Here is a 57,671-nt window from a genome sequence, read left to right as displayed (position 1 = left end):
GGACGACTGAGGGGGCACCCGTGCACACCATCGGACTCGACATCGGCGGCACCAAGATCGCTGCCGGGCTGGTGACGGAGGCCGGGAGGGTCGTCCGCACGGTCCGCCGGGAGACCCCGGCGAACGACGTCACCGCGATCGAGGACGCTGCCGCCGACGCCGTCGCCGAGCTCGTCGCCGAGCACGACGTCGAGGCCGTGGGCGTGGCCGCCGCCGGCTTCGTCGGCGTGGACCGGTCGACGATCGTCTTCGCGCCGAACCTGGCCTGGCGGGACGAGCCGATGGGCCGCGACCTGGAGTCACGCACCGGCCTGCCGGTCGTCGTGGAGAACGACGCCAACGCCGCGGCGTGGGGGGAGTTCCGGCACGGCGCCGGCCGGGACATCGAGGACATGGTCCTCGTCACTGTCGGCACCGGACTCGGCGGCGGCGTCGTCACCGACGGCCGGCTGCTGCGGGGGCACGCCGGTTTCGCCGCCGAGCTCGGGCACGTCCGCGTCGTCCCCGACGGCCACCGCTGCGGCTGCGGCAACCGCGGCTGCTGGGAGCAGTACGCCTCGGGGCGGGCGCTGGTCCGGGAGGCCCGCGAGCTCGCTTCCACCGACAGCCCGATGGCGGCCCGGCTGCTCGAGCTGGCCGACGGCAGGCCCGAGCGGATCGAGGGACCGCACGTCACCCAGGCCGCGGAGGAGGGCGACCCAGCGGCCATCGAGCTGCTCGCCGACCTCGGGCGCTGGCTGGGGGAGGGGCTGGCGAGCATCGTCGCCGTCCTCGACCCGGCCGTCATCGTCGTCGGCGGCGGGGTGTCCGCGGCCGGGGACCTGCTGCTGCAGCCGACCCGCGCGGCGTTCCGCCGTCAGCTCACCGCGCGCGGGTACCGGCCGGAGCCCCGGATCGTGCCGGCCCTGCTCGGCAACGACGCCGGCGTGATCGGCGCCGCGGACCTGGCCCGCCTGCGCTGACCGTGGCCCTCGCGATCGGCGTCGACATCGGCGGCACGAAGATCGCCGCCGGGCTCGTCGACGAGGACGGCGCGGTGCGCGGGTGGCACCGGCGCGCCACGCCGGGCAGCGACGTCCAGCTCGTCGAGGACCGCATCGTCGGCGCAGTCGCCGCGCTGCGGGCCGCCGCGACCGGCCGGCGGCAGGCCGTCGTCGCCGTCGGCGTCGGCGCCGCCGGGTTCGTCTCCGCGGGCGGGGCCCGGGTGCTGTTCGCCCCGCACCTGGCCTGGCGCGACGAGCCCCTCCAGCAGGTCCTGCAGGAGCGCATCGACCTGCCCGTGCTCGTGGACAACGACGCCAACGGGGCCGCCTGGGCCGAGGCCCGGTTCGGGGCCGGTCGGGGCGAGAGCCGGCTGGTCTGCGTGACGCTCGGCACCGGGATCGGTGGCGGGATCGTCATCGACGGCCGCCTCGAGCGGGGCCGGTACGGGCTCGCCGGAGAGTTCGGGCACATGGTGGTCGTCCCCGGCGGGCACCGGTGCGAGTGCGGCAACCGCGGCTGCTGGGAGCAGTACGCCTCGGGTCGGGCGCTGGGCCGGGAGGCCCGCGCCCTGCTGGCGTCGGGGTCGCCGTCCGCCCAGCCCCTGCTCGACCGGGCCGGCGGCGACCCCGCGCAGCTGACCGGCGAGGTGGTCACCCAGGCCGCGGCGGACGGCGACCCGGCAGCGGGCGAGCTGGTCACCGAGGTGGGGGAGTGGCTGGGTGCCGGCCTGGCGAACCTGGCCGCCGCACTGGACCCGGGCACGTTCGTCGTCGGCGGCGGGGTCGCCGCTGCCGGGGACCTGCTGCTGGAGCCGGCGCGGGCGGCGTTCGCCCGCACCCTCACCGGTCGCGGGCACCGCCCGCCCGCGCGAATCGTCGCCGCCGAACGTGGCCCGCTGGCCGGCGTCGTCGGCATGGCCGACCTCGCCCGTCGGGCCGTCCTGGACGGCCGGTAGCGTCCGGCCGTGCCCAGCGAGGACGACGCCCCGTCGGCGCTGCGGGTGATGACCTGGAACGTGCGCGACCTGCGTGGCGACCCGCTCGCCGTCTACCGGGTGCTGCGCTCGGCGCACGCCGACGTCGTCTGCCTGCAGGAGGCGCCCCGGACGTGGCTGAGCCGCAACCGGATCGCGGACCTGGCCCGCCGGGCCGGGATGCTCTACGTCACCGGCGGTCGCGCCTCCGGCGGGACGGCCCTGCTGGCCCGGGTGCGGGCCGACGTCAGCCGGCCGAGCGCCGTCCGGCTGCCGGTGGCGGGCCGGTTCACCCGGCCGCGTGGCGCGGTGTCCGCGGTCGTCGCCCTGCCCGGGACCCGCCCCGTCCTGGTCGTCGGCGTCCACCTCGGCCTGGACGACGCCGAACGCGCCGACCACGTCGCCCGGGTCCTCGAGCACGTGCGCTCCGTCGGGCTGCCGGTGGTGGTCGCCGGGGACCTCAACGAGCCACCCGGCGGGCCGTCCTGGCAGGCCCTGGGCGCGGTGGTCGCCGACCCCGCGGCGGACGACGGACTGCCGACCTTTCCGGCGCGCCGGCCTCGGCACCGCATCGACGTCGTCCTGGTGGACCCGGTCCTCGACGTGCTGGGCCACGGGTCGCCCGACGGCGTCGACCCCGGTGACGTGCTGCTGGCCAGCGACCACCTGCCGGTCGCGGCCACGGTGCGGCTGCCGCGCTGAGCCCCCGGCCCCTGCGGGGTGTGCCGACCTGCTCAGGTCACGTCAGGCAGGGTCAGGTCATGTCAGACAGGGTCAGACCACGGCGCCGTCGTCGTCGTCGCCCGGGTCGCGCCGGCTCGGCATCCGCGCGACCAGGGTGACGAACCCGGCGACGAACGCGCCGACGGCCACCAGGATCAGCAGCTGCGGCACGTCCCGCCAGAACAGCGCGGTCAGCAGGAAGAACAGGGGGGAGCCGAGGACCCCCGCCCACGCCGCCATCGTGATGGCGTCACTGCGGGGCAGCGGCGGCGGCTCCGGCGGGACGAAGCCCTCCTCCTCGTCGTCCGGGTCGGGCCGTGCGGCGGCCTCCCGGGCCCGGTCCCCGCCGACGTGGGTGGGCACGACGTCCCAGTCCACCGGGTGCCCCGTGCCCTGGGGGTCCTTGGGGTCGGCGCGATCGGTGTCGCGGGGGGCGTCGGGGTCGCCGGGGGCGTCGGAGTGGTCGGTGTCCTCGGTGTCCTCGGCGGCCGGCCAGCGGCCCACCGGCGTCGCGTCGTCCTGGTCCCAGTTGGCCACGATGTCCGCCCAGGCCGCCTCGAGGTCGACGTTGCTGTCGTCGTCCCGTTCGGGAGGCACGCCGGTCACGTCGCGTCCCCGGCGGTGACCCGCTCCACGAACTCGGCGCTCCCGGTGAAGATCGTCTCGGCGTCGTTGTCGAGAGTCGCGACGTGGTAGCTGTCGTGCAGCACGACCTCGGTGACGTCCGTCGAGGACACCCGGGACAGGACCAGCGCGGTGCTCGAGGCGGGGACGACGTGGTCCACGGCGGAGCGGAACACCAGCAGCGGCTGGAACACCTCCGGCAGGTCACGCACGAGGTCCTTCTGGGCGCGGAGCAGCGAGGCCAGCGCCCTGAGCGGCAGACGGTCGTACCCCACCTCGGTCTGACCGGGCTTCTTGATGTCGTCGGTGATCCCCGGGAAGGAGGGGATGACCCGGTGCAGCAGCGGCACGGCGGGCAGCAGCACGTGCTCCAGCTTGGCGGCCGGGTTGACCAGGACGAGGCCCGCGACGTCCGGGCCGTGGTCCTCGGCCAGCCGCAGGGCCAGGGCGCCGCCCATGGACAGGCCGCCGACGACGACGGCCCGGTGGGAGCGGCGCAGGTCGCGGAACTCCCGCTCGACGTCGTTGTACCAGTCGGCCCACTCGGTGACGTTGGCCTCCTGCCACGTCGTGCCGTGACCGGGCAGGCGGGGGACCCGGACGGTGTAGCCGTCCTTGGCCAGGTGCTCCCCCCACGGGCGCATACTGTTCGGGCTGCCGCTGAGCCCATGGACGAGCAGGACGGCGACGTCACGGTCCCCGTCGTGACCGAACGGCTCGGCTCCTGGGACGACTGGCACGACCTCATCGTGACACGTGCCCCGGGTGCGGTACAGGGCGCGTCCCGACCTGCGCCCCGTAGAGTGAGGCGCACGTCACCCCGCGGTGACGGACCGGAGGTGGAGACCACTTGTTCTACTGGCTGCTCAAGAGGATCGTGCTCGGACCGATCCTCAAGGCGCTCTTCCGGCCCTGGGTCAAGGGGCTGGAGAACGTCCCCGCCTCTGGTGGCGCGATCCTCGCGAGCAACCACCTGTCGTTCTCCGACTCGTTCTTCCTGCCGGTCATGGTGCCGCGGCGGATCACGTTCCTGGCCAAGGCGGACTACTTCACTGGCCGCGGGATCAGGGGGCGCATGACGGCGGCCTTCTTCCGCGGGGTCGGTCAGGTCCCGGTGGACCGTTCCGGTGGCCGGGCGGGCGAGGCCGCCGTGCGTACCGGGCTGCGGGTGCTGCGCCGCGGCGACCTGCTCGGGATCTACCCCGAGGGCACCCGCAGCCCCGACGGCCGGCTGTACCGGGGCAAGACGGGCGTGGCACGACTGGCCCTGGAGGCCAAGGTGCCGGTGCTGCCGGTGGCCATGATCGACACCGACAAGGTGCAGCCCATCGGCCAGCGCATCCCGAGGATCCGTCGGGTGGGGATGATCATCGGTGAGCCGATGGACTTCTCCCGGTACGAGGGGATGGAGAGCGACCGGTTCATCCTGCGGTCCATCACCGACGAGATCATGTACGAGCTGATGAAGCTGTCCGGCCAGGAGTACGTGGACGTCTACGCCTCCACTGTCAAGGCACGGCTCGCCACGGTCGCCCGGGAGCGGTTCGAGGAGCTCGCCGTCCGTGGTCGTGAGGTGCTGGACAAGAGGGACGGCGACCGGCACGGGACGGGGGAGGACGCGGAGGACCCGGACGCCCGGGCCGGGGAGGTTCCGGACACTACGGACGGCGATGTTCCGGACGGCGATGTTCCGGAGGCGGACGTCTCGGACGCCGATGTCTCGGACGCCGAGGTCCTCGGGGCCGCGGAGGAGATCGCCTCGGTCGAGGGGCTGGTCACAGCGGACAGCCCTGCTGAGGACAGCGACGACGTGGCGAGCCACAACGGTGTCGTCAGGCCGGACGTCGTCGAGCAGACCGGGCCGGTCGTGCAGCGGCGCAACTCCGCGTGAGTGAGCGGTCTGGGGCTGGGCCGTGGCGGGATTGCAGTCATCGAGCGGGACGGCGAGGGTGGCCGCATCAGGGAGGTCCGGAACGGCGCGCCTGCACCACCGGAGACATCGAGCTCAAGCCGTGGCTGTCGCCTCATGACCGACCAGTAGGCGCTAGAGCGGCCATGACACGCTCCGCGGCTCGTGCGGGCTCCTCGTGCTCCCACAGTCGGAGCACCGTCCAGCCGAGCTTCTCCAACGCGTCGTCGGTGTCTCTGTCTCGGGCCATGTTCGCGTCCAGCTTCGACGACCACCACTCTGCGTTGGATCTCGGCCTCGTCCCGTGCTCAGGGCACCCATGCCAGAAGCAGCCGTCGACAAAGACGGCGACCTTGGCCCGCGTGAAGGCGATGTCGATCGTGCGTCTGGGAAGGCCCGGAACCGGGTAGTGAACCCGGAACCGGTAGCCCGCGCCGTGCAGCAGGCGTCGAACGGCAAGCTCGGAGCCGTTGTCCTTGCGCCTGAGCGTGCTCATGCGCCGAGAGACCTCCGCTCCACCTGCCCCCGGATGCGGGGGGACGTGGTACGTCGGCACACCTCCATCCTCCCTGATGGCGAGGCCCAGTACTCCTCCACAGGCACGCCGAACGCAAGGTTGTCCAGAGGTCCGCAGGCTCGGGCGGTTCGCGAGCGCCTGGGTCTTCTACCGTCGGGCGCCGATCCGCCGACCTGGAGAGGGCCTCGTGGACACCGTTCAGCTGTCGTTGCCTCTCGCCTGGCCGCCCCGCTGTGGCGCTCCCGGCGAGCTCGAGCCGCGCGCCGCCTCGGCGTCGTCACCCCCACCAGGTAAGCTTCGCGCCATGTCGTTCTCGTTCGTGGACCTCTTCGCTGGGGTGGGTGGCTTTCACGCGGCGCTTGGTGCGCTCGACGGCGAGTGCTGGTTCGCGTCGGAGATCGACTTGCAGGCCAAGGCTGTCTACGAAGTCAACTGGAGGACTCAGGTAGCCGGTGACATCGTGGAACTGACGGAGGACCAGATGGCCGTACCTCCCCACGACGTGCTCGCTGCAGGTTTCCCGTGCCAGCCATTCTCGAAGTCAGGTTTCCAGCGCGGCATGGAGGAGACGCGAGGGACGTTGTTCTGGAACATCTGCCGAGTGCTGGAAGAGCGAAAGCCTCCCGTGATCATGCTGGAGAACGTCCGCAATCTGGCTGGTCCCCGCCACAAGGAGACGTGGAAGACTATTGTGACGTCGCTCCGCGACCTGGGGTACCGAGTGGCGGGGACCCCGACAGTCTTCTCTCCGCACCTGCTCCCGCCGACTCTCGGCGGGCGGCCGCAGGTGAGGGAAAGGGTCTTCATCACGGGCACGTACGTCGGTCGTGCACGGGCGTGGGCGGAGTCCGCTGACGAACCTCTCGTTCAAAACCGCCCGGTCGCCGGGTGGGATCCCCAAGAGTGGGACGTCGAACGGGACCTGCCACTCGACTCCGATGCGGATATCGATGATCTGGAGCGATACAAGCTGACCCCGTCGGAGATCATGTGGATCTCCGTGTGGGAAGACTTACTTGCCGACCTACGCCCTAGACTTGTCGGCTCAAAAATTCCTGGCTTCCCCATCTGGGCCGACGAGTTCAAGCTCGAACCGGAAATCTCTCCAGACACTCCAGCGTGGAAGGCCGACTTCCTGCGAAAGAACAGCGACTTCTACAGGACGCACCGCAGCGTGATCGACCAGTGGAAGGCGCGTCATAACGACCTCGAAGACCTACCCGCCTCGCGACGCAAGCTGGAGTGGCAGGCACAGGGCGCCGCGTCGTTGTGGGACACGGTGATGCACCTGCGGCCATCTGGCATCCGCGCGAAGCGGCCCACGTACTTGCCGGCACTTGTCGCGATCACGCAGACGAGCATCGTCGGCAACCGCAGGCGCCGGATCACGCCCCGGGAAGCTGCACGGCTCCAGGGCCTGCCGGACTGGTTCCATTTCGGCGACCAGCCGGATGCGGCCAGCTACCGTCAGATGGGCAACGGCGTCAACGTCGGCGCTGCCTACTACATCTTCCGAACACATGTGCTACGGGACCGGGAGGACATCGCGCTACTCGCTCCTGGACTGGTCGAGGCTGTGATGCGGGCTGATCCCAACCCGGACAACCGACTAGAGGCCCGCCCACTCGCGATGGCTTCGCAGGGCCGCAGTGGAGGGCCGATCACGCAGTCGCTGCGGTCGGCGGAGCTTCTTACCGGCTAGGGAGACGTACTGCGTGACCTCGAGGTGCGGCTTGATCAGCACCTCCATCGAGGCCTCGTGTACGGCAATCGCTCCACGGTCGAATAGCAAGTGGACGTCCGCCCTCAGCAGAAGCCCGTTGCTGACGCTGTTGGTCGCAGGACCCCGATACGGAAAGATGTGCGCCGCCTGGAGCGTCTCCACCGCTGTGTACTCCGTGATCGCGCAGGCCGAGCCGTAGGCCGCCATCAACGCGGAGCGGAATCGGTCCTGACCTTCGCGGACCGCTGTCTCGACAAGCCGTCGATCGCGTTCGTCCTGCAGGCCGCCCGGATCGAAGTCGTCGAGTTCAGGAATCACAGGCTCATCCTCCGGTGGAACGATGGCCGGCAGCCGCCCGGGCGTTCCGTGAAGTATCAGGCCATCGATGATCCTTTGGAGTGCCCGGTCCGTCACCGTCCCACCCGGAGAATATAGCGTGGGATCCATCGGCTCTCTGGTCGCCGCCTCGACGACGGCGGCGAGCAGTTCGTCCTTGCGCAGGGCCTCAGATCGGGCCGCGGGGATCCCAAGGGTCTCAGCCACAGCGCGTAGAAAGTCAGAGCGGACCGTCGAGCCACGGCTTGTTGTAAAGTGTGGGATCCCTAGCAGGTCGGAGATCACGGACATGAGTGGGCGCTCGGGGTACTCGACTCCGTACTCCTTCGCCACACCTCGACGATAGGGCAGGCGCGTACCCACGCGCATCCATGTCAGCCACCACGTTCGCCTGGCGAGTCCAGGGAGCCGGCGTCGTCGCGTCCGGTCCGATCGGTGCTCGAGGGCAGCTCATCGATACCCTGGCGTGCGTACCCGGGCAGCGCGACATGAGTGTTCAAGTCGACGGCGCCAGCTCGCCGGAGGATCGCCATTGAGGCGCTGTCCCGCGAGCTCGACCCGTCGAGTCCTGCGTCTTCCGCCGTGCGTCTGGGTGCGCGGCTCGGGGCCCCCCGCCCCATGGCTGCGAGTGCAGACGTCGACGGCCTGGTCTCTGCGGCGATGCTTTCCTCCGTCGCACCGGCCTGGGACGGTGTCGCTCTGCAGGTCCAGTCAGCGACCATGCTCATCCACCCATCCGTTGCCGCCAGGATGCCTCCGGAACTCGTCGCCGTCGACTTCAGGGATCAACGACAGAGGTTGGCAGTCCGTCCCAGGGCGCGACAAGCGTGTTCCATCTCGCAGTTGCAGTGCCAGTCCGTCCCTCGAAGTCGCTTGCCGCCCAGAGGCTGCCTGGAGAAAGGTCCTGCGGCATTGGGAAAGCCACCCAGCGCATGGGCCCCGCCGCCCATGAGGGTGCCACAACCTCGACGTCCACGACGAGATGTGCATCGGCGGGCACGACTGCCCCGATCCGCGCCAATCGCACAGGGCTCGAGCGCCACTCCGGCTGGTACGCCTCGAGGAAGGCCGAGCACACTACGCGGAACGGGCACGAGGAGCAGACCACGTCCGATGGGCGGGCCTCCAGCGCCGCCCCTTTCGCCGCGGCGTCGAGAGCCTGCCGGACCTCGAGAGCCAGGAGTTCCACTCGGGTGACCTCGGAAGGGTTGACGGCGAACTCCTCCAGACGCCCGTCCGCTCTCTGCACCGCCGCGCTCGTCGGCAACTCCCCGAGCACGTGGCGCACGAGTGCGCAGTAGAAGAGGAGCTGCAGCCGCTGCGGCTCAGTCATCGACGCCTGCTCGACACCCGTCTTCAGGTCGACTATGCGCAGGACCCCGTCAACCCGCTCGACGAGGTCCGGTCGGCCCACCAGACCGGTGCCTGGTGGGCCGAGCCACCGTTCTCGCCATGGCAGAGGAGGGTGCCCGCCGGCGAAGCCCTTGTGACCAGCGGCCGTCGTCGACGCGACACGCGGACCGTTCGCGACGGGCCAGGTGGGTCCAGGTTCCCAGGTTGTGCGGAGCCTCGCCTTCGTGATCGCTGAACCGGGCCAGCTACTCACGGAGGGCGGGGTCGCTGGCACCCAGTGAGCGCGGAGCCTGGCCATCGCTCTCGCCGTTTCCTCGGCCCACGCGACCTCGAACACCGCGCCGGTCCCGGACCGAGCAGCAACGGCGTGCGCTGCGGAGCCCAGGGCGGCTCGCAGGCCCGTACGCCTCAGCCCTTGGTATCGGGGGTCGCTCGCGAACCCGGCGCGCAGCGGGCAGCGCTGGAACACCCCGACGAGGGTTGGTGATACTCGCTCAGGGGGCTGAGGCCGGGGGCGGGGGGCTGCGCCGACCACTATGCGAGTGCGGGCCAGATGGCCAGCGGGTTGCGGCGGAAGCTCCGGACGTCGTGCCACACAACGCGCCTGAAAGAGGAGGTCGCGGCCACGTGCGCTTGCGCCTGCTCGTCGGTGAACCAGTCGAGCTCGAGCCGCCAGAGAGGGTGCGCGAGGAGCACGCACGCGTCGTTTCGGGTGATCGCCGGTATACCGTCGATCACGGTCGCGGACGCGCCACCGAGGGCGTGTGCGGCGGGCGCGAAGCCGCTCACCTCTGCAGGCAGCGACCGGTCGGTGGTCAACGGCACTCCGGCGACCAGTTCCAGCAGGTCCAGTGCGAGCCGCCAGTCGAGGTACGCGTGTCGGCGCGAGTTGTCGTACGAACGTAAGCAATCGGGGCACGACAGGTCGCACAACTGTCCGTGAGAGGCGGCCTGCCACCGCTCGACCGCGTCCGTGAGCGTCTCCTGGAGGAGCGGCTCGAACACCTCCGGCTTGCCGAGTTCGGCCGCGTAACCGGCGCCGTTCTCGGCGGTGTCTGCGATGTAGATCGCCGCTGCCACCTGTGACTTCGCGTCCGGTTCGTCGACAGCCGTGAGCGGGACCCGGACTGGAGTCAACCCGACCGTCAGTTCACTCGGATCAACGTCCAGCACATCCTTTGCGCCTCGCCGGAGCAACTCGGCGAGCGAGGTGTATGCAGCGCGGCCAGACGGCTGCTCGCGGAGACCGACTGCACCGGTTGGGAGCTCTAGGCGCTTCGGAGTCATAAGGAGCGCGTCGGTGACGCGAATCTCGCCGATCGCGTTGATCGTCCCGGCTCCAGGCTGACCCGGCTCGGCGAGCACGGTACCGTCCGTGTCCTTCGTAAACGTGAAACCGCGCCCGAAGTTGTCGTTGACGGTCACAAGGCGTGTCTGCTCGAAGAGCTGGATGTCCACCGTACGCAGTTCGTGCAACTCGGCCGACGTGCCCTCGGGTGAGAGCTCCGGTGCTCCCGCGCCGAACGGCATGTCGCTGTCGTCGTTGTACGGTCGGGCCCTGTAGGTCGTCCTGAAGCCGTGAGGCTCGTAGATGGCGAGCCTTGTCACCGGCTCGTTGCAGGCGCGGCAGAAGTCGCCCACCGGTTCCAGATCGCTCCGCCCGCATCGCTCGCAGCGACCGAGAGTCCTGGGTGAACCCAGCGGCTCGAGCGACTCGACCCACCTCCCGGCTGGCCGGTAGCTGGCAAAGCCCGCCACGGTGTGGACGAGACCGTCCTTGACCACCTCAGCGCCCGGCGAGAAGGAGGCGACCGCCATGTCCAGCGACCTGTCGGCGACCGCGTGTGTCTCGAGCCACTCGGCGCTCTTGATGGGCGCGTCCCAGAGATTCCTCACACGCGTGGGAAACCCGAACATGGGCAGCAGCCCGTAGCGAGCGAGGGCAGCGCTGAGCTCGGTGTCCGCGGTGCCCCTCTCCCGCTCGACGACCTGGTCCACCCCAGCGACCAGGTCAGCCCGCACCCACGTGATGATCTCTTCGACATCGTTGGCAGACAGCGGCGTGAGCGCACAGAGCCGTGTCGCGATGGGCCTCACCAGCGCGTCGGTGGCGAGCCACGCTGCGACGGGCGGCCGGTACCGGTCCCACTCGTCCATCTGGCCGAAGGTCCCGTGGTTGCTCGTCGACTTCCATCTTGGGCCGTTGGGTATCGCCGAGAAGGCCTCCCGAAGACACTCGGCCGCGACGACCCGCTGGACGATTCGGCGGCGAGCCAGGTCGAGGAAGGGCTGAGGCGGTACGTCGCCCGTGATGCGGTCGGCACGCTGGAAGTAGTACTCGTCGTGGCTCCGGTCGCGGCACAGCGTCAGGGCGTAGCTGAACGCCTGCCCGCCGCGACCAGCTCGGCCGACCCTCTGCTGGTAGTTGAACCGCTGAGGCGGCATGTTGGCCATCATCGTGGCTCGGAGCGAGCCGATGTCGACGCCGACCTCCATCGTCGTCGTAACTGAAAGGACGTCGAGCTCGTCGGGTAGGCGGTGCTCCGCGAGCGTGAAGGCGCCCTTGAACCGCCGCTGCCTGCTTCGCTGCTCAGACACTGGCTTGGTCTGACCGGTCAACTCCGCGACGGCCAGCCGCCGAGGTGGCCGGTGAGCTAGCCAGGCGTAGTAGTCGCTGAACTCCTCGTCCCGGTCCTCCTTCACCAGGTCCGGCCGGTGGCACTGTCGGTTCGCACACACGCCGGCACTGGCGTGCAGGTGGACGTAGTTGCACGCCGTGCAACGCCACTGCTCCTGTCCGCCAGGGACGAGGACGAGCGTACTCGTGACGGTGGCGGTCTTAAGCAGCCACCCAGAGACCGCTTCCAGCGTGGACGGACTCCCAGCGAGACGCTCGACCTGGTCGACTACGTCGTGGGCCGGCAATCCGAGATGTCTGGCGACAGCCTCCAGGTAGCGCCGCACCGCCGGAGGCATGACGGCCTCCGGCTGGATGCCGCCCGCAGTGCTCTCCTCGTACCGTTTGAGCGTCCCGAGGATGCGGATGACGGAGGCCATCACTTCGTGCTGCTGATCATCGTCGAGCGGTCCGTCCAGGGGCTGCAAACTGGCGATCCCCAGCCGGGCGATGCCCACGGACTCCAGGTCACGGCGCGCTCGGTCGAACGTGGCCTCGACGACCGAAGCGCGAAGCTGGCGCTGCAGCTTCTCTTGGCCCTGAGCCACGGGCGGTACGGGCCAGGCGCCGGGGAAGGGGGGTGGAAAGGCGCGGTACCAGGGGGTCGTCGCCTGCGGGCCGTCCTCAAGATGACGGTTCCAAGGGCTGGTGCCTCCAGGGTTCGCGCCGAGGGCGACTAGCGAACGCGTGACGCGCGCGAAGACTTCGCCGATAGGTACTTGAGAACTGTCGCCGAGCGTAACGTAGGCCGCGTCCAACGCCGCCTGCTGGTCCGGCCCGAGGGCCTGCCCCATCTTCTGCATGAGGCGGGCGACCCGAGCGGGGCCGAAGTCCTGAGCCATCGCCGCGGCGTCTGTCATGGCGTCGAGGATCGCCTGCGGGTCGGGAGCACGCGTGATCTCCTGGCGGAGTACCTGGCGTACGAGGTCGCGGTGGTGGTTTCGGCTCACGCCAGCCGCGGTGCGAGCAGCGTCGTCTCGGCTGTCCGTGAAGACGATGGTCTTGGCGTCGGTGATGGCTTCGAGCCCGTCGCGTCCCTCTGCCAGCGAACGGATGAGTTGCGAGAGGTACAGCTCCGTAGCCGCCGCGAGCCCGGACGTGTGGGCGCGGATGGGTGATCGGACCCGCCCCGACTTGAAGGCCGAGCCGTCGTGCTGCTTCGCGTCGAAGCCGCAGGACGGGCAGCGCGTCGGCAAGGCGGGGACCCGATCCGTCTGTGCGGCGTTGGCGACGGTGACCCCAACGCCTGTCGGCGCGCTTGCGGGCGCCTCTACGCACCCGAGCGCCGGGTTCCAGGCGACAGCCTGGAACGCGAACTTGAGGCCGTGGGCAGTCCAGTCCTTGCCCAGCGGGAGCAGCCCGGGCCGGTACCAGGTGAACTGGTCCCTGACCCGCAGGAAGACCGGCTTGCCGCTCTGGCCCTCAGTCACTGGTCCCGGCCCAAGCAGGGTCTGGTTCCCCTTCTCATCGAGCACGAACCCGCCTAGCGAGGCGTCGCCGCACTCGTAGCAGTAGAGCAGCTCCAGGACGCGGCTTCCGCAGTGAGTGCACGTGTTCAGCGGGCTGATGTAAAGTTTGCCGACTGCTCGCCCCTCAGACCGTGCCTCGACACCCGAGCAGTGCGCGTTCGAGCACGCCCAGACGCCTCGTGGCGTCCTTACGAACACATGGGCTCGCAGGGGCACGAACAGGCCGCTTGCATCGGCGCTTCCCGGCTGGTGCGACGCGAGCCATTCGAGGACGTGTGCCAGGAGTTCGTTGCGATCTTCGTCGTGCGGGAACAACCGCCTGGCGATCGTGTCCAGATCAGTCGCTCGGAGGCGGCCCGTCTCGGCGTCCGCACAGGCGGTCGCCAGCAGCCGGGAGACCTCGTTGACCGGACGCGACCACTCCGCGACCTCCGCCCGCGTCAGGGCGGGCGGCCGGTCGAGCGTCGCCTGCTCGCCCGGCTCGAGGTGGAAAGACTCGGCCGGCACGCCGAAGAACTGCTCGAGGTACGCCAACCCCGCTTGCGAGGCGTCGAGGGAGGCCGACGTGCCAATGATGCGGAGTTGCGACGAGGTTGGTTCCAAGCCGAGACGTCGGAGGAGCGCCCTGACGACCATCGCGACCTCGCTGCCCTGCGTCCCGCGGTAGAGGTGCAGCTCGTCGACCACCAGCGTCAGCACGTTTGCCGGGTCTGAACGGAGCCACGCAGCGGTCTTGTCGAACATCGGCGCCTCGAAAGCGCGCATCATGATTGTGTTGAGCATGGAGTAGTTCGTGATCAAGACATCCGGCGGGCTGGCGATCATGTCCCAGCGGGTGAGCATCTCGCCGGATCGCGGGTCCTGGAACTGGCTCAGGTCGATCTGGTCTGCCGGCCGACCTTCGCGCACCGCCTCCTCGTTGGCGCGGAGAAGCGCCTCGTGCTCGGCCTCGAGTTGTCGGAGGCTGGCCGCGACAGCCTGTGCCGCTGCCTTGCTCGACGGGTTCGGCCCGGACCCCTCCGTGATCCCGGTGTAGCGACCGAACCAGATCGGGGTCTCCGGCGACTGCTCGCGGAGCACCCGAACTGCACGGCGCAGGCGCGTCATCTGGTCCTCGACGAGCGCGTTGGTCGGGTAGAGGACGATCGTCCTCATCGCCGCCGCCCGCGCCTCAGCGTGCCGGACCGGGACCCACTGAGGGTCAGCCGCTGACCACCACCAGTTGCCGCCGTGCTGGCGGCCCCATGCCCGTGACTCCTCGACAAGGCGCAGCAGCACCGGGAGGAGGAACGACTCCGTCTTGCCGGATCCTGTCCCCGAGGTCACGACGACGTTCTGGCCGGCATCGGGGTGGAGCGCCTTGCGGATCGCCTCGGCCTGGTGCTGGCGCAGTCGGAGGTCGGCGGGGTCTGTGCCGGGAAAGACGGCACGGGCCACCCGCCGGGCGGTCTCGCGACTCAGACCCACGTCGTCGGCGACGTCGAGCATCGGCACGACGTTCGGATAGGGCACGACCGGCTCGAGGAGGACTCCGCCCACAAGCGCGCCCGGCTGCTCCAGCAACGCACGTCGCTCGCGCATCAATGACTCGTCCGCGAGCCAGAAGGCGGTGTCGAAGTACCTCATGTACGCGTCCCGCAGGTCGTCGGCGAGGCGCTTCGGGTTTGTCGGATCCATGGCTGCCACCTATCGAGAGAGCAGGGTCACGAGCAGGTCGGCCTGCTCCTGGGTGATCGACGGGTAGAGGAGGCACGGGCGCTCGTGCTCGCCGGTGAGGCGCTTTCGTTGGGGCAGCTCCCCGCTCGCCAGCACGGCCGCGCGCGCGTACAGGCCCGGCAGGTCGCAGCCGAGCGGCACGACTACGCCCTGGCGTCTGGGGAGGAAGGTCACCAACGAATGACCGAGGGCGTTCGCTGCCAGGTACTTCACGAGGTGGACGGATCCCAGGACGGCGGATCGCCGTACCACGTCGCTCTCCGAGCGGTAGACATGCAAACGCTCGAACCCTCGAGCGAGGCGGTACGCCCCTGGACGGGAGACGTCACTGGTCTGGACCCACGACGCGGAGGCCACGTCGAACCTCTCTGCCTGACTGAACCCTGGCATGGGCACGCGTGGGTGGGTCACAGCGACCTCGGAGAGCACCGGCAGCGCCCCGAGGATCTGCGTGCACGGGTCGCGCACGACCAAACCGAGGGGTTCGGCATCCTCCTCCACGAGCTCCACGTGCGCACCCTCCAGCAAGCGACGGGTCGGCTGGTCCTCGGCGGGCTGCTCCTGCAGCCGGACGTCTGAATCCGCGAACCGATCGAGGAGCGTCGCCACAAGGTCGTCGGGCCAGAAGCCCACCAGCTCGAGCGAGTCGGGTCCTCGGACCACCAGGCACGAGGGCGAGATCTCCCACCGCTCAGGCGTGCCGTCGTCCGACCGCTCGACGGCGATGTGCCCGAGGAGCTCCAGGCGTGTGGGAAAGGCGCTGGTGAAGAGCGCGCTCCCGTCGATCTGCGAGGCAACGGTGGTGAGGGCCCTCGCTGACCCACCCCCCAGGTGCATCAGCGTGTCGAGAGCGGCGTCCCACAGCCTCGATGTCTGACCGTCGACCGGCGGAAGGTCGGCCACGTCGACGTGAACGCCACCGGCAGACGACTTCCTGAAGCCGTTGCGCGGGATCCATCCCGGAGACCGTTTGACCAGGCCGCAGTATCGGCACACACCCTCGATGTACTTCGGCTGCCAGCCGCCCATGAACGTGGGGTACTCCAGGTGGTGCGCGCCCGTGACGACGCAGGAGCCGGCCTCCGGAGCCCCGATCTTCACGACGGGGGGAGGTGGAGTCGCGTGCGGAGGCGACCATCCGGCCCTCGTCGGCGCCCGAAGGGTGACGCCCGGCTCCCGGGGCCTCACGCCGACGGTGAGGGCCCCGTCGACGAAGACCTTCGAGACATCTCCGTCGATCTCGCGTGCCGAGAGGACACCGAAGGGGCCACCCGGCTCAGATAGCTCGTACACGAGGCGCGGCGACAAGTCCCACGCCGCGTCCACCACGTCCGCCGACCTGAGGCGCACGGTCGCGCGCTGCAGCGGTGCCTTGGCGTTACCCGCGTAGAGGGCGAGGCTGTAGTCGCCCACCGAGAGTTCGGCCTCGGCGAGCGGCACCACGAGAGCGCCGCCGCGCGCGGTCCAGGACCGGAGCTCCTTCTTGAGATCTTCCCCGTCGGTGAGCACGAGCCTGAGATCCGCGGCGGACTCCACGGAGGCGCGCACCTCGGGCGGCGACACGACGGACCACTTCCGGATCCGCGACGGGATCCGCATGCCCCCGGCGATGGTCAGCTGGTCTCGAGCCAGGGGCACCAGCTCGTTGTACGTGCCCGGTCCGGGCGATCCGAACAGCTGGACGCCGGCGACCAGGGTCCACCCCGCGGGTAGTCTGTCCATCGACTGGTGAATCGTGAAGCCCGGGCGCGCGCAGCCCTCCAGAACCTTGACGACGTTAGAGGCCAACGGGCGGCCCTTGGTCTCGGTACGCACGAGGAGGAGGCTGTCGACGTTGAGCTGAAGCCGTTCGGCCTCCAGATACGCGGCTTGCAGTTCGTCGAAGACCAGCGGCACGATGCTGCGCGGGTGATGCGTGAGCACCCGGTCGTCGCCGACAGCAGGCTTCATCCTGACTACCCCCTCGAGCACTGACTTCACGTCGATGTCGCTGGAGTAACTCGTGCGCCAGACGTTCGCGACGGCGGGGACCAAGCCGACCGGCATCCACTGTCCGGCAGCCGCCTCCACCCGCATGCCGGCTCCGAATTCGTCCTCAGCCCCAGCCCGTAGGGTGAGCGCGAGGTCGAGGCTCTCACCCATGAAGCCGCGGCGGAGTTGGGCCATGAGGCCGACCCGCTGGAGGGTCGGTGACCCAACGACCTGGTTCGACGGGACCGTTCCATCCCAGCCCACGAGTTCGACAGCAGCGACCGCGGCGATGCGCTCGCGTGCGGAGTCCTTCTCCCAGAGCTTCTTAAGGGAGGGCGAGAAGGGGCAGGACTCGCTCGCGAACCAGGCGTCCAGATACCGCTCGAGCGCCTCGGGCGAAAACTCGGTGCCGGCTGGGAGACCGTACTGAGCAAAGAACAGCGGGAACTTGCGCCGATCTCCTGCGCGGACGAGAGCCTGTGACATCGGCAGACCCACGTAGCGGAACGAGAGCGCATACGCCGTTGGCGTACCGCGTCGTCCTTCGAGGCCCTCCAGCCAGCGGTTGAGGTCGCCCCACATCTGCTCGGCACGCTCCATGTACTGCGAGCGGACCTCCGGGGAGTCCACCGGAACTTGTAGTAAGGAGCAGAGGCGGGCGTAGTAGTTGTTCTGATTGAAGCCGTCATCGGCCGCCCCCATGGCCTCCGCGGCCAGCACCGTGATCGCCAGGAACGCCAGCCAGGGAGGCGGATGCCGCCGGTCACGCGACTGGCGCCACGCCCGCGCCTCCGCGGACAGCCGACCCAGAGAAAAGATGCCGCGGGACACGGTCACCGCAGTCACCGCGTCCCGCAGGCCGTCCCTCGCCGATCCCTCGTGGCCCGCCGCCGAAGCGAGGCGGTCTAGGACCTCGTCCTCGAGGTCCAGGTAGACCGGTACGGCATCTTCCCGGGACGGGTAGACCACTTCTGCGATGGCCTCCGTCCACCGCTGATACTCCAGCCACGCTTGATCCACTTCTGCCCCCGTTCACTCAGCCCGTGCTGGTGAGACGATGCTCCCGTCCTGGTCTGACACCCTGAGCCCCGCGCTCGTCGCCGGGGCACTGGAAGTGCCTCGGCGATCTCGGGAATCACTCGTCAAGCCTATCGCGTCACCCGGGAGTCACCGGCCGTGCCGAGCTGCCGACCTGGCTAGCCGAGGCCAGCGCGGCCTCCGCGGCTGACGGGTAATGCTCCCGGAGGAGCAACTGGCTCGTCGCCGGCGCTTCCGGTTGACGCCTGTAACGTCCATCGGCCCGCTGCCGACGTAGTGCTCGGACTTGGCGGCGTCCCCTCCCCCCTGAATGGGACGCCGCCAGGTCCTTCGGCGTCCCCGTCTGAAGCTCGACCTTCGTGATCAATCGAGAACCCCTGTTCGTGATCATGCAGTCCCGCCACCCCAGGTCCCAGTGCCCGCAAACTGGTGGGTTGCCGGCGTGGCACGCCGGTGACGTGCTGACCGATCCACGCTGCTGGTCAGTGACTCCTGAGGATCAGCCGTTCGGCCGAGGCGCCGTCGTCTGGTTGTGACGAGCGCTCGACCCGATCACCCGTGGTGACGGGTGCGCTGCTGCGGCGAACCTTGATGTCAGCGGGGATGGGTGGGCCATCCCCCGCCAGACACAAGGAGCTCCAGATGGTCAAGGCTTACGTGTACCTGCAGAACCGCGCCGCTCGCACCAAGGACGAGGGCGCGACCGCCGTCGAGTACGGCCTCATGGTGGCCCTCATCGCCGTGGCGATCATCGCCGGTGTCACGCTGCTCGGCACGAACCTTCAGGCGCTGTTCAACTCCGTCGCCGTGAAGCTCGGCGTTACCGCCAGCTGACCAAGGGTCGTCGCGGGGGGGAGAGGCTGCTACGCAGCCGCACCCCCCCGCTTGGTCAAGGAGCATGTGATGAACGAGAACGGTGTCGTCACGGCCGAGTACGGGATTCTGGCTGGCTTCATCGCGGCAGTCATCGTTGTCGCGGTCGCCGCCTTCGGCGGAGCAACGGTTGCTCTGTTCACCATCCCTGATCTGCTCGACGCGCTTGTCCCTAACGCCGCCTTCACTGGCGGCCACCTCGTCTGGAGAGACGAAACATGAAGCGAATGTTGGTCATCGTCGTCGCCGTCGCGCTGGCGGCTGTGGGCGCTGTCGGCGTCTTGGCGTACGCGCGCTCGGCCGATCAGCGTGCGGTGGCCGGTCAGGAGACCGTCGAGGTGTACGTCAGCACCCGCGAGGTGCCAGCGGGCACGACGGCGGCCGACGCCGTCGAACGTGGCCTGCTGCAGACCAGTCTCGTTGCCGCGAAGGGCGTCCCTGACGGCGCGCTCACCGAGGTGACCGACGACATGGGCAGCCAGGTCGCGATGTCCTCGATCGCCCCGGGCGAGATCGTCCTGGCGCGTCGGTTCGGCACCCAGACCTCCGGGCAGACGGCGCTCGTCGTCCCGGAGGGGATGGTCGCCGTGACGGTGCAGCTGTCCGACCCCGGACGTGTCGGTCCGTTCCTGCGGCCAGGGTCCGAGATCGCCGTTTACCACACCACCCAGGCCGAGCCTGAGGCAGCCGGCGACGGCGAGGAGGGCCAGGAGCTGACGGCCGAGGAGGACGTCACGCGGGTCCTCCTGCCGAAGGTGGAGGTCCTGGCCGTAGGCAGCACCACGCTCGGCACCGCGCAGACGCCGACCGGAGACGACCAGCAGCAGGCCGAGCAGGTGCCGACCGCCCTCGTCACGTTGGCGCTGACGCCGCAGGACGGCCAGCGGCTCGTGCACGGCGTCCAGACCGGCACGCTCTACGCCGCCCTGCTCGGCAGCGGCACCGAGGTGCCGGCCGGCACCATCGACGACGGCATGCTCTTCGCGGCGGTGGAGGGGCCGTGACCCTCCTGCTCGAACCTGATTCGGCCGCGGCGGAGAGCTACCACTTCGCGCTCGGCACGGACGTCACGGTTCTCGACTCGGTACCCGCCACGCGCCGGGCGCTGGCCGAGCACCGCTCCGAGCTCCTCCTCGTCGTCGGGCCCGACGTCGACCTCGCCGCGGCCCTGGAGATCGCGGAGACCCACCGGCTCGAGCGTCCCGAGCTCGGCGTCATCCTGCTCCGGCACCGTCTCGAGGTGACGGTGCTGGCCCAGAGCCTGCGTGCCGGCGTCCGGGAGGTGGTCAACCCCGAGGATCTGGCGGCGCTCGCCGAGGCGTGCCGGCGCAGCCTCGACGTCAGTCGCCGGATGCTCGGCCTCCAGGGGCACGAGCCGTCCACGGGCCGTGGCCGGGTGGCGGTCGTGTTCTCGGCGAAGGGCGGCTGCGGCAAGACCACGCTGGCGACGAACCTCGCCGTGGCCCTCGCCGCCGGGGGACGTGAGCGCGTGTGCCTCCTCGACCTCGACCTGGCCTTCGGTGACGTCGCCATCGCGCTGCAGCTGCTGCCGGCGCGCACGATCGTCGACGCCATCGCGATGGAGGGCAAGCTCGACGAGCAGGGGGTGAAGAACCTCATCACCCCCCACTCGGCAGGTCTGGACACCATCTGCGCGCCGCTGGAACCGGGCGAGGCCGACCGGATCCCGGTGCCGGTCGTGGCCGAGCTGCTGGCGGTGCTGCGCGGCATGTACGACCACATCGTCATCGACACCCCGCCGGCGTTCACCGAGCACGTCCTGGCGGCCTTCGACGGCGCCGACGCCTACGTCCTCCTGGCGACGCTCGACATCCCGGCGCTGAAGAACCTGCGGCTGACGCTCGACATGCTCGACCTCCTGGGCTACCCGAGGGAGAGCTGGCAGGTGGTGCTCAACCGGTCGGACTCCAAGGTGGGACTGTCCATCGCGGACGTCGAGCAGACCCTCAAGTGCCCGATCGCGGCTCAGGTGCCCAGCAGCAGGGCCGTCTCCGCCTCCATCAACAAGGGGGTGCCGCTCGTCCTCGACGACCCGCAGCACCCGGTGAGCGTCGCGATCCGCAACCTCGCCGACCAGCGGCTCCGCGGGGACGACTCCGCCGCTGCTGCCCCGCCCGCGCGTCGCAGCGAGCGGACCGGACGCAGGCTGTCACTGCTGCGACGGGGAAGGGACTGACGATGAGCCTCGCCGACCGCATCAACGCCGCTCGATCCTCGGCCGCGCCGGGCCAGCCGCAGCACAGCGCGGACGACGGGGCCGCCACCGGCGACGCGGCCGCCAGGCCGAGACGGTCGCTGCCGACCGTCGGCCGCCCGGCCGACCCGTTCGTCACCGTCAAGGCGAGCGTCCACCAGGCCCTGCTGGACAGCCTGGGCCCGCGGCTGTACGACCCGCGGATGGAGCAGGCGGAGCTGGAGCAGCAGGTCCGCCAGACCCTTCAGGCCGTGCTGGAGCTCGAGGAGACGCCGCTGTCGGCGACGGACCGCACCCGCATCGCCCAGGAGGTGGCCGACGAGATCCTCGGGCACGGCCCGCTGGAACCGTTCCTGCGCGACGCGGACGTCACCGAGATCATGGTGAACGGCCCCGACCAGATCTACGTCGAGCGAGCAGGGAAGATCTACGAGACCGGCGGCCGGTTCACCAGCGACGCCCACCTGCGCCGCACGATCGACAAGATCGTGGGCCGGGTCGGGCGCCGCGTGGACGAGGCGAGCCCGATGGTCGACGCGCGGCTGCCCGACGGATCGCGGGTCAACGCCGTCATCCCCCCGATCGCCCTGGACGGCAGCCTGCTGACCATCCGCAAGTTCGCCGCGGACCCGTTCACCGCCGACGACCTCGTGACCTTCGGGACCATCAGCCGGGTGGTGCGCGACCTGCTCGAGGCGTGCGTCAGAGGCCGCCTGAACATCATCATCTCCGGCGGGACAGGGTCCGGGAAGACGACGACGCTCAACGTGATGAGCTCGTTCATCCCGGACGACGAACGGATCGTCACCATCGAGGACGCCGCCGAGCTCCAGCTCCAGCAGCAGCACGTGCTCCGCATGGAGGCCCGGCCCGCGAACATCGAAGGACGCGGTCAGGTCGCCATCCGGGACCTCGTGCGCAACGCGCTGCGGATGCGCCCGGACCGCATCGTCGTCGGCGAGGTCCGCGACGGAGCCGCACTCGACATGCTCCAGGCGATGAACACCGGTCACGACGGCTCCATCACGACGGTGCACTCGAACAGCCCGCGGGACAGCCTGTCTCGGCTCGAGACCATGGTGCTGATGGCCGGTGTCGACCTGCCGATGCGTGCCATCCGTGAGCAGGTCGCCAGCGCGGTCGACCTCATCGTGCACCAGCAGCGACTCAAGGACGGCACCCGCCGGGTCGTGCAGATCTCCGAGGTCGTCGGCATGGAGGGCGAGGTCATCACCCTGCAGGACCTCTTCAGCTTCGACTTCCACGCCGGCATGGACGAGCACGGCCGCTTCCGCGGGTCGCTGCGGGCCACCGGGCTGCGTCCGCGGTTCGTCGAGCGGCTCTCCGACGTGGGGATCCAGCTGCCGCCCCAGCTGTTCGCCATCGCGCCGCGAGGTGCGGTGTGAGACCGCTGCGCCTCGTCGTCGGGCTCTGCCTGTCCCTGGCGCTGGCAGCGTTCGGCGCCGCACCTGCCGTCGCGGACGAGGTCAGCGGGTCCCTCGACGGCCTCCAGCTGCGGGGGGACCGCATCGAGGCGCTGCTCACGGCCGGCACGCTCCCGCAGGACGCCAGCATCGACCCGGGCTCCCTCGAGGTCCGTGTCGGCGGCCACGTCGTTGATGCGACGGTCGAACCGGCTGGCGGCGGCTCCGTCCAGCGCCGTGTCGTGCTGCTCGTCGACATCAGCGGCTCGATGGAGGGGACCGGCATCGAGGCCGCCCGCACGGCCGCGGCAGCGTTCCTGGAGGCCGCTCCGGCGGACGTCGAGGTGGGGCTCGTCGCGTTCAACGACACCGCTGAGGTCCTCGCGGAGCCGACTCGGGACCGAGACGTCGTCCTCGCCCAGGTGGACTCGCTGCAGCCGTCGCGGGAGACGGCCCTCTACGACGCCGTGCCGGTCGCCCTCGACGTCCTCGGTGACACCGGCGACCGCACGCTGGTGGTGCTCAGCGACGGCGGTGACACGGTCAGCCTGGGCACCAAGGAGACCGCGGTCGCCGCGGTCGCCGCCTCCGGCGTCCGGGCCGACGTCGTCGGCTTCCGCACCGACGAGAGCCAGGACGACGTGCTCGCCGACCTGGCGGCAGCCGGTCGGGGACGTGTGACGCAGGCCGGCGACGCCGACGCCCTGGCGGCAGCGTTCGCCAGTGCGGCGCGCACGCTCAACCGCCAGCTGCGGGTCTCCGCCCCGGTACCCGACGGGGTCGGTGGCGACGTCGAGGTGGTCGTCACCGCAGCCGCCGGCGAGGACACCGTGACGGCGTCCTCCACGGTCGCCCTGCCCGACGACCCGGTGCTGGCCGGCGACGGCGGGCAGGAGGCGGCCACCCCGCTGCTGGTGCCCGGTACGCAGACCGCGACCATCCCGGCCTGGCTGGCGAGCCCGCTGCCCATCGCCGTCGCGGTGGGGCTGTTCGTGCTCATCATCAGCCTGCTCATCGCCTCTCCGCTGCTCGAGTCCTCGGGTAAGCGCCGTACCCGACAGCTCGAGCTGTACTCGATGCGAGGCCGGCGGGTGCGCGCACGCGACGCGCTGCAGAGCGCGTCGCCCAACGCCGCTGCTCAACCGTTCCTGCACGCGGCCGAGTCGTTCGTCCAGTGGCGAGGGCTGGCGACGGGGTGGGCACTCAAGCTCGACCGGGCGGACATGTCGCTGCGCCCGCACGAGTGGCTCGTCCTGCGCTGCGCGGCCGTCCTCGTCGCGGTCGCCGTCTCGGCGGTGGTCGGGGCCGGCTGGTTCTGGGCCCTGTTGTGGGGCGTCCTCGCCTGGGTCGCCACCGGGCTGTACGTCAGGATCCGCGGCGAGCGCCGCGTGGCGCAGTTCGCGAGCCAGCTCCCCGACGCCCTCAACCTCGTGGCCTCGAGCATCTCCACCGGGTTCTCACTGCCGCAGGCACTCGACGCGGTGGCGAGGGACACCCACGACCCGATGCGGGTGGAGATGGGGCGTGCGCTCGCCGAGGCCAGGCTCGGGATGGACGTCGAGGACGCCCTCGAGCGGACGGCGTACCGGATGAACAACGAGGACCTGCGGTGGGCGGTGCTGGCGATCCGGGTCCAGCGCCAGGTCGGGGGCAACCTCGCCGAGACGCTCCGCACGACGGTGGCCACGCTGCGCGAGCGCTCCGCGCTGCGCCGGCAGGTCAAAGCACTGTCCGCCGAGGGCAAGCTCTCTGCCTACATCCTCATCGGCCTGCCGATCGCCGTCGCCCTGTGGCTGTGGGTCTCCAACCGGGAGTACATCGGCCTGCTGTTCACCGACGTCCTCGGCTGGATCATGGTGTCCGTCGCACTCGTCGGCATGGTCATCGGCAGCTGGTGGATGAGCAAGGTCGTCAAGGTGGAGGTCTGAGATGGACGCCGACCTGCTCCTGCTCACCGCCGTCGGCGCCGTCGGGCTGGGCGTCGCGCTGCTGGTGCTGGCGCTGGTGACGGGCTCCGCCCAGCCGACCGGCGTGGCCAGGTCCCTCGCGGTCATCGACCAGATGCGAGCACAGCGCGAGGTCGCCCGGCACGAGCTGCCGTTCAGGGAACGGATCCTCTACCCCGCGATCGAGAGGTGTCGATCGCTCGGCTCGCGCCTGTCGCCCACGGGGACGGCGGTCCGGCTGCAGAAGAACCTCGACTTCGCGGGCAACCCGCCCGGCTGGACGGTCGACCGGGTGCTGGGGGTCAAGGGCGCGGGACTGGTCGGCGGAGCGGTGCTCGCCGGCCTCGTCGGGGGCTTCGAGCTCCGCGGGCTCCTGTTCGCCGTGGTCGGTGGCGCCGCCGGGTTCTGGCTGCCTGACCTGCTCGTCTACAACCGGGGCCTTCACCGGCAGGACGGGATCCGCAAGTCGCTGCCGGACGCTCTCGACATGCTGACGGTGTGCGTGGAGGCCGGGCTGGGCTTCGACGCGGCGCTGCAGCAGGTCGCCACGAACACCGACGGACCGGTGTCCGGCGAGTTCTCCCGCGTGCTGCAGGAGATCCAGATCGGCAAGGCCCGGGCTGCTGCGTTCCAGGACCTCGCCGAGCGCACCAACGTCGACGAGCTGCGCACCTTCGTGGCCGCCATCGTGCAGGCCGACCGGCTGGGCATCCCGGTCGCCAACGTGCTGCGCGAGCAGAGCAAGGAGATGCGGCTGATCCGACGCCAGCGCGCCGAGGAGAAGGCGCAGAAGGTCCCGGTGAAGATCCTGTTCCCGCTGATCTTCTGCATCTTCCCCTCTCTCTTCGTGGTGATCATCGGGCCGGGTGTCATCCGGATGATCGACGCCTTCACCGGGACCTTGTGAGCCGAGGGTGCGCGCCACTGGGGGAGCGCCTCGGGTCCTCGTGATCAGCCCGCACATGCCGCGGGCGCTGGCCCTGCGGGCCGCCGGAGCCACCGTCGACCACAGGCAGTCAGCTCCCGATGCGGCGACCGATCCCTTCGACTGCGCCGTCATCGACCTCGCGGAACCGGGCGCCGCCGCCGAGGCGCTGGCCCGGCTGCGGCAGGCCGACCCGCAGCTGCCCGTCGTCCTGCTGTCGCCGCATCCGACCCTGGCTGCCCTCGACGGCGTGACGGTGGTGCTGCCACCGGCGTCCGGTGAGGACATCCTCGCCGCGATCCCACGGCGCGACGGCGCGACAGCGACGGTGGTGACGCCGACCGTCGCTCCTGAGGCCGAGCCGGTGGGCCGCCGGCGCGAGCCCTCCCCGTCGGACGTCGCAGCGCTCGCGACGAGGGCACGGTCCGTGTCCGCCGTGGCCGACGACCTGGCGGCCGCGTTGGCCGACCGACTCGACAGTGACGTGGCCGTGCTGTTCCGACGCGGGGCCCGCTGGCGCGTCATCGCTGGCCGGGGTCTGAGGCCGTTGGAGTGGCGTGACGTCGAGGAGCTCCCGGCCGCCATGGCCCTGTTGACACCGGAGCACCCCACGCTGTCGGTAGGTGACAGCGACGACCTGCGCAGCCAGCTCATCGGCGCGCCGCTGGCCCGTCACCTGTCCGTGCTGATGACCCGGACCGAGGACCTCGTCGTCGTCCTGGGTCGCGAGCACCCGTACCACAAGGCCGACGTGCAGACGCTGGTCACGGCGGTGCGCGACGAGCGGGACGACCTCACCACGGCGTGTGAGCTCCTGCGCCTGGCCGACGAGCTGGAGACGCACCGGCTGCCGTGACCGTGCCGTCCTGCCGGTCCTGCCGGTCTTGCCACCCGGTCAGTCCTGCTCGACGTGGATCCGCTCGTCGATGAGCTGGTCCTCGACGACGCGGCCGTGCGGGTCGATGTGGCCGTGCGACAACCGCTTGCGGAACTCCAGCTCGACGCCGCCTCGACCGTGCCGGTTCTTCTCCACGCTCACCACGACCCAGTTGTGGTGCTGCGCGGCCCCGGCCAGGTCGTACATGAGGTGTTGGCGTGCCACGACGTCGTACTTGTCCTGCAGCACCATGATCGAGTCTGCCTCGTAGGCGAGGGTCACCGAGCCCTTGAGGTGCCGGGCCCGGATACGGCGCGCGTCCAGGCCGGTGCGGTCGACGGCCGTGACGGCGAGCACCGGGCACGACAGCTCCAGCGCCAGGTCCTTCAGCGACGTCGCGATGCGGGCGACCCGTACGTCCTCGTCGTCGATGTCGCCGGCGAACACCTTCTGCAGGTAGTCGACGACGACGAGCGCCGGCCCGCCGGCGGTCCGGGCGAGGGCGCTGATGTCCTGCAGCCCGGTCACGTCACCGCGGGCGGGCACGAGGTGCAGCCGCGAGCCGTAGGTCTCGATGGCCTCCAGCGCCTCGGCCGCGCCCGGCAGGTCGCGCAGGCCGGTGAGAAGGTCCTGTCCGCCGGGGGAGAGGCGCTGGCGCACCTCCTCCTGCGTCGGCGCCGACGGCCCGGCGGCGAGGGCGGCCTCCATCACCACGAGCCGCTCGAGCAGCTGCGCCGGTGTGTGCTCGTAGCAGACGACGACGGCGGAGTCGCCGCGCCGGCAGACGTTGCGGGCCGCCTGCAGGGCGAAGGTGGTCTTCCCGGTGCCCTGGGCGCCGGCGAGCAGCGACAGGTCGCCCGCGTGCAGGCCGCCCTGGAGGTGCGTGTCCAGGGGCGTGAAGCCGGTGCCCCAGACCCGGGCCAGCGCGCTGCCCTGACGCACGCCCTCGTCAGCCAGCCTCAGTGCCTCGGTGGCCGTCACGGGCGTGACCTGTGCCGCCTCCACCAACGGGTGCGTCATGGCGACTCCTTCATCTCGTCACAGGCCCGGTCCGACGAGCCCGAGCAGCGACACGAGCAGGACGATCGCGAAACCGCCGGATGCCAGTGCCAGGAGCACTCCGCGGTGGCGCCACCCTCTGGCCCGTCGCCTCCTCGCTCGCCACACGGTCACGGTCGCCTCATCGCCCGAGTCTCTCGCCGCAGCGGGCGGAGAGCGTCGGCGGAGCGGCCCGACCGCCGTCGTCCGAACGGGCGATCCGGGCTCAGTCGGTGGGGATCAGCTTGAGCCGGACGGCGTTCATCACCACCTGGGCCCGGTTGGTGGCGCCGAGCTTGTCGTACAGCTTCGCGACGTGCGTCTTGACGGTCGACTCCGACAGGTAGAGCCGTCTGGACACCTGGTGGATCGACAGCCCGTCCTTGAGCAGCTGGAGGACCTCGGTCTCGCGGGGAGTCAGCCTGGGGCGGTCGTCGTTGGCGCGGCGACGCATCGCCGCGCCGAGCCCGGCCGCCGAGAAGACGTCGGGGGAGGAGGCTGCCTGGCGTACCGCCGCCAGGACGTCGTCCAGCCCGGCGCTCTTCAGCACCAGCGAGGAGGCACCCGCGTCCAGGACGGCGAACAAGGTGTCGTCGTCGCCGTGCATGGTGGACGACGATGCCGAGGCCGGGGAAGTCGCCGCGAGCCTTGCGGCACAGGTCGATCCCGCTGCCGTCAGCCATCGTCACGTCGCAGACCAGCACGTCCGGCTCGAGGCTCACCAGGGCACGCCAGCCCGAGTTGAGGCCGTCGGCCTGGCCCACGATCTCGAGGTCAGGCTCGGCGTCCAGCATGGTCTTCAGTCCGCTGCGCACCACCGTGTGGTCGTCGACCAGCAGCACCCGCGTCGTCATGGCGACACCTCCGTGACCAGGTTTGTCCCCGTGCTCTCGGCGGCCCCGTCGGGGGTGCTCGGGCGTTCTCCGAAGGTGGTGCCGACGGACAGCGTCGACGTCCAGACGCCGTCAACCTGGCGGTGGGCCACGGAGCCACCGAGGTCGGCGAGGGCGGTGGCGAACGCCGGGTCCGGTGCCCACGCGTGCGGGCCGTCGTGGCCCAGCTCCAACCGCGCCGTGGGCGCATCGGTCTCCAGGACCACGTGCACCCTCGAGACCGTGCCCGCGCTGCGGACGTCGGCGAAGAAGTCCTGCGCGAGGCGCAGCAGTGCGGACTCGACGTGGGCCGGCAGCCGGAACGGGGACTCCTTGAGGGAGAACGACACCGAGGCCCCGGTGGCCGGCCCGAGCGCCTGCGCCGCGCTCGACAGCGCTGCTCCAAGACCTCGCTCGGGACGCACGGACGTACGCAGCGCGGCGATCGAGTACCGGATGTCACGCAGGGTGTGGTTGAGCTGGCCCCGAACCTCCTGCACCTGTGATGCCATCTCCGGGTCACGTGCCTTCAGCTGCCGCTGCACCATGTCGAGCCCGAACCCGACCGCGACGAGGTCCTGCGCGACGCCGTCGTGCATCTCGCGAGCCAGCCGCTCGCGCTCGGCCACCTCACTCATGATGCGCAGCTCGACGAACGCTAGTGCGGCGTGCAGCCGTGGTGCGGCGACGGCCACGGCCCGCTCCACGGACGCGACCTCCTCGATCGAGAACTGGCGGGGGGCGAGCCGCTCGAGCACCAGGAGACCCAGCACCTCGTCGTCCCGGTCCGCGACCGGGACGACCAGCATGGCCGACCCACGACGCCGTCCCTCGACGTCAGCGCGGCGGACGTCCTTGACCGTGCGGGCACCGATCCAGGCCCGGTGCGCCGTACCGGGGGCGGTCACCGGGTCGCGCCACGGCACCCGGTCGACGCCGCGGACCACGACCGGGCTCATCTCGTCAGGGCCGATGCGCACGAGCACGGCGGCACGGTGTGCAGGCGCCGCACGCAGGACCTCGTCGACGAGCATCTCGGACACGGCCGGGACGTCGAAGCCCGCCGGCAGCTCCTTGGCGAGGTCCTGCAGGCGCCCCAACAGCTCCCCGGCCTCCCGCGCGGCGGCCGCGCCGGAGTGGCGGTCGCGCTCGAAGCCCGATCCCCAGGCACCCAGGACGGCGATGGCGAGGGCCAGGGCACTCCACTGCAGGCCAACGCTGACGTCCTCGGGGTTCGGTGCGTTGAGCCACGCCGTGAGCGGTGCCAGGGCGAGGACGCCGCTGGTCAGCAGTCCCGCTCGGACGCCGTGGAGCTCACCGGCGCGGAAGGCCGGGACGAGCAGCAGCGGCAGCAGCGACCGGTGGTCCGGGAAGGTGGACAGGACCGCCGCGACGACGACACCGGTCTCCGTGACGAGGACCGCCAGCCGGCCCCGGCTGTCGCGACCTGTGGCGAGCAGCTCGAGCAGCACGACCCCCAGCGCCCAGGGCAGGGCCTGGACGACGAACGACTCACCGATCGCCGCCACGACGCACAGCATCGCCAGACCCGCGCGCAGCCAGCCCGCGAGGTCGGGCACGCCGACAGGCGCTTTCCCCGGCACGAGACGCACAGTAGTGCGTTCGGCGGGAATTGTTAACAGCGTTCTGCCCGGCTTGTCAGTCGAACGGCGTAACTGGACGGAAAGGAGTGCGAAGGTCACGCGGTCAAGATGTTTGATTTGTCCACATGGTTCTCCACCGCCACGTCCCGGCCCACTCACAGTCGCCGAAGCACTTCGCGGAACTCGAGCCAGGTTGCCGTTGCTGGGAGCCGCGGCGGCGTCTGGCGCTTCGGTCAGCCGATCAGCTGGACGACGTTGACGCCGCCGCCGCCTGCCCCGAAGTCGACTTCCCCGCCGTCGGCGAGAGTTGCCGAGGTGAACCACCCGCTGATGCAGGTGTCGGGCGGACTGCACGGTGGTGAACCTGTCGCGTAGGAGTCACCAGTGAAACTCGGGAACCGCCAACCGCTGAGGAAGAACGCCGCGAAACCGGCCATCTTGTACTCGGCATTGTCGCCCTTTCCCTTCACATACTCGTAAACTGGGAGGGGCACTACCGTCCCTCGTAGCGCGGCGAACTCGTCCTTGTCGCAGGGGATGGATGCCCCCGTGCTCGTACTGAACATTCCGGACGTGTCGCTTGAGGTCTCGCAGTCGGTCGTGTCGTCGTCATCATCGGGTTCGAGCCACCCGAAGCCCCCGGGATGGTCCGATCCAGGCGGACCTTCCGGACAGCCCGAGATGTCAGTTGGGGAATGGAAATTGAAGGTTATTTCGCCCGCCGGGAACGGCGGAGTCCCGATCGATCCCGACGCCACGGCAGCCTCGAGTGCAGCGGGGTCGGCCAAGGCGCCAGGCATGGGAATGGCGTTGTCGAACTCGCACTCGGAGATCGTCAACGGGATCGAGCTGACCAAGGAGGCAGGTGGCCCCCAGATCGCTGTCGCCGAGCGGGCGAACGTCGAGTCGCCGACTCCGAGAACGCCCCGAAACAGCGGGGTGTTGTCGCCGGTGGCCGTCACCGTGACCTTCTGGGCCGTCACGTTGAGGTCCGCGTCTGCAGCCGTGTTCTCGAAGAAGCCGCCGCCGGACGTCGAGTTGGCCCCGGCGTAGAAGAGTGCTTCAGCATCCTCGTCGTCTGGGCAGGAACCGGCGGCGCACTGCTGGGCGATCGCCAAGGCGCCGGCGTCCGCGCTGTTCTGCAGTTCCCGGTTCTGCAGGTGCATGGAGCCCATGTCCACGGCGAAGGCCGCCATCCCCACGAGAACCACCATGAGAATGGCAACCATGACAGCCGTGGCGCCGTCGTCATTCCTCAGCCGCCGCATCGCATGACCGCCTCTGCTGTCAAGACGATCGTCTCGCTGCTCACGAATGGGATCGTGAGATCCACGGGTGCCGTCATCCGGTACGTGATGTCCGTGACACCTGCCGCACACTGGATCGGGTCCGGGACGGCTGTGCAGGCATCCCCGAGACCATCTCCGTCTGCGTCCGCTCCACAGGGGAGTACGGCAGCAGCCTTGGCTCGCTCTTCCGCCACAGCACCTGCGGTTGAGTCCGTGCTGGAGTGGATGGCCATGTACCGGGCACCTTCGCGAGCGCCGCTTTCCAGCGCCGTCCAGTTCGTGTACATGAACCCGAACGAGATGATCCCGAACACCAGAACTATGAGCATGGGCAGGACCAAGGCGAACTCCACGGCCGCAGCGCCGCGCTCACGATCTCCCCGGGGTGCTCTCACGTGCCCACCTTGCTGCTCGAGTTGCCACCTCGAGGCAGGCTAGGACGGTGGCGCGCCACCGCGCGGCGGCTGTTCGGAACACAGCGTCGTCGTCCGTTCGGCCGAGGGCATTCGGGTCGGAAGGGACGCGCGAGGAGCAGGACACGGACAGCCCCGCGTCGGCCGCCGGGATCTGCACGATCCCCCTGACACCCGCTACTTCGGGCCTCGACGAAGCGGCGTTGTCGGCCCACGGCGGTAGCGTGGCCCTCATGCCCGACACCTCCCCGGCCCCCGCGCGCAGCGCCGGCCGTCCGTTCGGCGCAGTCCTCACCGCTATGTGCACGCCGTTCACCGCGGACGGCTCCGCGGTCGACCTGGACGCCGCCCAGCGGCTCGCCGAGCACCTCGTCGACACCGGCCACGACGGCATCGTCGTCAACGGGACGACGGGGGAGTCCCCGACCACGACGGACGACGAGAAGGTCGCCGTGGTACGTGCCGTCGTCCAGGCCGTGGGGGACAGGGCACACGTCGTGGCCGGCGCCGGCACGAACGACACCGCCCACAGCGTCGAGCTCGCCCGCGCCGCCGAGAAGGCCGGTGCCGACGGGCTCCTCGTCGTCACCCCGTACTACAACAAACCGCCCCAGGAGGGGCTGTACCGGCACTTCACCACGGTCGCCGACGCCACCGCCTTGCCGGTCATGCTCTACGACATCCCCGGCCGCACCGGCACGCCGATCGCCACCGAGACCCTCCTGCGGCTGGCCGACCACGACCGCGTCGTCGCCGTCAAGGACGCCAAGGGCGACCTGTTCGCCAGCGCGCAGGTCATGGCCGCCACCGACCTCGTCTACTACTCCGGCGACGACGTGCTCAACCTCGCGCACCTCACCCAGGGCGCCGTCGGCGTCGTCAGCGTCGTCGGGCACGTCGCCGGGCGGCAGTACGCCGAGATGGTCCGGGCCGTCGACGCCGGCGACCTGGCCGCCGCGCTCGCCGTCCACCACCGGCTGCTCCCAGTCGTCGAGGCGATCATGACCCGCACCCAGGGCGCCATCATGGTCAAGGCCGCGATGCAGCTGGCCGGGGTCATCCCCACCCGAACGGTTCGCCTCCCGCTGGTCGAGGCGACCGACGACCAGGTCGCCCAGCTCCGTGGCGACCTCGACAAGGCAGGAGTCCTGTGAGTCACCCGCACCCTGAACTGACCGCCCCCGGCCCGCTCGCCCCCGGCGGGCTGCGCGTCGTCCCGCTCGGCGGGCTCGGCGAGGTCGGCCGCAACATGGCCGTCCTGGAGTACGACGGCAAGCTGCTCGTCATCGACTGCGGCGTGCTGTTCCCCGAGGACAGCCAGCCCGGCGTCGACCTCATCCTGCCCGACTTCGGCTACATCGAGGACCGGCTCGACGACGTCGTCGCCGTCATTCTCACCCACGGCCACGAGGACCACATCGGCGCGGTCCCGTTCCTGCTCCGGCTGCGCCAGGACATCCCGCTCATCGGCTCCCAGCTCACCCTCGCCTTCGTCGAGGCCAAGCTCAAGGAGCACCGGATCAAGCCGTACACGCTCACCGTCACCGAGGGGCAGACCGAGCGGCTCGGCCCGTTCGAGTGCGAGTTCGTCGCCGTCAACCACTCCATCCCCGACGCGCTCGCGGTCGCCATCCGCACCGGTGCCGGCACCGTGCTGCACACCGGTGACTTCAAGATGGACCAGCTGCCGCTCGACGGGCGGATCACCGACCTGCGCGCGTTCGCCCGGCTCGGCGAGCAGGGCGTCGACCTGTTCATGGTCGACTCGACCAACGCGGAGGTCCCCGGGTTCACCGTCTCCGAGCGGGAGATCGGGCCGGTCCTCGACGCGGTCTTCCACCAGGCCGAGCGCCGGATCATCGTGGCGAGCTTCGCCTCCCACGTGCACCGGGTCCAGCAGGTGCTGGACGCCGCCGCCGCCCACGGCCGCAAGGTCGCCCTCGTCGGGCGGTCGATGGTCCGGAACATGGGCGTCGCCATGGAGCTCGGGTACCTCAAGGCACCGGACGGCGTCCTCGTCGACATCAAGGCCGTCGACGACCTGCCGGACGAGCAGGTCGTCCTGATGTCCACCGGCTCGCAGGGCGAGCCGATGGCCGCGCTGAGCCGGATGGCCAACAACGACCACCGGATCCGGATCGGCCGGGGCGACACCGTGATCATGGCGTCCTCGCTCATCCCGGGCAACGAGAACGCCATCTACCGGGTCATCAACGGCTTGGCCCGGCTCGGCGCGAAGGTCGTCCACCAGGGCAACGCCCGAGTCCACGTCTCCGGTCACGCCAGCGCCGGCGAGCTGCTCTACTGCTACAACATCGTCAAGCCCCGCAACGTCATGCCGGTGCACGGCGAGGTCCGCCACCTCATCGCCAACGCGGACATCGCCGCGCTGACCGGGATCCCCCGCGAGCGCATCGCCGTGGCCGAGGACGGCGTGGTCGTCGACCTCGTCGACGGCAAGGCCAGCATCGCCGGGGCCGTGCCGTGCGGGTACGTCTACGTCGACGGCTCCAGCGTCGGCGACCTCACCGACGCCGACCTCAAGGACCGACGGATCCTCGGCGAGGAGGGGTTCATCTCCATCTTCGTCGCCGTCGACTCCGGCACCGGCAAGGTCGTCGTCGGCCCGGAGATCCACGCCCGCGGCGTCGCCGAGGACGAGTCGGTGTTCGAGCCGATCAAGCGGCAGATCGCCGAGGCGCTCGCGGACGCCGGTCGCGAGGGGATCGGGGACACCCTCCAGCTCCAGCAGGTCGTCCGCCGGGTGGTGGGCCGCTGGGCGGGCACCAAGCTCCGTCGCCGTCCGATGATCATCCCCGTCGTCGTCGAGGCCTGAGGACCAGCGGTATGAAGACCGGTATGAAGATGGACGCCGGCCTGCCGCCGACCGCTCCCGTCGACGTCCGCCAGTACGCGGGCCTGGCCGAGCAGGCCGGCTACGACGCGCTGTGGACCAGCGAGGTCCGGCACGACCCGCTGCTGCAGCTCACCCTCGCCGCCACGGTCACCGACCGGATCCGCCTCGGCACCGCCATCGCCGTGGCGTTCGCCCGCAACCCGATGACCCTCGCGGTCAGCGCCAACGACGTGCACGCCGTCTCCGGCGGGAGGCTGCTGCTCGGCCTGGGCTCCCAGGTCAAGCCGCACATCACCCGCCGGTTCTCCATGCCGTGGTCGCAGCCGGCCGCCCGGATGCGGGAGTTCATCTGCGCCCTGCACGCCATCTGGGACTCGTGGAACCAGGGGACCCGGCTGCGTTTCGAGGGCGACTTCTACACCCACACCCTCATGTCGCCGTTCTTCAACCCCGGCCCCAACGAGTACGGGTCCCCACCGGTCTACCTCGCCGGCGTCGGCGACCGGATGACCGAGGTCGCCGGCGAGGTCGCCGACGGGTTCATCGTCCACGGGTTCACCACCGAGCGGTACCTGCGCGAGGTCACCCTGCCCGCCCTGCGCCGCGGCCGGGAGCGCTCGGGCCGGTCGATGGACGGCTTCGAGGTCAGCGGTGCGCCGTTCGTCGCCACCGGGCGCACCGAGGAGGAGCTCGCCGCCGCCCGGGACGCCGTCCGCGGCCAGATCGCCTTCTACGCGTCGACCCCCGCGTACCGGCCGGTGCTCGACCTGCACGGCTGGACCGACCTCGGAGATCAGCTGCACACCCTGTCGCTGCAGAACCGGTGGCAGGAGATGGGCGCGCTGATCGACGACGACGTGCTCGACTCCTTCGCCGTCGTCGGCGAGCCTGAGTCGGTGGGCGCCGAGCTCGTCCGCCGCTACGGCGACCTGATGACCCGGGCCGGCCTGTACACCCCGTACGAGCTCGACCCCCAGGTCGCGGTCGCCATCGCGGCCGACGTGCGGGCCGCCGCCGCGTCGTGACCGGGACGTACCGCTTCGACGCGGCGACCGCCGTCACGGCGACCGGCGTCCCAGGCCGGTGGCGCTGCGCGGTGGACCCCGAGTGGACCATCGGCGGACGCCCCAACGGCGGGTACCTGCTCGCGCTGGCGACCCGCGCCGCGCTCGCCGAGGTCGACGCGCGCGGCGGGGAGCACCTCGACCCGCTCGCCGTCAGCGGCGCCTACCTCGCCGTCGCCCCGGCCGGTCCCCTCGACGTCGACGTCGAGGTGCTGCGCACCGGGCGGGGGACCAGCGTCCTGCGGGCGACCGTGCACGCACCGCAGGACGGCGAGGCCTACGTTGCGGTCACCCTCACCTGCGGGACCCTGCCCGCTGCTGGTCGCGGCCACCGGCACGACGCCGTCCCACCGGTCGCGCTGCCGCCGCTGGAGCGGTGCGTCCGGCTGCCCGCCGGCACCAAGGACTACGAGGCGCCGCTGCTCGGGCAGGTCGCCGAGCACGTGGACCCCGACTGCCTCGGCTGGGTCACCGGTCCGCCGTCCGGGCGGGGCGAGCTGCGCGGCTACCTGACCTTCGACGACGGCCGGCCGCCGGACGGGCTGGCACTCCTGCTCGCCGCCGACGCGCTGCCGCCGGCCACCTTCGACCTCGGCCTGACCGGGTGGGTGCCGACCCTGCAGCTGTCCGTCTGGCTGCGCGCTCACCCGGCACCCGGCCCGCTCGCCGTCCGGCAGCTGGTGCGGGTCGTCGACGACGGGTCGGCGTCCGGCGGCCGCTCGGCGACTGTCGACGAGACCTGCGACGTGTGGGACTCCACCGGTGCTCTCGTCGCGACCGGTCACCAGCTCGCGTCGCTGCGGCTGGGGCTCAGTCCTCGACCCGCACCGTGACCGGGGTGCCACGCTCGATCGTCCGGCTCACCGTGCAGGTCCGGTCGTGGGACGCCGCGACGGCCCGCGGCAGGATCTCTCGGGCCGCGTCGCCGTCCGCCCCGGCCGGGAACCGCAGCGAGAACGTCAGCTCGATGTTCTCCAGCTGGCTGCCGCCGTCCGCGCGGACCTTGTCCGCCGAGCAGCGCACCTCGAACCGCTCGGGCTCGGCCCGCCGCCCGGTGACGACGTCGACGTCGACCGCCGAGCAGCCGGCGATCGCCGCGAGCAGCAGCTCGACCGGGGTGAAGCCGGCGCCGGCGTGGCTGCCGAACACCAGCTCGCCGCCACGGTCGTTACGGGCCCGGTAGACGCCGGTCTCAACCCGTTCAAGGGACACGGACCGTCGGGTGTCGTCGCTCATGGCGCGAACTCTCCCAGACCCGGCGTGTGAGGCGTGTGATGGGTGGGACGACGCACTAGCCTCGTCTCAATGGCGACCCGTGGCTCCACCGCGAACAGGTCGGGCTCCCCGCGCGGCTCCGGCGCGCGCAGCCCCGGCCGTGCTCCCGCGCGGGGTGGCTCCGGCTGGGGTGGACCCGCCGGCGGTGCGTCCCGGTCCCGCGGCAGCAGCCCGGCCCGCGGCCAGCGGCAGCGCCCGCCACTACCGGTGCGCGTCGTCCGCGGCGCCTGGATGGGCACCGCCCACCTCGTCGGCGGCACCGCGCGCCGGATCGGGGACGGCGCCCGCGACCTGGACCCGGCCCACCGCCGGGACGGGATCGGCCTGGCCCTCATCGGTCTGGCCATCGTCGTCGCTGCCCGGGAGTGGTGGGGCCTGCCCGGCACGTTCGGGGACGCCGTGCACGCCGTCGTCGCCGGCACGCTCGGCCGGGTCGGGCTCGTCGTCCCGCTGCTGCTGCTGGGCTTCGGCGTCCGGCTGCTGCGCCACCCCGACCGCGCCGGGGCCACCAACCGGATCGGGATCGGGCTCACCGCGCTCGCCGTCGCCACCGCTGGGCTCGTGCACGTGGCCGCCGGGGTGCCCACCCCCCCGGACGGCGCGGAGGCGATGCGCGAGGCCGGCGGCATCATCGGCTACCTCGCCTCGAGCCCCCTCGTCGCCGCGCTGACCGCCTGGGTCACCGTGCCGCTGCTCCTCCTGCTGGGCTTCTTCGGACTGCTCGTGGTCACCGCCACCCCGGTGCACGCCATCCCGGAGCGACTCACCGGCCTCTACCACCGCCTCACCAGGCGCCCGGCTGATGCGGACGCCGACGGTCGGCCGGACAGTGCCGGTGCCCGCCCCGTGGCCGGTGAGCCGGACCGGCCGGGTCTGCGCCGAGGCCGCGGCGCCCGACGTCGGGTCGGCAGCATGCGCCGGGACGACGACACCCGGGTCGGCGACGAGGCGTTCGAGCAGGCGGCGGACGTCGCCCCCGCCCGCCGCGGGGGACTGCTGCCCGGGCAGAAGCGCCCCGCTGCTGGCGGCACCGGCTCCGGCCCGTCCTCGGCGGCCCCGGCTGCTTCCCCGGCCGTGGGCGGCACCGGCCCGGCGTCCGGCACCGGCCCGGCGTCCGGTGAGCCCGCGGCCGCTGCCCCGGCGTCCGACCGGGCAGCGGCGGAGACCCCGCCGACCACACCGCTGCCGCAGCGGGTCGAGCAGCTCGCCCTGGCCGGCGACGTCACCTACACGCTGCCGCCCAACGAGATCCTCGCCCCCGGCACCCCGCACAAGGCCCGTAGCGCGGCGAACGACCGGGTCGTCGAGGCGCTCACCCAGGTCCTCGACAGCTTCGGCATCGACGCGCAGGTCACCGGGTTCTCCCGCGGCCCGACCGTCACCCGCTACGAGGTCGAGCTCGGCACGGGTGTCAAGGTCGAACGGGTCACCGCGCTGAGCCGGAACATCGCCTACGCGGTGGCCTCCGCCGACGTCCGGATCCTGTCCCCGATCCCCGGGAAGTCGGCGATCGGCATCGAGATCCCTAACGCCGACCGGGAGACGGTCAGCCTCGGCGACGTCCTGCGCAGCCAGGCCGCGCGGCGCAACGAGCACCCGATGGTCATCGGTGTCGGCAAGGACGTCGAGGGCGGCTACGTCGTGGCGAACCTCGCGAAGATGCCGCACCTGCTCGTCGCCGGGGCCACCGGCGCGGGCAAGTCGAGCTTCGTCAACTCCATGATCGTGTCGGTCCTCATGCGGTCCACCCCCGACGAGGTCCGGATGGTGCTCGTGGACCCCAAGCGGGTGGAGCTCACCGCCTACGAGGGGATCCCGCACCTCATCACGCCGATCATCACGAGCCCGAAGAAGGCCGCCGAGGCGCTGCAGTGGGTCGTCCGTGAGATGGAGGTCCGCTACGACGACCTGGCCACGTTCGGGTTCAAGCACGTCGACGACTTCAACAAGGCGGTGCGCTCCGGCAAGATCCAGCCACTGCCCGGCAGTGAGCGCAAGCTGGCGCCGTACCCGTACCTGCTCGTCATCGTCGACGAGCTCGCCGACCTCATGATGGTCGCCCCGCGCGACGTGGAGGACTCGATCGTCCGGATCACCCAGCTGGCCCGGGCCGCCGGGATCCACCTCGTCCTGGCCACCCAGCGACCGAGCGTGGACGTCGTCACCGGTCTGATCAAGGCGAACGTCCCCTCCCGGATGGCGTTCGCGACGTCCTCGCTGGCCGACTCCCGGGTCGTGCTCGACCAGCCCGGTGCCGAGAAGCTCGTCGGTCAGGGCGACGCCCTGTTCCTGCCGATGGGCGCGAGCAAGCCCATGCGCGTGCAGGGCGCGTGGGTCACCGAGTCCGAGGTGCACCAGGTCGTCGCCCACGTGAAGACCCAGCTGCAGCCCAGCTACCGGGACGACGTCGTCCCCACCGTGGAGAAGAAGCAGGTCGACGAGGAGATCGGCGACGACCTCGACCTGCTCCTGCAGGCCGCCGAGCTCGTCGTCACCACCCAGTTCGGGTCGACGTCCATGCTGCAGCGCAAGCTGCGGGTCGGGTTCGCCAAGGCCGGCCGGCTGATGGACCTGCTGGAGTCCCGCGGCGTCGTCGGCCCCTCGGAGGGCTCCAAGGCCCGCGACGTGCTCGTCAAGGCTGACGACCTGCCGCAGACCCTGGCGTTCATCCGCGGCGACGACCCCCCGCCCGCGGCGTCGGGGGACCAGGCGTACGACCAGGCCGTCGACGTCGTCGACGTCGCCGACCCGGACGACGGTCCGGCCGAGGACGCCTGGGAGCTCACCGGGCGCGAGTGAGAGCGAGGCCCGGCACTCCGCCCCACCCCGCGCTCTACCCCTGCTCGTGATCATGCAATCCCGCCACCCTGCACAGCCCCCTCCGCGCCGTGATCATGCAATCCCGCCACCCTGCAGGGCCCCCTCCGCGCCGTGATCATGCAATCCCGCCACCCTGCAGGGCAGCCTCTGATGCTCCCTGCCCTGGGCCCCGCTCCTCGCAGAATGCTGGATTCAGCACAGCATGGCCGGCGTGTCGCGCCACCAACCCAGCATTCTGCGAGCTGGACGGCGGCAGGTGGGGTGGCGGGATTGCATGACCACCGAGGGGGGTGGGGTGGCGGGATTGCATGATCACCGAGGGGGGTGGGGTGGTCGCGTCGGATCGTCCAGGGCTCAGGCCGAGCGGTCGACGACCCGAGCGAGCACTGGGCCGACGACCGCGAGCACCAGCACGTAGCCGGTGGCGACCGGCCCGACGTCGTCCAGGCCGGCCGCGACTGCCAGCCCGGCGATGACGATGGAGAACTCGCCGCGGGCGACCAGGGCCGCGCCGGCGCGCAGCCGGCCCGCCGCGCCCACGCCGTCCCGGCGGGCCGCGTACCAGCCGGTGGCCAGCTTGGTCACCAGCGACACCGCCGCCAGGGCCAGCACCACGGGCAGCACCGGCAGCACCGCCCGTGGGTCGGTGGCCAGGCCGAACGCCACGAAGAACGTGGCTGCGAACAGGTCGCGCAGAGGGGAGAGCAGCGTCCGGGCCCGGTCCGCCATCGACGCGGGGATCGCGATCCCGACGAGGAAGGCGCCGACCGCGGCCGAGGCCCCCAGCGTCTGCGCCACCCCGGCCACGAGCAAGGTCAGCCCGAACAGCCGCAGCAGCACCTGCTCGTCGTCCGTGTGGGTGAGGAACCGCCCGAGCCGGTGACCGTGACGGTGCGCCGCAACGAGCACGACGAGCACGGCGCCGACCGCCAGGACGGCGCCGCCGACGGCCTGCACCGGCCCGCCACCGGCCAGCGCCACCGCGAGCAGCGGGAGGAACAGCGCCATCGCGACGTCCTCGAGCACGAGCACGGACAGCACCGCGGGCGTCTCCCGGTTCGCCAGGCGTCCCAGGTCGCCCAGCAGCCGCGCGACGATGCCCGACGAGGAGATCCACGTCACGCCGGCCAGCGCCAGCGCCCCCTGCCACGGCAGGCCGAGGAGCAGGCCGGCGACCAGCCCCGGCGGGGCGTTGAGAGCGAGGTCCACCAGCCCGGACGGCGTGTGCCGCCGCAGGCTCGCGACGAGCTCGGTGGCGGTGAACTCCAGTCCCAGGGTGAGCAGGAGCAGCACCACCCCGATCTCCGAGGCCACCTCGACGAACGGTTCCGCCGACTCCAGCGGGACGATCCCGCCCTCGCCGAAGGCGAGGCCGGCCAGCAGCACGAACGGGATCGGGGACAGCCCCAGCCGTCGGGCGAGCAGACCGAGCACCGACAGCCCGAGGAACAGGCCGCCGAGCTCGAGCAGCAACGCCGCGACGTCCCCCACCGGCGGCACCTCAGGCGTCGCCGGCGAGCAGCGCCCCCAGCTGCTCGAGTCCCTGCTCCGATCCGATCACGACGAGGACGTCGCCGGTGCGCAGCACGTCACCGGGCCCCGGGGAGGTGACGACGTCCGCGCCACGCACGATCGCCACGATCGAGCAACCCGTCCGGGTGCGGGCCTGGGTGTCGCCCAGCGGGCGGTCCACGAACGGGCTGCCGGGCCGGATCGCGAAGCGGCCCGACCGCAGTCCCGGGACCTCGCGGGACAGGTCGGCGAACCGCTCGGTCAGCCGGGGTGCGCCGAGGATGTCGGCGACGGCCTCCGCCTCGTCCCGGTCGAGCTGGAAGACGCCCTTGGCCCGGTCGGGATCCTTCGCGTCGTAGACGACGATCTCGACCGGGCCCTCCCGCTGGACGACGATGCCGAGCACCAGCCCCGACCGCGTCGTGAGCTCGTACCGGATGCCGACCCCTGGCAGCAGCGTCTCCACCAGATCCACGGTGGTCATCCTGCCAGCACCGGGCATTCCCAGGCCCCGCTCGGTGTTCTACCAGTTGACGCCGGTCGACAAGGCGTCGACCGCGACGTCGTGCGCGGAGGTGCAGGAGATGAACCTCAAGAGTCGGTGGCAGGACTGGGTAGCCCTGGTGGCCGGTCTGTACGCCGTGTTGTCGCCGATCTGGACGACGACCGAGGCCTCTGCTACCTGGACGATGGTCGGCCTGGGCGCCTTGCTGGCACTCGCAGCGGCCTGGTCCGTCGTCCGACCGGACGCAGTGGTGTCCGAGTGGACCCACGTGGCGCTCGGTGCGCTGCTCGTTCTCTCCCCCTGGGTGATGGGCTTCGCCAACCTGACCGGGCTGTCGTGGACAGCGTGGGTCACCGGCGCCGTCGCCGTCGTGATGGGGCTGTGGGCGCTGCCGGAGAGCCGCAGCGAGCACGTGAGGCAGGTGACGGCGCACTGACAGACGAACTGGCACACGAACTGACAGACGCACGGGCAGGTGAGTTGACGCCGTAGTCTGTGGGGTGTGGCTGCCGCGACCGAGACGTCTCGTTCCGCGGCCCTGGTGACCCTCGGGTGCGTCCGCAACGAGGTGGACTCCGAGGAGCTGGCCGGTCGGCTGGCACAGGCCGGGTGGCGCCTCGCGGCGGACCCCGCCGCCGCGGACGTCGTGGTGGTCAACACCTGCGGTTTCGTCGAGCAGGCGAAGAAGGACTCTGTCGACGCGCTGCTCGAGGCCGCCGGGCTCAAGGACGACGGCGCGAGTCGGACTCGCGCCGTCGTCGCTGTCGGGTGCCTGGCCGAGCGGTACGGCACCCAGCTGGCCGACGCGCTCCCCGAGGCGGACGCCGTCCTCGGCTTCGACTCCTACGCCGGGCTCTCCGACCACCTGGCCGCCGTCCTGCGCGGTGAGCGTCCGGCGTCCCACACCCCTGCGGACCGGCGGCGGCTGCTGCCGGTCGCCCCGGCCGAGCGGCAGGCCGGGCGGGCGGTGACCGGTGACCTCCCCGACGGGGTCGCACCCGCGTCCGGGCCGCGCGTCGTCCGGCGCCGGCTGGACGGGCGGCCGTGGGCGCCGCTGAAGCTCGCCACCGGCTGCGACCGGAGGTGCTCGTTCTGCGCGATCCCGGCGTTCCGGGGGGCGTTCGTGTCCCGGCGTCCGGCCGAGGTCCTCGACGAGGCGCGCTGGCTGGCCGGTCAGGGGGTTCGCGAGGTCTACCTGGTCAGCGAGAACTCGACCTCCTACGGCAAGGACCTCGGCGACGTCCGGCTGCTGGAGGCGCTGCTGCCCGAGCTCGCCGCCGTCGAGGGGCTGGAGCGGGTGCGGGTCTCCTACCTGCAGCCCGCCGAGGTGCGTCCCGGGCTGCTGGACGCGATGACCTCCGTGCCCGGCGTCGTCCCGTACTTCGACCTGTCCTTCCAGCACTCCTCGCCGACGGTGCTGCGGCGGATGCGCAGGTTCGGCGGCACGCAGGAGTTCCTCGGTCTGCTGGACGACGTGCGTCGCCGGGCACCGGAGGCGGGGGTGCGCTCGAACGTGATCGTCGGCTTCCCGGGGGAGACCGAGGAGGACCTCGCCGAGCTCGAGCGATTCCTGGTGGCAGCCCGTCTCGACGTCGTGGGCGTGTTCGGCTACTCCGACGAGGAGGGCACGGAGGCCGCCGGTCTCGACGGCAAGCTCGACGAGGCCGAGATCGCCGCCCGGGTGGACCACGTCTCCCGGCTGGTCGAGGAGCTCACCGCACAGCGGGCGGAGGAGCGGGTGGGCTCGCTGGTCGAGGTGCTCGTCGAGGAGGTCGAGGACGGCGAGCCGGTCGGCCGGGCGGCGCACCAGGGACCCGACGTGGACGGCGTGACCCGGCTGACCGGGCCGGTGCCGGTGGGCGACCTCGTCACCGCGCGCGTCGTCGGCAGCGAGGGCGTGGACCTGCTCGCCGAGCCGGGAGCCGGCGCGTGACCGCCGACCACGACCACCTCGCGGACGCCGCCACGGCGCCCAGCGCGTGGAACCTGCCGAACGCCCTGACCGTCGTCCGGATCGCGCTGGTGCCCCTGTTCGTCTGGCTGCTCGCGTACGACGGGGGCGACCAGACGGGGTGGCGACTCGGCGCCTGGGCCGCGTTCTCCGTCGCGATCCTCACCGACCGGGTGGACGGCGAGCTGGCGCGGCGGCGCAACCTCGTCACCGACTTCGGCAAGGTGGCCGACCCCATCGCCGACAAGGCGCTCATCGGCGCGGCGCTCGTCACGCTGTCCGTGCTCGGTGAGCTGCCCTGGTGGGTCACGGTCGTGATCCTGGCCCGGGAGCTGGGGATCACCGCCCTGCGCTTCGTGGTCATCCGGCACGGCGTGATGCCGGCCTCCAGCGGCGGGAAGATCAAGACCGTGCTGCAGGCCACGGCGATCGGGCTCTACCTGCTGCCCCTGCAGGAGTGGTTCGGTACCTGGGCCACCACGGTGGCGTGGTGGGTGATGCTCGCGGCCGTCGCGGTCACGGTGGCCACCGGGGTGGCGTACGTCTACGCGGCGCTGCAGCTGAGGCGGCACAGCGCCCGGACGGCGAGGAAGAAGGCCCGCCGCCAGAGCGGGACGTGACCGCGGTGACCGAGCCGGCGGACGTCGTCGCCGCCTGCCGGGCCGCCGGTCTCACCGTCGCGGTGGCCGAGTCGCTCACCGCCGGCCTGGTGGCCGCCCGGCTGGCCGACGTCCCTGGCGCCTCGGACGTGCTGCGCGGCGGGGTGGTCGCCTACGCCAGCGACCTCAAGGCCTCCCTGCTCGGCGTGGACGCCGGGCTGCTGCGCCGCGCCGGCGCCGTCGACCCGCAGGTGGCCACGCAGATGGCCCGCGGGGTGCGGGAGCGGCTCGGCGCCGACATCGGCGTCGCCACCACCGGCGTCGCCGGACCCGACCCCGCCGACGGCCGGCCGCCGGGCACGGTCTACGTCGCCGTCGCCACCGACCGCACCTCCCAGGTGCTCGGCGAGCACCTGCCCGGCGACCGTGCCGCCGTCCGTGCAGCCACCGTCGACCTCGCCCTCACGCTCCTCCTCACCACCGCCACCCGCCCGTAACGGCGCGATCTCTGGAGACTTTCCGGGGTGTCGACGCCGGTCGAGAGCACGGAAAGTCTCCAGAGATCGGACGGCGAGGGGTTGCGGTGGGTGCATATAGCACTACACAGAGTGAAACTCCAGTCTGGTGGAGTTGTCCGGATTGCTCCTAACGTCCGCCTGGCCGGTGGCGGACGGACCGCCGGGGGGCCGGCACCCACCAGGAGGTCCATGTGAGAAGCACAGTGCGGGTCCGGGCGGTCATCGCCGCCGTCGGGCTCGCGGCGCTGCTCGGCGCGCCGGTCGCTGCCGCCACCGCGGCACAGTCGGCGGCGCCGGACGAGCCACCGGGCGTCTCCCAGTCCCAGCGCCAGGCACCGGTCAAGGCCGCGCCCTCGGCCCGGGCGGTCCCCGGCCAGTACATCGTCGTCCTGGACGACGACGTGAGCCCCTCCGGCGTCCGGGCCGCCGCCGACCGGGCCCGCGGGCACGGCGCGACGGTGCAGCGCGAGTACCGGTCCGCGATCAAGGGGTACGCGGCGCGGATGACCCCCGCCCAGCTCGCCAGGGTGCAGGACGACCCGCAGGTGGCCTACGTCGAGGTGGACCAGGTCGTGCAGGCCAGCACGACGCAGAACGACGCCACCTGGGGCCTGGACCGGATCGACCAGCGCAACCTGCCGCTCAACGGCACGTACACGTACACGCCGACCGGCGCCGGCGTGAAGGCGTACGTCATCGACACCGGTGTGCGCGCCGGGCACACGGACTTCGGCGGCCGGGTGACCTCCGGCTACAGCGCCGTCAACGACGGCCGGGGCACCGACGACTGCAACGGGCACGGCACGCACGTGGCCGGCACCGTCGGGGGCTCGACCTACGGCGTGGCCAAGGGCGTCACGATCGTCCCCGTCCGGGTGCTGGACTGCCAGGGCAGCGGCACGAACTCCGGTGTCATCGCCGGCGTCGACTGGGTCACGGCGAACCGGTCCGGCCCGTCGGTGGCGAACATGAGCCTCGGCGGCGGTGCGTCGACCGCACTGGACGACGCCGTCAACCGGTCGATCTCGGCCGGCGTCACGTACGTGGTCGCCGCCGGCAACGACAACCAGAACGCCTGCAACAGCTCCCCGGCCCGGGTGCCGAACGCGGTGACCGTGGGCGCCACCACGAGCAGCGACGCCCGCGCGAGCTTCTCGAACTACGGCAGCTGTCTCGACGTGTTCGCCGCCGGCAGCTCGATCACCTCCGCGTGGCACACCTCGAACACCGCGACGAACACCATCAGCGGGACGTCGATGGCCAGCCCGCACGTCGCCGGCGTGGCCGCCCTCTACCTGCAGGGCAGCACCGGCGCGAGCCCCGCCACCGTGACCGACGCGATCACCAGCACCGCCACGACGGGGGTGCTCACCGGGATCGGTTCCGGCTCGCCGAACCGGCTGGTGTACTCGCCGCTGACCGGGTCCGGGGGCGGCGGCGGCACGCCCGCACCGTCCGGGTGCGACGCCACCACGGCCACCTACACCGGCACGCTGTCCGGCAGGGGTGACTACGACATCCAGCCGAACGGCACCTACTACTCCTCGGGGACTTCCGGCACCCACGTCGGCTGCCTCACCGGCCCGTCCAGCGCCGACTTCGACCTGTACCTGTACAAGTGGAACGGGTCGCGCTGGGTGGTCGTCGCCCGTAGCGAGTCGGTCACGTCGACGGAGACGATCAGCTACTCGGGCACCGCCGGCTCGTACTACTGGGAGGTGTACTCCTACTCCGGCTCGGGCTCCTACACCCTGGAGACGGCCCGGCCGTAGCCACCTGCGCAGTCGGCAGTTCCTGTGCGGCTCAGCTCCCGGAACACCGTTGGTGCTCCGGGAGTTGAGCCGTACGTGGTACCGAACCGTGCTCACCCAGCGGACCGCGCGCTCACCGTCCCCCCGTCGGGGTACCGTGGTGCCGATCCGGCAGGCAAGAAGCCCGGGGAGGGGAGGCGTGTCGTGGTCCTGCTCCGTCGCGAGATCGGCGACGTCCTCCGCGACGCTCGCCAGCGCCAGGGTCGCACCCTGCGCGAGGTGTCGTCCGCCGCGCGTGTCTCCCTCGGCTACCTCTCGGAGGTCGAGCGCGGGCAGAAGGAGGCCTCCTCGGAGCTGCTGTCCTCGATCTGCGGCGCACTCGACGTCCCCATGTCGATCGTGCTGCGTGAGGTGACCGAGCGGGTGGCCCTCAGCGAGGGCACTGACCTGCAGCCGCTGTCCGTACCGGACACGGTCCCGGTCGACCTGGCGGACGGGATGGCCTCTGGTGGTCTTGTCGGTGCCGGCGTCCCCTGAGCCCGGCAGTCCCTGAGCCCCGGCAGTCCCTGAGCCCCGGCCGTCCGTGAGCCCGGCTACTCGGCGGGACCGCCCGGCAGCGGTCCCTCCTGGCAGCGCGGGCAGTAGAACGCGACCCGCTCCTGCGGCGCCGCACCGAGCGGCGCCACCCGCACCGTCGTCCCGCACCGGCGGCACGGCCGCCCTGCCCGCGCGTGCACGTACTGCCGCCTGCCCGGCCGGCTGTCCCCGGTCGTGGTCTGGAGCGCCGACCGGGCGCTGAGCGCGATCATGTCGCGAACCCGGTCGACCACCACCCGCGGGTCGGCCAGCGAGCCGACCGGCGTCCACGGGGTGACGCCGAGCACGAACAGCACCTCGGCCATGAAGAACGTCCCCACGCCGGCCAGCACCCGCTGGTCCAGCAGCGCCTCCCCGACCGGGCGCCCCGGGTCGGCGGCCAGGTTCGCCGCCGCGGTCGCCGCGTCCCAGGTCGGACCGAGGACGTCGGGGCCGAGGTGGCCGACGAGCGTCTCCTCCTCGGCGGTCGCCACCAGGTCCAGCATGCCGAGGTCGTGGCCGACCGCCGTCCACTCCCGGTTCGCCAGCACGGCCCGGACGCCGGACGCCGGCCCGCCCGCTGCCCGTCCCTGCCCGGTGCGGTGGACGTGCCACGAGCCGTCCATCCGCAGGTGGCTGTGCAGCGTCACCGCAGGTGCGCCCGGGGCTGCCGCGATCCGCACCAGGACGTGCTTGCCGGTGCTGGCCACCGCGTCGACCCGGCGCCCGGTCAGGTTCACCGTGGCCAGCGAGGGCCAGCGCAGGTCGACGCGCACCAGCTCGCGCCCGGCCAGCGCCTGGTCGAGGCGCCGCGCGGTGCGCCAGACGACGTCTGCCTCGGGCATCTCGCCTCACCCCTCCGGTGTGCTGGGCGGCCCCGTGCCGGGCGGCCGCTCCTGCGGGCTGGCCCCGCCGAAACCCGGTGACCATCGTCCCTGGACCCCCGCCGCCGCCGCGGCGCAGGGTGGGGGCATGGACATCTCGCAGCTGGAGCACGTCGCCCGGGCCATGGTCGCTCCGGGCAAGGGCATTCTCGCGGCGGACGAGTCGAGCCCGACGATCGCCAAGCGGTTCGCGGCGGTCTCGGTCGCGTCGACCGAGGAGAACCGCCGCGCCTACCGGGAGCTGCTCTTCACCACCCCCGGCCTGGGCGAGCACATCGGCGGGGTCATCCTCTTCGACGAGACCCTGCGGCAGCAGACCTCGGACGGCGTCCCGATGGCCACCGTCATCGAGCGCGCCGGGATCGTCCCCGGGATCAAGGTGGACAAGGGGGCCAAGGCGCTCGCCGGGTTCCCCGGTGAGCGGGTCACCGAGGGCCTGGACGGCCTGCGGGACCGGTTCGCCGAGTACGTCGAGATGGGCGCCCGGTTCGCCAAGTGGCGGGCGGTGATCGACGTCTCGCCCGACGTCCCCACGCCGTTCGGCGTCCACGCCAACGCCCACGCGCTGGCCCGCTACGCGGCGCTGGCCCAGGAGGCGGGGCTGGTACCGGTCGTCGAGCCGGAGGTGCTGATGGACGGCGACCACTCGATCGAGCGGTGCGCGGAGGTCACCGAGGAGGTGCTGGCTGCCGTGTTCAGCCAGCTGCACGCCCACCGGGTGGTCCTCGAGGGCATGGTGCTCAAGCCCAACATGGTCATCTCCGGGTTGCAGGCCGAGCACCGGGCCGGACCCCAGGAGGTCGCCGAGGCGACGCTGCGGGTCATGCTGCGGCACGTGCCGGCGGCTGTCCCCGGCATCGCGTTCCTGTCCGGCGGGCAGACCGAGCCCGAGGCCACCCACCACCTGTCGCTGATGAACCGGATCGGCGGTGCGCCCTGGGAGCTGAGCTTCAGCTACGGCCGCGCGCTGCAGCAGACCGCACTGCGCACCTGGGCCGGTCGGCCGGAGAACGTCGCGGCCGCCCAGCAGGCGCTGCTGCGGCGAGCCCGGCTCAACGGGCTCGCGCGCTCGGGCCGGTACGACCCGGCGGACGAGGCCGCCTGACGGCGAGCGCTCCACCCAGGAGCCGCGTGCCGCGAGTCCCGGGCGCAGGGTCGAGCCGGGGTCAGGCCCGCAGCCGCAGTCCGCGCGGAGTGGCGTGGAACCCGGCGGCCTCCAGCGCGCCCGCCAGCGGATGGCCCCCGGTGAGCACGCCCTCACCGTCGGTGCGCTGGACGGTGAGCCGGCCCAGCGCGCCGTCCCGGACGGCGCGGGCGAGGGCGTCCGCGGCGGCCCGCAGCTCGCCCGGGTCCTCGCTCCAGGTGAGCAGGGAGCGGCCGCCGCGCTCGACGTACAGGACCAGCCGGCCGTCGACGAGGACGACGAGCGCGCCGGCCTTGCGGCCCGGCTTGTGCCCGGTGCTCAGCGACTGCTCGCGCTCGGGCCACCCCAGCGCCGCGCCGTAGGGGTTGGCCGGGTCCGCCGCCGCCAGGACGACGGCACCCGCCGACAGGACGACGGCACCCGCTGCCGGGTCGGCACTTGCCACCGCGTCGGTGTCTGCCCCGGCCCGCAACCGGTCCACCGCCCCGGCGGTGGCGAACTGGGCCGCGCCGAGACCCTCGACGAAGTAGCCGCGCCGGACCCGGCCCGCCTCCTCCATCGCGGCCAGCACCCGGTACACCCCGGCGAACCCTCCGGAGATCCGCTCCGCGGCCACGGCGCCGCGGGTCAGCACCCCGTGCCGGTCGAGCAGCACCTCGGCGGTCGCGTGTGCCCGCGACGTCGCGTCACCGGACACGGCGGGCAGCGCCGACCAGCGGCCCGCGGCCGACGGTGGGCCCTGCCGGCTCGGCAGGGCCGGACGCCGCGCGTACCGGGCCCGGGGCGCGGGCCGCCGGCCTCGGTGCGCCGTGCGGCCCCCGGACAGCCGGGCCCGCAGCGGCGCGAGGGTGTCGTTGGTCAGGTACCCGGCCCACAGCAGGTCCCACAGCACCTCGGTGAGCGCGGCGTCGTCCGTGGACCCCACCGCGTCGGACAGCCCCCGGAAGAAGTAGGCACCGCCCCCGGCGAGAGCGTCGAGCACCGCCCGGTGCGCCGGACCCGGGTCGAAGGCGTCGTCGGGCCCGGGCAGGGTGAGCGCCGCCGTCTCGGCCAGGTGCAGCGACACCCACCCGTCGTGCCCGGGCAGCGCGCCGTGCCCGCACCACAGCACCTCCCCGGCGGCGGTCAGCTCGTCGAGCATCGCGGGGGAGTACCCCTGCACCCGCGACGGCAGGACCAGCGTCTCCAGGGCGCTGGCCGGCAGCACCGCCCCCGCGAGCTGCTCGGCGACTCGCAGCACGCTGTCCACCCCGCGCAGCCGGCCGCGGCTGGTCGACCCGACGCCCTGCCAGGCGGGCAGGAACCGGGCCAGTGCCCGCGGCGGCACCGGCTCGACCTCGGCCCGCAACGCCGCCAGCGACCGGCGGCGCAGCACCCGCAGCACCTCGGCGTCGCACCAGTCGACCGCGCCAGGGTGCTCCTCCAGGGTGCGCCGGGACTCCGGCGGCAGCAGCTCGCCGGAGACGACCCGGCCGGCCCGCTCCAACCGGGCCAGCGCGTCGGTCACGACGGCGACGCCGACACCGAGCCGCGCCGCGACCGCGGCCGCGGTAAACGGCACGTGGGTGCGCGCGTAGCGGGCCACCAGGTCGGCGACCGGGTCGGCGACCGGCGCGGTGAACGCCTCCGGCACCCCCACCGGCAGGGGGACGCCGAGCGCGTCCCGCAGCCGCCCGGCGTCCTCGACCGCCGCCCACCGGTCCTGGCCCGCGACCCGGACCTGGATCACCCGGCGGGTGGTCGCCAGCCCGGTGAGCCACCGCACGACGTCCGCGCCGGCGACCGACCGGCTGGCCACCTCCTGCGTGCTGAGCGGGCCGAGCACCCGCAGCAGGTCGGCGACGTCCTCGGCGTCCCGGGACCGACGTTCGGGGGCCAGCCGCTGGAGCTCGGCGTGGGTGCGTTCGACCGCCGCCGGGTCCAGCAGGTCCGCCAGCGCCGCTCCCTCGCCGCGGCCGAGCAGCTCGGCGAGCAGGGACGGGTCGAGCGCCAGCGCCGCGGCCCGCCGCTCGGCCAGCGGGGAGTCGCCCTCGTAGAGGAACTGTGCGACGTAGCCGAACAGCAGGGACCGGGCGAACGGTGAGGGCTGGTCGGTCGTCACCTCGACCACCCGGACCCGGCGCGCGGCGAGGTCGCGCATGAGCGCGACCAGACCGGGGACGTCGAAGACGTCCTGGAGCACCTCGCGCACCGCCTCCAGCACGATCGGGAACGACGGGTAGCGGCTGGCGACCTCGAGCAGCTGCGCGGCCCGCTGCCGCTGCTGCCACAGCGGCTGACGGCGGTCGGGTCGCCGGCGTGGCAGCAGCAGGGCCCGGGCGGCGCACTCACGGAACCTGGCAGCGAACAGAGCCGACCCGCCGAGCTGCTCGGTGACGAGCTGCTCGACCTCCTCGGGCGCCAGCAGCAGGGAGTCCACGACGTCGGGCACCGAGCCGTCCTCCAGGTCGAGGTCGGGCAGGCGCAGCACGATCCCGTCGTCGGCGGGCATCGCCTGCACGTCGACGCCGTGCCGCTCACGCATCCGAGCCGCCACCGCCAGCGCCCACGGTCCGTGCACCTGCGCGCCGAGAGGGGAGTGGACCACGACCCGCCAGTCGCCCAGCTCGTCGCGGAAGCGCTCCACCACGACGGTCCGGTCGTCCGGCACGTGCCCGGTCGCCTCGGCCTGCTCGGCGAGGTAGGCCAGGAGGTTGTCGGTCGCCCACTCGTCCAACCCGGCCGCACCGACCCGCGCCCGCGCGGCCTCGTCGTCCAGGGACAGCACCTCCCGGACGAAGCCGCCGAGGGCGCGGCCCAGCTCGGCCGGCCGGCCGAGGGCGTCCCCGTGCCAGAACGGCAGCTTGCCCGGCTGCCCGGGTGCCGGGGTGACGAGCACCCGGTCGTGGGTGATGTCCTCGATCCGCCACGTGCTCGCGCCGAGGGTGAACACGTCCCCGACCCGCGACTCGTAGACCATCTCCTCGTCGAGCTCACCGACCCGCCGGCCCGGCCCCTCGCCGGTGGCGAGGAAGACGCCGTACAGCCCCCGGTCCGGGATGGTCCCGCCGCTGGTCACCGCGAGCCGCTGGGCGCCGGGGCGCCCGGAGAGCACCCCGGTGACCCGGTCCCACACGATTCGCGGGCGCAGCTCGGCGAACTCGTCGCTGGGGTAGCGCCCGGACAGCATGTCGAGCACGGACTCCAGGACGCCGCGGGTGAGGCTGGCGAACGGCGCCGCCCGGCGCGTCGTCTCCAGCAGGTCATCCACCGTCCAGTCGTCCATCGCCGTCATCGCCACCACGTGCTGGGCGAGCACGTCGAGCGGGGTCGCCGGCACCCGCAGCGCCTCGATCTGGCCGGAGCGCATCCGCTCGGCGACGACCGCGGTCTGCACGAGGTCGGCGCGGTACTTCGGGAAGACCACCCCCCGGCTGACGGCGCCGACCTGGTGACCTGCGCGCCCGACCCGCTGCAGGCCGCTGGCCACGCTCGGCGGGGACTCCACCTGGACGACGAGGTCCACGGCTCCCATGTCGATGCCGAGCTCGAGGCTCGAGGTGGCGACCACCGCCGGCAGCCGGCCGGACTTCAGCTCCTCCTCGATGAGGGTGCGCTGCTCCCTGGACACCGACCCGTGGTGGGCGCGGGCCAGCACCGCCGGGGCACCGGTCGACGCCCCGGCCTGCGCCATCACCTGCGCGGGCGCCGTCTCACCCGGGGCCGGCAGCCGCTGCCCCTGCCGCTCGGCCCACACCTCGTTGAGCCGGGCAGTGAGCCGCTCGGCCAGGCGGCGGGAGTTGGCGAACACCAGTGTCGAGGAGTGCGCCGCGACGAGGTCGACCACCCGCTCCTCGACGTGGGGCCAGATCGACGTCCGCCGCTCGGGCCCGGCGGCCGGGCCGGTGAGGTCGTCGGTGACCTGGCCGAGCTCGCCCATGTCCGGCACCGGGACGACGACGTCCACCTCGATCCGCTTGTCCGCCGGGGGCTGGACGACCACCACCCGCCGTCCGCCCGCCGTCCCGTCACCGGGCGGGCGGGCGCCCCCGAGGAACCGGGCCACCTCCTCGACCGGACGTACCGTCGCGGACAGCCCGATCCGCTGCGCCGGGCGTTCCAGGCGCGCGTCCAACCGCTCGAGGGACAGCGCCAGGTGCGCGCCCCGCTTCGACCCGGCGAGCGCGTGCACCTCGTCGACGATGACCGTCTCCACCCCGGCGAGCACCTCACGCGCCCGGGAGGTGAGCAGCAGGAACAGCGACTCCGGGGTGGTGATCAGCACGTCCGGAGGGGTCCGGGTGAGGGCGCGTCGCTCGTCAGCGGGGGTGTCCCCGGAGCGCAGGGCGACCCGGACCTGCGGCACCTGCTGGCCCAGCCGGGCCGCCGCGTGTTGGATCCCCGTCAGCGGCGCTCGCAGGTTGCGCTCGACGTCGGTGGCCAGCGCCTTGAGCGGGGAGACGTACAGCACCCGGCAACGGTGCTCCCGGTCGGTGGGCGCGTCGGCGGTGACGACCCGGTCCAGGGCCCACAGGAACGCCGACAGCGTCTTGCCCGACCCGGTCGGGGCGACGACCAGCGCGTGGTCGCCGCCGGCGATCGCCGCCCACGCCCCCTCCTGAGCCGGGGTGGGCGCCGCGAACGCCCCGCGGAACCACTCGCGGGTCGCCGGGGAGAACCGGTCCAGGACGTCGGGCACCCGCCGATTGTCGCCTCCGGCACCGACAGTGCGCCCCGCTGCCCGGGTGGGCCGCGCCGCCGTGCGATCCTGCCGTGGTGCGGCACTCCGACTTCTGGCGGCTCATGGACGACGAGTTCGGCCCCGAGTACGCCCGGACCCTGGCCGGGGACCAGGTGATCGCCGGCCTCGGCGAGCGCACCGCCCGCCAGGCCCTCGAGGACGGCGTCCGGCCCCGGGACGTGTGGGCGGCGGTCTGCGAGCACATGCACGTGCCCGCCGACCGGCGGTTCGGGCGCGACCCGCGCGCCGCGCGCAGGTGAGCACCCAGGAGCGTTCGGCCGAGGCCGCGCAGGCCCGGCTCGCCCTCGTGCAGACCCGCACGGTGCGGGTGCTCGTCACCAGCCAGGTCCTCGGCGGCGTCGGGGTGGCCAGCGGTATCGCCGTCGGCGGCCTGCTCGCCGAGCAGGTGTCCGGGTCGACGTCCCTGGCCGGGTTCGCCCAGACCTTCACCGTGCTCGGGGCCGCCCTGCTCGCGCTGCCGCTGGCCCGGGCAGCGGACCGGCTGGGACGCCGCGGGGCCCTCGCCCTGGGCTACGGCCTCGGCCTGCTCGGTGCCGCGCTCGCCGTCGTCGCCGGCGTGGTCTCCTCCTTCCCGCTGCTGCTCGTGGCCGCCGCCCTGTTCGGCGGCGGGACGGCGTCCAACCTGCAGGCCCGGTACGCCGCCACCGACGCGTCCTCCGCGGCCACCCGCGGGCGCGCCCTGTCCGTCGTCGTCTGGGCCACCACGATCGGCGCCGTCGCCGGCCCGAACCTGTCCGGCGTCGGCGGCCGGCTCGGCGTGTCGCTGGGCCTGCCGTCCCTCGTCGGCCCGTACCTGTTCTCGGTCGTCTCGTTCCTCACCGCCGCACTGGCGATCGGTCTGCTGCTGCGCCCCGACCCGTTGCACGCGGCGCGTGCGGCCCACCAGGCCAGCGGTGTCGTGCCGCACCGGCCACGTCCGAGCCTGCGGGAGACGCTGCGCACCGTGCAGGCCGCTCCGCGTGCCCGGCTCGGGATGGCCGCCGTCGCGGTCGGCCACGCGGTGATGGTCGGGGTGATGGTGATGACGCCGGTGCACCTGAACCACCACGGGGCCTCGCTGACCGTCGTCGGGGTCGTCATCAGCGTGCACGTGGCCGGGATGTACGCGCTGAGCCCGGTGATGGGCTGGCTGTCCGACCGGCTCGGGCGGGTGCAGACGATCGTCATCGGTCTGGCGGTCCTCGCCGTCTCCGTGCTGCTCGGCGCGCTCGCCGCCCCGGGTGACCACCTGGCGCTGGGAGTCTCGCTGTTCCTGCTCGGCCTCGGCTGGTCCGGCACGCTCGTCGGCGGGTCGACGCTGCTGTCCGAGTCGGTCCCCGTCGCCGCCCGCACCGGTGTGCAGGGCGCCTCCGACCTCGTCATGGGGCTGGCGGGGGCCGCCGCGGGGGCCCTGGCCGGGCCCGTGCTCGCCGCCGGCGGCTACCCGGTGCTGACACTGGCTGCCGGGGTGCTGCTCGTCCCGGTGGCCGTGCTGGCTCTGCGCCGGGTCGGAGACCGACCTACAGCACTGCTTTGAGGAAGTCCTTGGTCCGCTGCTCCTGCGGGGCCGAGAACATCACGTCCGGCGGGGCGTCCTCGATGATCCGACCATGGTCGAACATCAGCACCCGGTGGGAGACCTCCTGGGCGAACTGCATCTCGTGGGTGACGATGAGCATCGTGATGTCGGTCGTCTGTGCGATGTTGCGCAGCACGTTGAGCACGTCGCCGACGAGCTCGGGGTCAAGAGCGGAGGTCACCTCGTCGAGCAGCAGGATCTCCGGGTCCATCGCCAGTGCGCGGGCGATCGCGACCCGCTGCTGCTGACCGCCGGACAGCCGGGTGGGGTGCTCGTCGACCTTGTCCCCCAGCCCGACCAGGTCCAGCAGCTCCTTGCCGCGGGTCACGGCCTCCTCCTTGGACTGGCCCAGGACGTGGATGGGCGCCTCGACGATGTTCTCGATCACCGTCATGTTCGGGAACAGGTTGAACTGCTGGAACACCATCCCGATTCGCTGGGCGATCCTCGCCACGTCCTTCGGCTTGCGACGGACGCGCCGTCCGTTGCGCTGCTCGTAGGTGAACGGCTCGCCGTCGATGTAGATGTAGCCGTCGGTCAGGTCCTCCAACGTCATCACGAGCCGCAGGATCGTCGTCTTGCCGGACCCGCTGGGCCCGATCAGGGTCACTCGCTCGCCCTTGTCGACCTGGAAGTTCAGTCCGTCGAGCACAGTGGTGCGACCGAACCTCTTGACGACGTCGTCGAACGTGATGACGGGAGTGCCGGAATCAGTAGCGGGCAAGACGTGCCTCCAGTTTCCGCAGGCCCACGGACGTGGGGTAGCTGGCGGCCAGGAAGATGAGGCCTGCCAGCGTGAAGGCCTCGATGTACACGAAGGTGCGGGATCCGTACAGCTCGGCCCGAGCAACCATCTCGAGCACCGAGATCACGATGAGGAACGGCGTGTCCTTGAACATCGAGATCACCCACGTCCCGAGCGCGGGCAGCGTGGTGCGCAGCGCCTGCGGGATGACGATCCGCACCCAGGTGCGCCGCCGCGGCAGCGACAGCGCGGTCGCGGCCTCCCACTGGCCCTTCGGGACGGCGTCGATCCCGGAGCGGTACACCTCGGCCATGTACGTGGCGTAGTGCACCCCGAGGACGCCGATCCCGATCCACAGCGGCGGCCAGGTCGGGAACGTGTAGTAGACGAAGAGCAGCTGGATGACGATCGGCGTCATCCGGATGAACTCCATCACGGCGTGCACCGGCTTGGCGACCACCGCCGGGGCCGACCGGCGCATGACGGCGACCACCAGTCCGAGTACAGCGGCGATCGCGGACCCGACCACGGTTGCCAGCAGTGTCACCTCGACGAAGGACTCGAGCAGCATCGGGAGCACCTCGGCGGCGCGCTCCCAGCTCCAGATGTCACCCATCACGTCACCTCGCCCGCGTGCGCAGCCGGGTCCCGTGGCCGGAAGACGTCACGTAGCGGCGGACCGGTGCCGAGCCGGTTCTTCGCCCGGATCTCCAGCGCGTTGGCCAGCAGCACGATCAGGTAGGCGATCGCGAAGTACATCACCATCCCGACGCCGTAGGAGAAGAACGTGTCGTTGGTCCGCTGGCGCAGCTGCTCGGTGACGAACGTGATGTCGTGCATGAGGATGACGTAGGCGACCGCGGTGCCCTTGAGCAGCATCACCGCGAGGTTGCTCAGGGACGGGATCATGATGGCCCACGCCTGCGGCCAGATGACTTTCCTCATCCGCCGCACCGGCGACAGGCTGAGGGCCACCGCCGCCTCCCACTGGCCCTTGGGAACCGAGTTGATCGCCCCGCGCACCACCTCGGCGCCGTAGGCGCCGTAGTTCAGGCCCAGGGCGAGGACGCCGGTGAACAGCGAGGTCAGCGTCAGGCCGAGCTGGGGCATCACGTAGAACAGCCAGAACAGCTGCACGAGCAGTGAGGTGCCGCGGAAGAACTCGATGAGCACCCGGGCCGGGCCGCGCACCACCGGGCTGTGGTGGCGCGCGGCCAGGCCCAGGACCACTGCGATGACGAATGCCAGCGTGGCACCGCCGACGGTCAGCTGCAGGGTGACGAGCAACCCGTCAGCCAACCTCGGCAGCATCGTCTCCAGTGCGGTGAGGTTGTCGCTCATGGTGTCGGGTGCCTACCCGATCTCGCCGGCGCAGAGCTCCTCGGTGGTGAACTCCCCGGTCGGCCGCTCCTCGGCGGTGAAGCCCCAGTCACCGACGACGTCGAGGTAGGTCTCCTCGTCGCCCACGATCTCCGCGAGGTGCTCGTTGTAGGCGTCGCGCAGCTCCTCGTCCTCCTGGCGGAAGACGGTGCCGCCGGCGCCGTACTGCTCGACGCCGTCGATCTCGGCGACGAACGACTCGGTGACCTCGACGGCGTCCGTGCCGGAGTTCTCCACCATCCAGTTCAGTGAGATCCCGGTCAGGGCGAAGACGTCCGCGCGGCCGCTCGTCACGGCGTCCA

General features: G+C 71.9%; 48 protein-coding genes and 1 pseudogene (2 of these 49 only partly in view). 28 read left to right on the top strand and 21 right to left on the bottom strand.

The window, feature by feature from the left end; all coding sequences use genetic code 11:
* The 4 genes in view from HJG43_08770 to HJG43_08755 are tightly spaced (at most 10 nt apart) and all read left to right on the top strand, a layout consistent with a single transcriptional unit that may run on beyond the window.
* Window positions 1-10, top strand: partial view of a hypothetical protein gene (locus tag HJG43_08770; protein ID UER54615.1) — the 3' portion only. The gene continues 470 nt to the left of window position 1, outside the view; the window shows 10 of its 480 coding nt (coding positions 471-480); its start codon lies beyond the left edge, outside the window; the stop codon is at window positions 8-10.
* A 10-nt stretch (window positions 11-20) separates the two neighbouring features.
* A complete protein-coding gene (locus tag HJG43_08765) occupies window positions 21-962 on the top strand; it encodes an ROK family glucokinase (GenBank protein ID UER54614.1) in 942 nt (313 codons plus the stop codon).
* Entirely contained in the window at window positions 959-1,939 is a 981-nt protein-coding gene (locus HJG43_08760; GenBank protein UER55845.1) for an ROK family glucokinase, read from the top strand. Before HJG43_08765 ends, HJG43_08760 begins: the two co-directional genes overlap by 4 nt.
* 9 nt (window positions 1,940-1,948) lie before the next feature.
* A complete protein-coding gene (locus HJG43_08755) occupies window positions 1,949-2,659 on the top strand; it encodes an endonuclease (protein UER54613.1) in 711 nt (236 codons plus the stop codon).
* A 72-nt stretch (window positions 2,660-2,731) separates the two neighbouring features.
* Here the strand turns inward: HJG43_08755 and HJG43_08750 are convergent, their stop codons facing one another.
* Together HJG43_08750 and HJG43_08745 are read right to left on the bottom strand one after the other, a co-directional pair.
* Window positions 2,732-3,286, bottom strand: a complete 555-nt coding sequence (locus HJG43_08750; GenBank protein UER54612.1) for a hypothetical protein — start codon at window positions 3,284-3,286, stop codon at window positions 2,732-2,734.
* Entirely contained in the window at window positions 3,283-4,044 is a 762-nt protein-coding gene (locus HJG43_08745; GenBank protein ID UER54611.1) for an alpha/beta fold hydrolase, read from the bottom strand. Before HJG43_08745 ends, HJG43_08750 begins: the two co-directional genes overlap by 4 nt.
* A gap of 110 nt (window positions 4,045-4,154) precedes the next feature.
* Here HJG43_08745 and HJG43_08740 point away from each other — a divergent pair, with 110 nt between their 5' ends.
* Window positions 4,155-5,195, top strand: a complete 1,041-nt coding sequence (locus HJG43_08740) for a 1-acyl-sn-glycerol-3-phosphate acyltransferase (protein ID UER54610.1) — start codon at window positions 4,155-4,157, stop codon at window positions 5,193-5,195.
* A 133-nt stretch (window positions 5,196-5,328) separates the two neighbouring features.
* Here HJG43_08740 and HJG43_08735 read toward each other — a convergent pair whose 3' ends face one another.
* A complete protein-coding gene (locus tag HJG43_08735) occupies window positions 5,329-5,709 on the bottom strand; it encodes a very short patch repair endonuclease (protein UER54609.1) in 381 nt (126 codons plus the stop codon).
* A 325-nt stretch (window positions 5,710-6,034) separates the two neighbouring features.
* On the opposite strand from HJG43_08735, the gene HJG43_08730 reads away from it, so the two are divergent.
* On the top strand, window positions 6,035-7,432 hold the full coding sequence (locus tag HJG43_08730) for a DNA cytosine methyltransferase (protein ID UER54608.1): 1,398 nt from the start codon (window positions 6,035-6,037) through the stop codon (window positions 7,430-7,432).
* On the opposite strand, the gene HJG43_08725 is transcribed toward HJG43_08730, so the two are convergent.
* From HJG43_08725 to HJG43_08710, 4 genes are all read right to left on the bottom strand, one after another.
* Window positions 7,340-8,122: a hypothetical protein gene (locus HJG43_08725; GenBank protein UER54607.1), complete on the bottom strand. Its 783-nt coding sequence runs from the start codon at window positions 8,120-8,122 to the stop codon at window positions 7,340-7,342. The genes HJG43_08730 and HJG43_08725 overlap by 93 nt on opposite strands.
* 445 nt (window positions 8,123-8,567) lie before the next feature.
* Window positions 8,568-9,611 (bottom strand): hypothetical protein, encoded by a 1,044-nt coding sequence (locus HJG43_08720; protein ID UER54606.1) that lies wholly within the window; start codon window positions 9,609-9,611, stop codon window positions 8,568-8,570.
* A 65-nt stretch (window positions 9,612-9,676) separates the two neighbouring features.
* The gene (locus tag HJG43_08715) at window positions 9,677-14,965 is read right to left on the bottom strand and encodes a DEAD/DEAH box helicase (GenBank protein ID UER54605.1); all 5,289 of its coding nucleotides are present in this window, start codon (window positions 14,963-14,965) and stop codon (window positions 9,677-9,679) included.
* A 9-nt stretch (window positions 14,966-14,974) separates the two neighbouring features.
* Entirely contained in the window at window positions 14,975-17,944 is a 2,970-nt protein-coding gene (locus HJG43_08710; protein ID UER54604.1) for a hypothetical protein, read from the bottom strand.
* Window positions 17,945-18,655: 711 nt separating this feature from the next.
* On the opposite strand from HJG43_08710, the gene HJG43_08705 reads away from it, so the two are divergent.
* From HJG43_08705 to HJG43_08670, 8 genes are all read left to right on the top strand, one after another.
* On the top strand, window positions 18,656-18,847 hold the full coding sequence (locus HJG43_08705; GenBank protein UER54603.1) for a Flp family type IVb pilin: 192 nt from the start codon (window positions 18,656-18,658) through the stop codon (window positions 18,845-18,847).
* 69 nt (window positions 18,848-18,916) lie between these two features.
* Window positions 18,917-19,108 carry a Flp family type IVb pilin gene (locus HJG43_08700; GenBank protein UER54602.1) on the top strand — a complete coding sequence of 64 codons (192 nt, stop codon included), beginning with the start codon at window positions 18,917-18,919 and terminating at the stop codon, window positions 19,106-19,108.
* Window positions 19,105-19,890, top strand: a complete 786-nt coding sequence (gene cpaB / locus HJG43_08695) for a Flp pilus assembly protein CpaB (GenBank protein UER54601.1) — start codon at window positions 19,105-19,107, stop codon at window positions 19,888-19,890. Before HJG43_08700 ends, cpaB begins: the two co-directional genes overlap by 4 nt.
* Window positions 19,887-21,083, top strand: a complete 1,197-nt coding sequence (locus HJG43_08690) for a P-loop NTPase (GenBank protein UER54600.1) — start codon at window positions 19,887-19,889, stop codon at window positions 21,081-21,083. Before cpaB ends, HJG43_08690 begins: the two co-directional genes overlap by 4 nt.
* A 2-nt stretch (window positions 21,084-21,085) precedes the next feature.
* Entirely contained in the window at window positions 21,086-22,507 is a 1,422-nt protein-coding gene (locus HJG43_08685; GenBank protein UER54599.1) for a CpaF family protein, read from the top strand.
* Entirely contained in the window at window positions 22,504-24,453 is a 1,950-nt protein-coding gene (locus tag HJG43_08680) for a VWA domain-containing protein (protein UER54598.1), read from the top strand. The genes HJG43_08685 and HJG43_08680 overlap by 4 nt, the downstream gene beginning before the upstream one ends.
* A gap of 1 nt (window position 24,454) precedes the next feature.
* Window positions 24,455-25,378: a type II secretion system F family protein gene (locus HJG43_08675; protein ID UER54597.1), complete on the top strand. Its 924-nt coding sequence runs from the start codon at window positions 24,455-24,457 to the stop codon at window positions 25,376-25,378.
* A gap of 40 nt (window positions 25,379-25,418) precedes the next feature.
* Window positions 25,419-26,252 (top strand): hypothetical protein, encoded by an 834-nt coding sequence (locus HJG43_08670; protein ID UER54596.1) that lies wholly within the window; start codon window positions 25,419-25,421, stop codon window positions 26,250-26,252.
* A 39-nt stretch (window positions 26,253-26,291) separates the two neighbouring features.
* On the opposite strand, the gene HJG43_08665 is transcribed toward HJG43_08670, so the two are convergent.
* From HJG43_08665 to HJG43_08645, 5 genes and pseudogenes are all read right to left on the bottom strand, one after another.
* A complete protein-coding gene (locus HJG43_08665; protein ID UER54595.1) occupies window positions 26,292-27,293 on the bottom strand; it encodes an AAA family ATPase in 1,002 nt (333 codons plus the stop codon).
* Window positions 27,294-27,537: 244 nt separating this feature from the next.
* Window positions 27,538-28,165 (bottom strand): annotated as a pseudogene (locus HJG43_08660) (response regulator transcription factor).
* Window positions 28,162-29,787 (bottom strand): GAF domain-containing protein, encoded by a 1,626-nt coding sequence (locus HJG43_08655; protein ID UER54594.1) that lies wholly within the window; start codon window positions 29,785-29,787, stop codon window positions 28,162-28,164. The pseudogene HJG43_08660 and the gene HJG43_08655 overlap by 4 nt, the downstream one beginning before the upstream one ends.
* A 233-nt stretch (window positions 29,788-30,020) precedes the next feature.
* Window positions 30,021-31,055: a pilus assembly protein gene (locus HJG43_08650; protein ID UER54593.1), complete on the bottom strand. Its 1,035-nt coding sequence runs from the start codon at window positions 31,053-31,055 to the stop codon at window positions 30,021-30,023.
* Window positions 31,043-31,471: a pilus assembly protein gene (locus tag HJG43_08645; protein UER54592.1), complete on the bottom strand. Its 429-nt coding sequence runs from the start codon at window positions 31,469-31,471 to the stop codon at window positions 31,043-31,045. Before HJG43_08645 ends, HJG43_08650 begins: the two co-directional genes overlap by 13 nt.
* 251 nt (window positions 31,472-31,722) lie before the next feature.
* Here HJG43_08645 and HJG43_08640 point away from each other — a divergent pair, with 251 nt between their 5' ends.
* From HJG43_08640 to HJG43_08625, 4 genes are read left to right on the top strand one after another with little or no spacing between them, the layout of a single operon-like run.
* Window positions 31,723-32,643: a 4-hydroxy-tetrahydrodipicolinate synthase gene (locus HJG43_08640; protein ID UER54591.1), complete on the top strand. Its 921-nt coding sequence runs from the start codon at window positions 31,723-31,725 to the stop codon at window positions 32,641-32,643.
* Window positions 32,640-34,325, top strand: a complete 1,686-nt coding sequence (locus HJG43_08635; GenBank protein ID UER54590.1) for a ribonuclease J — start codon at window positions 32,640-32,642, stop codon at window positions 34,323-34,325. The genes HJG43_08640 and HJG43_08635 overlap by 4 nt, the downstream gene beginning before the upstream one ends.
* Before the next feature lie 23 nt (window positions 34,326-34,348).
* Window positions 34,349-35,371: a TIGR03617 family F420-dependent LLM class oxidoreductase gene (locus HJG43_08630; GenBank protein UER55844.1), complete on the top strand. Its 1,023-nt coding sequence runs from the start codon at window positions 34,349-34,351 to the stop codon at window positions 35,369-35,371.
* Window positions 35,368-36,243, top strand: coding sequence for a thioesterase family protein (locus HJG43_08625; protein ID UER54589.1), 876 nt, complete (start codon window positions 35,368-35,370; stop codon window positions 36,241-36,243). The genes HJG43_08630 and HJG43_08625 overlap by 4 nt, the downstream gene beginning before the upstream one ends.
* On the opposite strand, the gene HJG43_08620 is transcribed toward HJG43_08625, so the two are convergent.
* The gene (locus HJG43_08620; protein ID UER54588.1) at window positions 36,221-36,646 is read right to left on the bottom strand and encodes an OsmC family protein; all 426 of its coding nucleotides are present in this window, start codon (window positions 36,644-36,646) and stop codon (window positions 36,221-36,223) included. The genes HJG43_08625 and HJG43_08620 overlap by 23 nt on opposite strands.
* 69 nt (window positions 36,647-36,715) lie before the next feature.
* Between HJG43_08620 and HJG43_08615 the strand changes: the two genes are divergently transcribed.
* Complete coding sequence (locus HJG43_08615) at window positions 36,716-39,484, top strand: DNA translocase FtsK (GenBank protein ID UER54587.1); 2,769 nt, start codon at window positions 36,716-36,718, stop codon at window positions 39,482-39,484.
* A 375-nt stretch (window positions 39,485-39,859) separates the two neighbouring features.
* Here HJG43_08615 and HJG43_08610 read toward each other — a convergent pair whose 3' ends face one another.
* Together HJG43_08610 and HJG43_08605 are read right to left on the bottom strand one after the other, a co-directional pair.
* A complete protein-coding gene (locus HJG43_08610) occupies window positions 39,860-40,996 on the bottom strand; it encodes a cation:proton antiporter (GenBank protein ID UER54586.1) in 1,137 nt (378 codons plus the stop codon).
* Window positions 40,997-41,006: 10 nt separating this feature from the next.
* Window positions 41,007-41,492, bottom strand: a complete 486-nt coding sequence (locus HJG43_08605) for a cation:proton antiporter regulatory subunit (GenBank protein ID UER55843.1) — start codon at window positions 41,490-41,492, stop codon at window positions 41,007-41,009.
* 109 nt (window positions 41,493-41,601) lie between these two features.
* Here HJG43_08605 and HJG43_08600 point away from each other — a divergent pair, with 109 nt between their 5' ends.
* The 6 genes from HJG43_08600 to HJG43_08575 all read left to right on the top strand — a co-directional run bounded on the left by HJG43_08600 (window position 41,602) and on the right by HJG43_08575 (window position 46,878).
* A complete protein-coding gene (locus HJG43_08600) occupies window positions 41,602-41,958 on the top strand; it encodes an SPW repeat protein (GenBank protein UER55842.1) in 357 nt (118 codons plus the stop codon).
* Window positions 41,959-42,024: 66 nt separating this feature from the next.
* Window positions 42,025-43,455: a 30S ribosomal protein S12 methylthiotransferase RimO gene (gene rimO, locus HJG43_08595; GenBank protein UER54585.1), complete on the top strand. Its 1,431-nt coding sequence runs from the start codon at window positions 42,025-42,027 to the stop codon at window positions 43,453-43,455.
* Window positions 43,452-44,093: a CDP-diacylglycerol--glycerol-3-phosphate 3-phosphatidyltransferase gene (pgsA, locus tag HJG43_08590; GenBank protein ID UER54584.1), complete on the top strand. Its 642-nt coding sequence runs from the start codon at window positions 43,452-43,454 to the stop codon at window positions 44,091-44,093. Before rimO ends, pgsA begins: the two co-directional genes overlap by 4 nt.
* Before the next feature lie 5 nt (window positions 44,094-44,098).
* Window positions 44,099-44,569 carry a nicotinamide-nucleotide amidohydrolase family protein gene (locus tag HJG43_08585; protein ID UER54583.1) on the top strand — a complete coding sequence of 157 codons (471 nt, stop codon included), beginning with the start codon at window positions 44,099-44,101 and terminating at the stop codon, window positions 44,567-44,569.
* 212 nt (window positions 44,570-44,781) lie between these two features.
* Window positions 44,782-46,362 carry a S8 family peptidase gene (locus HJG43_08580; protein UER54582.1) on the top strand — a complete coding sequence of 527 codons (1,581 nt, stop codon included), beginning with the start codon at window positions 44,782-44,784 and terminating at the stop codon, window positions 46,360-46,362.
* Window positions 46,363-46,545: 183 nt separating this feature from the next.
* Window positions 46,546-46,878, top strand: a complete 333-nt coding sequence (locus HJG43_08575; protein UER54581.1) for a helix-turn-helix transcriptional regulator — start codon at window positions 46,546-46,548, stop codon at window positions 46,876-46,878.
* 56 nt (window positions 46,879-46,934) lie between these two features.
* Here the strand turns inward: HJG43_08575 and HJG43_08570 are convergent, their stop codons facing one another.
* Window positions 46,935-47,762, bottom strand: a complete 828-nt coding sequence (locus tag HJG43_08570; GenBank protein ID UER54580.1) for an Fpg/Nei family DNA glycosylase — start codon at window positions 47,760-47,762, stop codon at window positions 46,935-46,937.
* Between the two features lie 127 nt (window positions 47,763-47,889).
* On the opposite strand from HJG43_08570, the gene HJG43_08565 reads away from it, so the two are divergent.
* Entirely contained in the window at window positions 47,890-48,906 is a 1,017-nt protein-coding gene (locus tag HJG43_08565) for a fructose-bisphosphate aldolase class I (GenBank protein ID UER54579.1), read from the top strand.
* Between the two features lie 61 nt (window positions 48,907-48,967).
* Here HJG43_08565 and HJG43_08560 read toward each other — a convergent pair whose 3' ends face one another.
* Window positions 48,968-53,623 carry an ATP-dependent helicase gene (locus HJG43_08560; GenBank protein ID UER54578.1) on the bottom strand — a complete coding sequence of 1,552 codons (4,656 nt, stop codon included), beginning with the start codon at window positions 53,621-53,623 and terminating at the stop codon, window positions 48,968-48,970.
* A gap of 77 nt (window positions 53,624-53,700) precedes the next feature.
* On the opposite strand from HJG43_08560, the gene HJG43_08555 reads away from it, so the two are divergent.
* Window positions 53,701-53,925, top strand: coding sequence for a DUF3046 domain-containing protein (locus HJG43_08555; protein UER55841.1), 225 nt, complete (start codon window positions 53,701-53,703; stop codon window positions 53,923-53,925).
* A complete protein-coding gene (locus tag HJG43_08550) occupies window positions 53,922-55,202 on the top strand; it encodes an MFS transporter (GenBank protein ID UER54577.1) in 1,281 nt (426 codons plus the stop codon). The genes HJG43_08555 and HJG43_08550 overlap by 4 nt, the downstream gene beginning before the upstream one ends.
* Here HJG43_08550 and ehuA read toward each other — a convergent pair.
* The 4 genes in view from ehuA to ehuB are tightly spaced (at most 12 nt apart) and all read right to left on the bottom strand, a layout consistent with a single transcriptional unit that may run on beyond the window.
* Window positions 55,186-55,968: an ectoine/hydroxyectoine ABC transporter ATP-binding protein EhuA gene (ehuA, locus tag HJG43_08545; GenBank protein ID UER54576.1), complete on the bottom strand. Its 783-nt coding sequence runs from the start codon at window positions 55,966-55,968 to the stop codon at window positions 55,186-55,188. The genes HJG43_08550 and ehuA overlap by 17 nt on opposite strands.
* Entirely contained in the window at window positions 55,955-56,605 is a 651-nt protein-coding gene (ehuD, locus tag HJG43_08540) for an ectoine/hydroxyectoine ABC transporter permease subunit EhuD (protein ID UER54575.1), read from the bottom strand. Before ehuD ends, ehuA begins: the two co-directional genes overlap by 14 nt.
* Window positions 56,605-57,330, bottom strand: a complete 726-nt coding sequence (gene ehuC, locus HJG43_08535) for an ectoine/hydroxyectoine ABC transporter permease subunit EhuC (protein ID UER54574.1) — start codon at window positions 57,328-57,330, stop codon at window positions 56,605-56,607. Before ehuC ends, ehuD begins: the two co-directional genes overlap by 1 nt.
* Before the next feature lie 12 nt (window positions 57,331-57,342).
* Window positions 57,343-57,671: the final stretch of an ectoine/hydroxyectoine ABC transporter substrate-binding protein EhuB gene (gene ehuB, locus HJG43_08530; GenBank protein ID UER55840.1), read on the bottom strand. The gene runs 541 nt beyond the window's last position; only the last 329 of its 870 coding nucleotides appear in the window; the start codon falls outside the window, past its right edge — the gene reads right to left on this strand; it ends in the stop codon at window positions 57,343-57,345.

Source organism: Kineosporiaceae bacterium SCSIO 59966 (genome assembly GCA_020881835.1).
Taxonomy (GTDB): Bacteria; Actinomycetota; Actinomycetes; order Actinomycetales; family SCSIO-59966; genus SCSIO-59966.
This window is presented reverse-complemented; position numbering and strand designations above follow the sequence as displayed.

Bases quoted from the DNA above. Each gene is read 5' to 3' on its own strand.
- HJG43_08735 (UER54609.1), bottom strand. From the start codon at position 5,709: ATGAGCACGCTCAGGCGCAAGGACAACGGCTCCGAGCTTGCCGTTCGA.
- HJG43_08730 (UER54608.1), top strand. From the start codon at position 6,035: ATGTCGTTCTCGTTCGTGGACCTCTTCGCTGGGGTGGGTGGCTTTCAC.
- HJG43_08715 (UER54605.1), bottom strand. From the start codon at position 14,965: ATGGATCCGACAAACCCGAAGCGCCTCGCCGACGACCTGCGGGACGCG.
- HJG43_08705 (UER54603.1), top strand. From the start codon at position 18,656: ATGGTCAAGGCTTACGTGTACCTGCAGAACCGCGCCGCTCGCACCAAG.
- HJG43_08700 (UER54602.1), top strand. From the start codon at position 18,917: ATGAACGAGAACGGTGTCGTCACGGCCGAGTACGGGATTCTGGCTGGC.
- cpaB (UER54601.1), top strand. From the start codon at position 19,105: ATGAAGCGAATGTTGGTCATCGTCGTCGCCGTCGCGCTGGCGGCTGTG.
- HJG43_08685 (UER54599.1), top strand. From the start codon at position 21,086: ATGAGCCTCGCCGACCGCATCAACGCCGCTCGATCCTCGGCCGCGCCG.
- HJG43_08675 (UER54597.1), top strand. From the start codon at position 24,455: ATGGACGCCGACCTGCTCCTGCTCACCGCCGTCGGCGCCGTCGGGCTG.
- HJG43_08665 (UER54595.1), bottom strand. From the start codon at position 27,293: ATGACGCACCCGTTGGTGGAGGCGGCACAGGTCACGCCCGTGACGGCC.
- HJG43_08650 (UER54593.1), bottom strand. From the start codon at position 31,055: ATGCGGCGGCTGAGGAATGACGACGGCGCCACGGCTGTCATGGTTGCC.
- HJG43_08640 (UER54591.1), top strand. From the start codon at position 31,723: ATGCCCGACACCTCCCCGGCCCCCGCGCGCAGCGCCGGCCGTCCGTTC.
- HJG43_08630 (UER55844.1), top strand. From the start codon at position 34,349: ATGAAGATGGACGCCGGCCTGCCGCCGACCGCTCCCGTCGACGTCCGC.
- HJG43_08620 (UER54588.1), bottom strand. From the start codon at position 36,646: ATGAGCGACGACACCCGACGGTCCGTGTCCCTTGAACGGGTTGAGACC.
- HJG43_08615 (UER54587.1), top strand. From the start codon at position 36,716: ATGGCGACCCGTGGCTCCACCGCGAACAGGTCGGGCTCCCCGCGCGGC.
- HJG43_08600 (UER55842.1), top strand. From the start codon at position 41,602: ATGAACCTCAAGAGTCGGTGGCAGGACTGGGTAGCCCTGGTGGCCGGT.
- HJG43_08570 (UER54580.1), bottom strand. From the start codon at position 47,762: ATGCCCGAGGCAGACGTCGTCTGGCGCACCGCGCGGCGCCTCGACCAG.
- HJG43_08565 (UER54579.1), top strand. From the start codon at position 47,890: ATGGACATCTCGCAGCTGGAGCACGTCGCCCGGGCCATGGTCGCTCCG.
- ehuD (UER54575.1), bottom strand. From the start codon at position 56,605: ATGGGTGACATCTGGAGCTGGGAGCGCGCCGCCGAGGTGCTCCCGATG.
- ehuC (UER54574.1), bottom strand. From the start codon at position 57,330: ATGAGCGACAACCTCACCGCACTGGAGACGATGCTGCCGAGGTTGGCT.